The sequence below is a fragment of the Luteitalea sp. genome, from assembly GCF_044337415.1.
GTDB lineage: Bacteria > Acidobacteriota > Vicinamibacteria > Vicinamibacterales > Vicinamibacteraceae > Luteitalea.
This window is the reverse complement of sequence record NZ_JBIINP010000011.1, coordinates 1-57671: the sequence shown is the minus strand read 5'-3', so window position 1 is coordinate 57671 and position 57671 is coordinate 1. Positions and strand designations below refer to the sequence as shown.

The window sequence follows — 57671 nt, the reverse complement described above, 5'->3', positions numbered from 1 at the left end:
GACGTGGCACGCCGCCAGGCCAGGAACTCCGGATCGGTGAGCGGGACCAGGGTGGCCAGGCGCCGTTCGAGAGCGGCGATGCGCTGCACCACCCGCGCGTGGGCGGCCTCCTCGTGTGCGGGCCACAGCAGCACCGAAGGCGTCGGCGTCGCGTTGGTGAAGTGCGAGTAGAGTCCCGACTCGTCGATGCTGTTGAAGAACGCGAAGAGCGAGAAGTAGTCGCGCTGGGTGATCGGGTCGAACTTGTGATCGTGGCACCGGGCGCACTCGAGCGTCAGGCCGAGCATGGCCGTACCGAACGTGTTGACCCGATCGGCCACGTACTCGGTGCGGAACTCGGCCTCGATGCTGCCGCCTTCGTTGGTCTGGCGGTGCAGCCGGTTGAACGCCGTGGCGATGCGTTGCTCACGCGTGGCGCCGGGCAGCAGGTCGCCGGCCAGTTGCCAGGTCAGGAACTGGTCGTACGGCAGGTTCCGGTTGAAGGCGCCGATCACCCAGTCGCGATAGGGCGACATGTCACGCGTGACGTCGGCCTGGTAGCCGTGCGTGTCGGCGTAGCGGGCCAGGTCGAGCCAGTCGGCCGCCATCCGCTCGCCATACGCGGGCGAGGCCAGCAGTCGCTCGACCTCCCGCGCGTACCTGGCCGGAGACGGGTCGGCCGCGAAGGCCGCAAGCTCGGCAGGCGTCGGCGGCAAGCCGGTGAGCGAGAACGACACCCGCCGCAGCAGGGCCTCGGGGCGGGCAGGCGCGGCAGGTGCCATGCCGTCGTGCGCCAGCGCAGCACGGACGAACCCATCCACGGGATGGCTATGCGTGGAGGAGGCGGGCGGCGGCGGAGGCGCGAGGCGTTCCCACGACCAGTGCCCGCGGAACTCGGCACCCTCGGTCACCCACTGGCGCAGCAGGGCCTTCTCCGCGTCGGTCAGCGCCTGATGCGCATCAGCCGGCGGCATCACGTCGTCGTCGCCGGCCGGCAGGAACACGCGGCGGATCAGTTCACTGCGTTCCGGAGCGCCGGGCACCACGACCGCCGTACCGACCTCGAGTTCCTGGAAGAGGCCCTCGCGGGTGTCGAGGCGGAGCCTGGCCTTGCGCGTACGGGCATCGGGCCCGTGGCAGCGAAAGCACCGGTCCGACAGGAGGGGGCGGATGTCGCGCGTGAACTCGACGCGCGAGACCGCGGCGGACCCAGGGGCCGGCGGCTGGTGACCACCCGCGGCGGCCACGGCCACGAGCACGCCAGCCAACACGGCGGTGGCCGTGCCCCTCGACGCCGCCTGGCGCAGGAAGGTCATGGGCGCATTCTGGTGAGGCGGCGCGGGTAGTGTCAACGCGCGCGCGCCCTCAGGCGGGTGGCGCGTCCTCGCGGTGGGCGCGGAGTGCCGCCACCGCGGCATCGACCTCGGCCGAGATCGTGGCGACCAGCGCCGTGAAACGCGAGGCGGCGCCGTCCTGACACGCCTGCTCGAGGTCGGCGCACGCCCCCTCGAGGCGCGGCGTGCCCATCATGCCGCTGGCGCGCCGCATCGCATGCGCCTCGGCCCTGAGCGCTTCGGCGGTCCCCTCCTCGAGCGCACGGTCGAGGCGGTCCATGGCCTGCTCCATGTCGTCGATGAAGCGGCCGAGAAAGGACGCCCACCCGACCATCGTGGCCTCGGCCAGCAGGCGCACCGCCTCGACCTTGTCGGCGTCGACCAGCGGCGCCGGCGTGCGGGGCAGCCATTGGGCGAGCGCCCGGCGCAGGGCGCCGTCGAGCGTCGGCTTGGTGAGGTGGTCGTTCATGCCCGCGTCGAACGCGCGCGCGCGATCCTCCGGGAAGGCACTGGCCGTCATGGCGATGATCGGCAGGTGCACCTTGTCGTGCCCGAGCGCACGGATGGCCCGCGACGCCTCGTAGCCATCCATGTTCGGCATCAGGCAGTCCATGAAGACGATGTCGAACGGCTCACGGGCGATGGCCTCGAGGGCCTGGACGCCGTCGGCCGCCACCGTCACCTTGCAGCCGAGCGCACCCAGCATCGCCGAGGCGATCTCCTGGTTGACGACATGGTCCTCCACGAGCAGCACGCGCGCCGGCACCGCCGAGGGCGCCCCAGCCTCGCCGGCCGCCTGGTCGTCGGTCAACTCCGCCGGAGGCAGCGGCAGTTCCAGCCGGAAGCGCGATCCTCGCTCGGACGACGACGCCAGCGTGAGGCTGCCGGCCATGGCCTCGGCGAGGCGTGCGGAGATGGGCAGGCCCAGTCCCGTGCCGCCGAACCGGCGTGTCGTCGACGCGTCAGCCTGCGCGAACGCATCGAAGATCACCTCGCGCTTCCCCTCGGGGATGCCGACGCCCGTGTCCTCGACCTCGCACACCACGACAGGCGACGGCGCGCCCGCGTCCGTCTCCCGACGCACCGTGATGCCCACGTGCCCGCTGGGCGTGAACTTCACGGCATTGCCGACGAGGTTGGTCAGGATCTGTCCGACACGCACCGAATCCCCGAGGACGCCCGACAGCCGCCCTTCTGGCCAGGCGACGCGCACGGCGACGCCCGACGCATCGGCCTGCGGCCTGAAGGTGGCCGCGACCTCCTCGACCAGGCGCCCGAGGTCGAACGGATGCGGCTCGATGACCAGCCGTCCGGCGGCAATCTTCGAGAAGTCGAGGATGTCGTTCGTGATGGCCACCAGCGAGCGGGCGGACCGTCTCGCCACGTCGAGTTGCCGCCGTTGCTCCTCGGCCAGCGGCGTGTCGCGCAGCAGGTCGAGCATCCCGATCACGCCGTGCAGCGGCGTGCGGAGTTCGTGGCTCATCATCGCCAGGAACTCGGCCCGCGCCCGCGACGCCGCCTCGGCGTCGTCCTTGGCCTTGCGCAGGTCGGCCTCGGCCTGGCGTCGCAACGTGATGTCGCGCACGAAGGCGCTGAAGACGAGGCGCGACGGGTCGCCCCCCGCGGCCGCCGCCAGTCCGCCGTCGGCCACCTCGATGGCCAGTTCGATCGGGAACTCGTGGCCGTCCTTGTGCAGGGCCGGGACTTCGATGCGCTTGCCCAGCACGCGCCGTTCACCGGTGGCCAGGTACCGCGCCATGCCCGCGCGGTGCGCATCGCGCAACCGCTCCGGCACGATGAGGGCGTTCAGGAGCCGACCGACGGCCTCCTCGGCACTCCATCCGAAGATCGACGCGGCCTGCGGGCTCCACAACGTGACCACCCCCGCGCCGTCCATCGAGATCACGCCGTCGAGCGAGGTGTCGACGATGAGCCGCATGCGCGCCTCGGACTCACGCAGGCGGCGCTCGCCGTCGAGGCGCTCCATGAAGTCGCCAAGCTGTGTGCTCAGGGCGCTCAGCGACGTCAGCAGCGACGGGTCGGCCTCGCGGCGCTGGGCGCTGAAGAACTCGATCACGCCGATCACGGTGCCGCGTGTCAGCACGGGCAAGGCGAACGCGCTGTGCAGGCCAGCCACCGCCGCGGCGGGTCGTCGGGGGAAGTTCTCGTCCAGTTGCAGGTCGGCCAGCCAGGTCGGGTCGCCCGACGCCCAGACGCGCCCGGGCAGCCCCTCGCCTACCGCGAATCGCGTCTCGCGGGAGGTCTGGAGGAATCCCTCGAAGTCCGCCTCGGGGCGTGCCCACACGGTGTCGCAGGCGAGATGCTCCTCCCGCGGCACCCAGAACGCGCCCCAGTCCCACTGCAGCAATCGGCCCAGCGTCTCGAGCGTGCGCGTCATCGCCTCGCGGGAGTCGGTGGCGGCCGCCAGCACCCGGGCGACCTCGTACTGCGCGCCAACGATGCGGGCAGACTTCTCCCTCTCCGCGTCGCGCTCGAGTTCGGCGCGGCGGGTCGCGGTGATGTCGATGGTGATGCCGGAGATCCCCGTCGCGACGCCTGCCTCGTCACGCAGGACCACGCGCATGTCCCGCATGTGGCGGATGCTGCCGTCGGGCAGGAGGATCCGGTGCTCGCTCTCGAGGGGAACCTCCCCTTCGAGGGCCCGGCGCATCAACTCGCGGCTCGCCTCGACATCGTCGGGGTGGATGCAGGCGAAGAAGACCTCGGGCGACGGCGCCACGCTGCCAGGCTCGAGCCCGATCAGGCGATAGTTCTGCTCGGACCAGTACCCGGTGTCCGTGGTGAGATCCCAGTCCCACACGCCGGCGTGCACGGCCGTCAGCGTCTTCTGCAGGCGCATCTCGCTGGCCTGCAGGTCGGCTGCGGCCCGTCGTTCCGGGGTGAGGTCGCGGAGGATGCCGGTGAACAGTCGCTGCGGCCCCACGGCCACGTCGCTGACCGACAGGTGGAGCGGCACGCGGGTGCCATCCTTGCGCAGGCCCTCCACCTCGCGGCTCGTGCCGATGATGCGCGCCTCTCCGGTCGCCACGTAGCGCGCGATCGACCGATCGTGTTCGTCGCCGCCGTCACGCGGCATGAGGACCGCGACGTTGCGGCCGACCACCTCGTCCGGTTCGTAGCCGAAGATCCGGCTGGCGGCCGCATTGAACGATCGGATGAGCCCCGCCGCATCGATGGTGATGATGCCGTCAGCGGCCGTGTCGACGACGGCCCGGAGCGTCGATTCCTTCTCGTTGAGCGCCTCGACCGTCTCGCGCAGCACGCGCGTCTGCGCCTCGAGGCGCGCCGCCAGGTCGCGCGCGTCCTTCAAGGCCGTCTGCTGCGACTGCAGCAGGAACAGGTAGTCGGCGATGGGCTCGTGCGCGGGAAAGTCGGTCAGCGCGAGCCCGAACGTCGCCAGTTGCTCGAGGTCGGTCACCCACGGACTGCCGAGGAACGTGACGGTGTCGCCATCGGGCGCGACCAGCATCTGCCCACGCAGCGGCAACCGACGCGGGAGCACCTCGAGCACGAAGAGCGACCGGCGGCGCTCGACGAGGGTCTCGAAGGCGAGCGCCATCTCGGGCCGGACGATGCGCACATGCGCCGACAGGGGACTCCCCGGGACGACGTCGGGGCACACCCGCGACAGGGCCTGCCCCACCTGGACCACCGCCAGTTCGCGATCGACGGTGAGGTGGAACGGGAAGACCGCGCGCAGCGCGTCGGCTCCCAGGCCCTGCGGGGACGCGGTCATGCGGGCGGCGTGAAGCCGATCTGGAACTCGTCGTGGTCGGCGCCGCGGGCACGATCGGCGACGTGCTCGATGGTGATGGCCGTGTCGAACATCTTGCCGAGGCCGCGCAGCAGGCCCACGACCATCGGCGCGAGTCCCTCGCGCGTGGAGCGGTAGTGCAGGCGCAGCGAGCCGTCCGTCACGTCCGTGCACCAGAAGGACGGCGGGCGGAGTTCGGGAAAGCTCATGGCCACGTGGGCATGCAGGTGATCGAGGTGCTGCACGAAATCCACGAACGTGCTGCCGGCGAGCGCCAGGATGTTGCCGTAGCCCTTGCGCGCCGTGTAGAGCGTCCAGTACTCGCCGAAGGCCTCGAGCAGGTCCCCGGCGGGCACGCCGAGGTGCTCGCTCGCGGCGCCAACCAACCGGTAGGTGACCTCGTCGGGGTACGGGCTCATGCCGACGAATGCCGGCGTGTCGACGCCAGCCCGGGCCTTGATGAGGTCCCACGTGGCGTCGCCGTGCTGAGCGCGAACGAGTTCTTCGACAGCCTGATTGACGAGTCCGTACATGCGAGTATTGGGGACGCCGACACTATACGGCCTCCGCCTCTCATCGTGGCGCGCCGCGCGCGCGGCGACAACTGCGTCAAGGTCGAGGACTACCCATGGATACGTGCATCACGACAGGCCGGAGCCCGCGCGCGTGAGCGAGCCTGCCGACAGCCGGCGAGACGATGCGGTGCGGTTGGCGCTGCGCGGGTGGCAACAGCGCATGCAGGCAGTGATCGACATCGCGCGCGACAGCGACGACCTCGCCGCGCGCCTCCCGGTGCTGGAGACACTGGCCACCGACGTGGTTGCGGATCTGTCGCGCGCGATCGCCGGACTCGATGCGCTGACGCACCGCCCTGACGCCGCACTCCCGCCGGGCACCGACCTGCTGCGCGAGGCGCTCGGCAAGGCCCACGGCCTGCTGCACGACATCGCCCTGTGGCATCGCGGCCCGAGCGTGGCGGCCCTCCGCAAGGCCCGCGATCATTTCGCCGCGGCCGCCGATCGCTACGCGCGTCTGCACGGCACGGACCTGCGCCCCTGACGCCTCGCCCCCTCAGGCCGGGACGCGCGCGGCCTCGCCCATCGGCACGCCCCGGGGCTGCCCCAGTACCGCGAGCCGCTCGGCCACCTGCTCCTCCGGATAGCCCTCGTGCTCGGCCTCCAGCAATCGCTCCACGCACAGCGGCACGAGTTGCTGCCACTGCGGGCTGTCCGGGCCGAGGCGCGCGGCCATGCTGCGGATCCGCTCGGGCGACCAGGTGCACACCGTCGCAGGCACATCGTCCTGGGGCACGTCGGTGAAGTCGTCGGCATGCGAGGAGACCGCGAGGCGCCGGAATCGCGCGTCCTCGCCGTCCAGCCAGGCCTTCCAGGTCGCATCGAGCTCCAGCGAGGACGCCGGCAGGTGCCGCGCTTCCTCGATCAGCTCGAGGGCCGCGCCCTTGCACTGCTCACGCAACGCGTGCGTCTCTGCTGACCCATAGCGCCCGCACGCCTCCATCAGGGCCGCCAGGTCCTCCAGGCGCGTCCGGCAGTGCGTCGCGTCGAAGGTCCGCACCTCCTGCGCGGCCCCCGCGACCACGTCGGCGGCGCGCGTCCGCAGGATGTCGCACTCCAGCGCGTCGTCGGCTCGGGCCTGCGCCCGTTCGTCGGGGCTCACCACGCGCCGATCCGCCGGGAACAGGAGGTTGCCCTCGCGGCGATTCAGGTGCCGCTCCCGGGGGCCGGCCTCGGCCGACACGGCGGCCACCGCGTCCAGGGGCGGCGCGGCAGCGGCCGCCGGCGACACGCCGACGATGGCATCGACGGTCGGCGCCAGGTGGACCTCCAGCCTGTAGAGGCAGGCGGCCAGCTGCGTCTCGATGTCGGCCGGGACGCCGAGGCGCCCGTCGTAGGGGCTGCTGGCGTTGGTGTCCAGCAGGCTCCTCGCGATCAGCAGCGAGGGCGACGCCCCGTCGTCGCCGGGGTGCCGCAGGGCGGCGTCGGACCGGGAGAAGGCGGCATCGAGCGTGGCGAACCAGTGCGGGCCGTCGAAGTTGCCGCCCTTGAGTCGCAGCCGCGCCTGCATGGCCGCCCGGATCTCGGTCACCACGCCGTCGCCGTGGCGCCGCCGCGCCCCCTCACGCACCAGCCAGCCGCCATGGAGCAGGAACCAGAACGGCGCCGGACCGCGCACCGGTTCGGGGAGCACGGCGGCGAGCGCCTCGAGTTCGGCGTCGCTGAGGTCGAAGTGATCGAAGAGGACCTGCTTGACGATGACGTCAGCCACATGACCGGCGTCCGGGCTCCAGGTGACGGCCGCAGCCCGACCCGCGCGCGGGACGACGAGCGCGCCCACGCCCGCGAGCGTGAGGCACGCGGCGCCGACGACGAGGCCGCCGTCGGCCAGGGTCAGCAGACCGAAGAGGCCGAGCAACCCCAGCAACACATCGAGGAGGCGCGTCATGACAGACCGTGGCGGCGCACCCAGGGCGCACCGCGTCACGGGGGCAATCGGCACGTGGTCGTGCCCTGCCCAGTACCGGCGGTGGGGACACACGGCCGGTGCACGGCAACGCCTGGATGCGCGTGACGGGTGAAATCGATTGTGAGTGGAGGGGGAGATTGGTCGGGATGGCGAGATTCGAACTCGCGACCCCCTGAACCCCATTCAGGTGCGCTACCAGGCTGCGCTACATCCCGACCGGCGCCGTGCGGCGCGAACGCAGAGTGTACCCCATCGGCCGTGGCCGAGGCTAGACCCGCGGCGCGCCGGCCACCTGCGGGACCAGCCCTGCGGGGGCGACGGGTGCCGCGCCCCCTCAGCCCCGGCGCGAGCGTTGGGCGGGCGCGGCGGCGGTGCCGGGGGTGTCGAGCAGGTCGAGCAGCGACCGCATGTCCTGCTTGACCTTGAGGAGCCGCGCCCGGGCCTCGTCGCTCACCGGCGGCGCCACCGGGGCGCTCGGCGCGGCCGACTCACGGGCAGCCACCCGCACCGGCGCCGGACTTGCGTTGGCCGCTTCGGCGGCGTGCAGCTCCGCCGTCAGCGTGAACAGGTCGTCTGGGGCCGGCGGCTGCTCGGCCTCGAAGCGGCGGCGCACACCGGAGAGCGTGAGCCCCTCGGTGAACACCAGGTCGCGAATGCGTAGCACGCGCTCGACATCGGCGCGCCGGTAGATCCGCGGGCCGCCCGGGGTCTTGGACAGCCCGAGGTCAGGGAACTCCGACTCCCAGGACCGCAGCACATAGGGCTGGATCTGCGCGAGTTCGCACACCTCCCCAGCCTTGAACGCGGGCTTGTCCGGAATCACGGCGTCGGGCATCGGAAGCAGTATAGAACCGGCAGTCGGCAGTCGGCAGTCGGGAGTCGGGAGTCGGGAGTCGGGAGTGGCAGGCCCTACTTCTCCTTGCGCTCCCGCCCGCCACGCTTGCGCACGCTGATCCGGATCGGCGTGCCTTCGAAGCCGAACGTCTCGCGCAGGCTGTTGATGAGGAAGCGCTCGTACGAGAAGTGGAAGCCCGTCGCGACGTTGGTGAAGAACACGAACTGGGGCGGCGCCACGCCTGTTTGCGCGGCGTACAGGATCTTGACGTGCTTCTTGTCGGGGCTCGACGGCGGATGCTCGTGTGCGAGCCGTTCGACGAACCGGTTGAGTTCGCCGGTGGTGACGCGCTTCTTGCGCGCCATGGCGACGCGGTCCACCGTCTCGAGCAGCTTCTGGGCGCGTTCCCCCGTCAGCGCCGAGATGTGCAGCAGCGGCGCGTAGTCGAGGAACTTCATGCGGAAGCGCTGTTCCTCGTCGAAGTCCTTGTAGTAGCGGTCGCCCTCGCCCTTGGTGAGGTCCCACTTGTTGGCCGCGATGATCATCCCGCAGCCGAGCCGCTCGGCCTCGCCGGCGATGGCCGCATCCTGGTCGGTCGCCCCCTGCGACGCATCGATCACCAGCACGGCGACGTCTGCCCGCTCCATGGCCCTCTTGGCGGTGAGGACGCTCACCATCTCGATGGTGTGCGAACTGGCCACCCGCCCCGGCCGCCGGATCCCGGCCGTGTCGACGATGCGGAAGGTGCGCTTGTGCCACTGCAGGATCGTGTCGATGGCGTCGCGCGTCGTGCCGGGGATGTCGCTGACGATCAACCGCTCCTCCCGCAGCAGCCGGTTCACGAGCGACGATTTGCCGACGTTGGGGCGACCGACGATGGCCACCGCAATCTCGTCCGGGTTGTCGGGCACGCCGCCGCGCCCGAGCTTGCCCGCAGCATCGAGCTGCTCCAGCGCCGCGTCCATCAGCTCGGGGACCCCGGTGCCGTGCTCGGCGGCGATCTCGAAGACGTGATCGAAGCCGAAGGCGAAGAACTCGTACATGCGGTCGCGCGCCCGCTTGTCGTCGGCCTTGTTGACGGCCAGCAGCACGGGCGCCTGCGCCACACGTCGGATCTCGGCCGCGATGCCGTCGTCGCCCGACACGCGCCCCTCGCGCCCGTCCACGACGAAGACGATGAGGTCGGCCTGGGCGATGGCCCGCTTGCCGTGCTCCACGACCATGTCGTGCAGCGGATCCTCGGTATGGCCGAAGATACCTCCGGTGTCGACGAGCCGGAACGGTACGTCCTGCCACTCGGCGTCGTGCGACATCACGTCGCGCGTGGTGCCCGCCATGGCATTGACGATGGCGCGGCGAGTGCGCGTGATGCGGTTGAAGAGCGTCGACTTGCCCACGTTGGGGCGTCCGACGAGCACCACGGTGGGCATCGCGCGGGCAGAGGGTCCTGTCATGCGGGCATCTTGCGGATTGACACTGTAAGTCCCTGTATCTATGCTTCTTAGCGGCAGACGATGATCAAGGTCGACATCATCAACGAAGTGGCGACGATTGCCGACATCACCAAGGTGAAGGCCGAGATCGCTGTCGAGGCCGTGTTCGAGGCGATGCGCGAGGCCATGAAGCGCGGCGAGCGCATCGAACTGCGCGGCTTCGGCGTCTTCCAGGTCAAGCCCCGCAAGCGCGGCATCGGCCGCAACCCCCGGACGGGCAAGGAGGTGCGCATCCCGCCGGGCCGCACCATCCGGTTCAAGCCGGGCAAGGACCTCCAGAACATCGGCGGCTGAGTCCAGACCGCCCGTGTCCACCCCTCCCCCGCCCCCGTACGTTCCCGGCGACGACCCGTCGACGCCCGACCCGCTGCATGTCCGCTGGTCGGAGCAGGATCAGGCCTGGACCACCGGACCACTGACGCCCGCCGTGGACGCCCCGGTCCGCATCGGATCCCGGGGCTGGGTCCACCTGCTGCTGCTCGTGATCACCTTCCTCACGATGACGTGGGCGGGCTCGAGCTTCTTCCTCAACTACGTGTCGGCCGTGGGCACGCGGCGTGTGCTGGTCACGGCTCCCGCCGCGCTGGTCGGCGGCCTGTGGTTCAGCGTGCCCGCGCTGCTGATCCTGGGTGCCCACGAGCTGGGGCACTACTTCGCCTGTCGATATTACCGGATCCCGGCGTCGCTGCCGTACTTCGTGCCGGCCTTCATCCCCGGGATCCCCGGGCTGTGGTCGGCCGCGCCAACGCTGGTCGGGACGCTGGGCGCCGTGATCCGGATGGCGCTGCCGCGCACGCGCCGCGCCCTGTTCGACGTCGGGATCGCCGGGCCACTGGCCGGCTTCATCGTGCTGGTGCCGCTCGCCATGTACGGCGTGGCGCATTCCTACGCGGTGCGGCTGCCGCACCAGATCGCGTTGCAGGGCGGGCTGAACCTCGGCGACCCCCTGCTGCTGACACTCCTGCAGTCGCTGTACTTCGGGACGCTGCCGGACCGCTCGATCTTCGTGATGCACCCCACGGGCTTCGCGGCGTGGTTCGGGTTGCTCGCCACGGCGCTCAATCTGTTCCCGGCCGGGCAGCTCGACGGCGGCCACATCGTGCACGCCATCGTCGGGCGACGCTCACGCTACGTCACCATGGCCAGCCTGCTGACCATGCTCGGGCTGACGATCTTCGTCTCGACGAGCTGGATCGTGTGGACGGCCCTCGTCATCCTGATGGCCTATTCCTTCGGCATCGACCATCCCCCGGTTGGCGAGGAGCACGTGCCCATCGGCACCACCCGCCTCGTGCTGGCCGTGGTGGCCGTGGCGATGTTCGCGTTGAGCTTCACGCCGGTGCCCATCAGCCCGATGGACTTCGTCGGCGGACGATAGTGGCAGCGCGCCGAACACTCCGCGCTGCAATTCAGAATTCAGAAGTCAGGAATGAAGCGCGGCGCGGGCATGGTCAGCTCCGCCAACGCTCAGGTCGAGCCCTGCAGCCTGACTCCGAAGACCGAGGCGATGCCGACCCGATGGCGTGCCCCGACTCGCACTTCATTCTGACTTCTGAATTGAAGTGGCTCGGATGCCGCGAGCTGCTCTTCATTCTGAACTGTGAACTCTGAATTCAGGTGGGTGGCCCTTCCAGCCACCTGCTAGAGCATCGTCAGCGGATCGACGTCCACCGTCACCCGCTTCAACAACGACGGCATCCCGCTGATCGCCTGGCGCGTCGCCTGCCGCATGGCCGCGCGGTCGCGGCCCTTCAGGAACAGCTGCACGCGCGACTCGCCCCGCAGGCGGCCCAGCGGCGCGGGGGCGGGCCCGAGCACGCCGAAGCGGTCGTCGGCCAGCGCCCGCAACGCCTCGGCGAGCCCCGTGGCGTCCTTCAACGCCGTCGCCAGGGACTCGTGGCGCACCACGATGTTGATCAGGGAGAGCCACGGCGGGTAGCGCATGCGCTCCCGGTACTCCATCTCCCGGGCGACGAACTCGTCGTAGGCCTGCCTGGCCGCCATGCCGATCGCGTAATGATGGGGATGGAGCGTCTGCACGAGCGCTGCGCCAGGCACCTCGCCGCGACCGGCGCGCCCAGCCACCTGCGTCAGCAGCTGGAACGTGCGCTCCGCCGCCCGGAAATCCGCGACGCCGAGGCCGATGTCGGCCGACACCACCCCCACGAGCGTCACCTGCGGGAAATCGTGGCCCTTGGCGATCATCTGCGTGCCCACCAGCACGTCGAGCTCGCGCCTGGCAAAGCGCGCGAGCACCTGCCCGATCGCGCCCCGCCGCTGCATCGTGTCGCGATCCACGCGTGCCACCCGCGCCCCGGGGCAGGCCTCGATCACGGCCTGCTCCACGCGCTCGGTGCCGACGCCGGTGTACTCGAGGAACTCCCCCTTGCACGACGGACACGCCGTGGGTAGCGCCGCCGTGTAGCCGCAGTAGTGGCACCGCACCTGTCCGGCCCGGCGATGCACCGTCAGGGTGACCGCGCAATTGGGGCACTCGGCGCTGTTGCCGCAGCCGCGACACAGCAGCGACGGTGCGTAGCCGCGTCGGTTGAGCAGGACCATCGCCTGCTCGCCACGCTCGACGCAGGCCGCCAGTGCCTCGCGCAGCGGCCGGCTCAGCACGACCTCCGGGCCCTCGGCCGCCAGCACGTCGCGCATGTCGATCGTCTGCACCTCGGCGAGCGGACGGTCGTTGACCCGCTGGCGCATCTGCACGAGCCGGTAGCGCCCCTCCGACGCGTGTCGCCACGTCTCCAGCGAGGGCGTCGCCGAGCCGAGCACGGCCAGGGCGCGGGCGTCGCGCGCCCGTACCACCGCCGCATCGCGGCCGTGATAGCGCGGGCTCTCCTCCTGCTTGTACGCCGTGTCGTGCTCCTCGTCGACGATGATCAGGCCGACGTCGGGCAGGGGTGCGAACACCGCCGAGCGTGTGCCGATGACGACGTCGACCTCGCCCCGGCGGATCCGGTGCCACTGGTCGTAGCGCTCCCCGTCCGACAGGCCGGAGTGCTGGATCGCGACGCGTTCGCCGAACGCGCGTCGGAAGAGCGAGGCGACGGCCGAGGTGAGCGCGATCTCGGGCACCAGCAGCAGCACGCCGCGATTGCGCGCCAGCGCCGCACGCGCCAGCCGCAGGTAGACCTGCGTCTTGCCGCTGCCGGTCACGCCATGCAGCAACGCCGCCTGGAAGCCGCGATCCAGCAAGGGCTCGAGGACGTCGAGCGTGGCCGACTGCTCTGGCGTGAGCGACAGGAACGCGGGCGCGGCAAGCGCGTCGGATGTGCCGGCCGATCCGCTGGCGAACGGGTCGCGCTCGACGGCGCGCCACTCCACCGTGGCCAGCCCCAGCGCCACCAGGCGCCGCACCACCTCGCTCCCGATGCCCTGATCGCGCAGCACGTTGGCGTCGACGCCCTCAGGCGAGGCCACCAGCACGGCGCACGCGGCGGCCTGCCGCGCGCCGAGCCGCTGGGTGGCCGGCTCGCTCGCCGCCGCCGTGGGCCGGATCCACCGACGCTTGCGCGCCGCGTCTGCCTTGCCCGTGACCACGGGTTGCAGCCGGACCTTGCCGGTGCGCAGCAGGCGCCGCACGGCCCGCGACACGACGTCGGCCGTCACCTCGGATCCGCGCAGCCGGGCCGCCACCGCACGGGGCACCTGCCCGCGCAGCACGGGCCCCTTGTCCTGCAGCAGCGCGAGCACCGCGTCCTCGACCTGATCGTCGAGCGGGAGTTCGAACGGCCCGCGCATGTCCACCTCGCCCGCATCCTCGGCCAGCGCGAGGGTCATGTCGCCGCGGAGCCAACCCTTGGGCGGCATGGCGGAGGAGATCACCTCACCGGGGCCGGCGAGGTAGTAGTCGCCGATCCAGAGCGCGAGGTCGACCACCGCTTCCGGCAGGAACGTCACGTCGTCGAGCACTTCGAGCACGTCACGGAGGCGATCCGGGACGTCGTCGGGTGTCGCGTTGTCGTGGGTGACCAGGCCGGTGACCTTGCGCGGGCCGACCGGCACGATGACGCGCGTGCCGCGAGGCGCCTGCAGGCCGTCAGGCAGGCGGTAGGTGAGCAGGCCGAGCCCAGGGACGGGCACGGCCACGCGCACCAGGCGCATCAGCGGACCTCGGGCGCCCCGCCCGCGTCCTGGCGCAGGAGGGAGCGGACGAGCTTCATGTCCTCCCACGTCTCGCGCTTCTTGTCGGGGCTGCGGAGCAGGTAGGCCGGGTGGAACGTCGGCACGAGCGTCGCGCCGCGGAACTGGTGCACGCGGCCGCGCAGCTTCGTGATCGGCGTGTCGGTGCGCAGCAGGCACTGCGCCGCGAACTTCCCGAGCGCGACGATCACCTTGGGCTGCACGAGGTCGATCTGCCGGAACAGGAAAGGCTCACAGACCGCCACTTCGTCGGGTTCCGGATTGCGGTTGCCCGGCGGCCGGCACTTGATCACGTTCGCGATGTAGACGTCCTCGCGCCGCAGTTCGATGGCCTCGATGATCTTCGTGAGCAACTGACCAGCGCGGCCCACGAACGGGATGCCCTGCTCGTCTTCGTCTGCCCCGGGAGCCTCGCCGACGAACATCAGGTCGGCCGAGGGATTGCCCACGCCGAAGACCACCTGCCGCCGCCCGAGTTGGCACAGCTTGCAGCGCGTGCACTGCGGCCCGATGTGCGCGCGCAGATCCTCGAGCGTCGCAATCGCGGCGAGTTCGGATCCCTCGGACGGGGTTGGCACAACCGATCCTCCCGCGGCGAGTCCAAGCGACGAGGCCTCGGGCCGCGTTGCGACACCCGGCGCTGCAGCTGCCGCCAACGGCGATGCTGGTAGGGCCGGCTCTCCGAGCCCGGCCTGGCGCACACGCGACTCATTGGCCTGCCAGGCCGCATCGCGGGTGAACCCGGCGATACCGAGGTCCTTGTAGAACTCGAGGTGCGCCCGCAGTTGCGCGCGCGGGTCCTGATCGTCGCTCACGCCTGGTCCCCCTGCGCCGGAGTCCGGGGAGCCCCGGCACTCAGCCTGCCGGCGATGAAGTCGACGATGCGCGCAGCGAGGGCCGTCTTGGCCTCGAGCGGGAACGACTGCACGCCGGCCGCGGTCACGAAGCTCGCGATGTTGGTGTCGACCTCGAACCCGGCGCCGGGCTGGCTGACGTCGTTGGCGACGATGAGATCGACCTGCTTGGCCTCGCGCTTGCGGGCGGCGTAGGCCAGGACGTCGCTGGTCTCGGCGGCGAAACCGACGAGCACCGGGGCGGCGCGGCCAGCGCGCCAGCGGCCGAGGTCGGCGAGGATGTCGACGGTCCGTTCGAGGGTGACCGTGAGGGGGCCGTCCTGCTTCTTCACCTTGCCGCCTGCGGCGCCGCCAGCGGGCGTGTAGTCGGCGACCGCCGCCGCCATCACGATGGCATCGGCCCCGTCGCGCAACCCGACCACCGCCGTGTGCATCTCGCGGGCGGAGCGCACGCGCACCACCCGCAGGCCTGCCGCAGGCTCCAGCGAGGTCGGTCCGAGGACGACGGTCACGTCGGCGCCACGGGCCGCCGCATCGGCAGCCACCGAGAGGCCCATGCGACCGCTGGAGCGGTTCCCGAGGTACCGCACCGGGTCGAGGTCTTCGAAGGTGGGGCCGGCGGTGACCACAACACGGCGCCCGGCGAGATCGCGCACGGGCGACAGGAGCCGGAGGGCCGCAGCGGCGATGGCCTCGGGCTCGGCAAGCCGCCCCTTCCCCACCCAGCCGCACGCCAGGTACCCCTCGCCGGGCTCCACGAAGTGCACGCCGCGGCTTCGCAGGAGATCCAGATTGGCCTGCGTGGCCGGGTGGTCGTACATGTGCGTGTTCATCGCCGGCGCCACCAGCACGGGCGCGCGGGTCGCGAGGGCGAGCGAGGTCAGGAAGTCACCGGCCAGGCCATGGGCCAGCCGGGCGATGGTGTTGGCTGTCGCGGGCGCGACGAGGAAAAGCGCCGCGTCGGTGGCCAGGGCGATGTGCTCGATGTCGGCGTTGGCGCCGGGCGTCCACTGACTCGTGATGACGCGCCGCCTGGTGATCGCCTCGAACGTGAGGGGGCCGACGAAGCGGGTCGCGGCGCGCGTCATCACGACCGCGACCTCGTGGCCGGCCTTCTGGAGGAGGCGGACGACCTCGACCGCCTTGTACGCGCTGATGCCTCCGCTGACGCCGACGGCCACCAGGGCCATGCCGAGACCCTCCCAGCAGGTGGCCGACAACCCCGGCGACCTGAATTGAGGAGTGCAGAACTCAGGACGTCGAGGTCGGGGTCCGCTGGACCATCGACACCGTCGTCGAATTCCTCATGACGAACCGCAGAGCGGCGTGCCGAGCGCTAGACCGGGGCGGGCGCCTGCGGATCGATCGGCGCCTCGTCGGAGTACACCGGCAACACGTGGCCCTCGAGGACCTCGCGCTGCGCGGTGCGCGCCGGCTTGCCGCTCGGCTCGACCTTGGGCACACAGCCCTGCAGCAACTGCTTGGCGCGAGCCGAGGCCACGACGACGAACTCGAAGGCGTTGGGAAGGGTGCTGCGATCGACCATGGGTGCTGGCGTTGCTCCGGGCGCTCTGGGGGCCCTGCCCCGCGTTCAGGCGACCGGTTGGGCGCCGAACGTCTTCAGGATTGCCTCAGCCGTGGGGCGCATGCGCGCGCGACGCACCCGCTCGGCCAGGATGATGCTGCGCATCGCCGTCACGCAGGCATCGAGGTCGTCGTTGACGACCACGTAGTCGTAGTCCTCGTAGGCCGCCACCTCGCCCCGCGCCGTGTCGAGACGGCGGCGGATGGCGGCATCCGGGTCCTTGCCACGCCCCCGGAGGCGTTGCTCGAGCACCTCGAACGACGGCGGCAGCACGAAGACGGTGACCAGCGGAATGCCCGCCGACCGGACCTGCCCGGCGCCCTGCACGTCGATAACCAGGACCACGTCCTTGCCCGACGCCATCAGGCGCTCGGCGTCGGCCTTGCCGGTCCCGTAGAGGTTGCCGAAGACGTCGGCGTGCTCGAGGAACTCGCCACGCGCCACCATGGCCTCGAAGGTGGCGCGGGACACGAAATTATAGTCTACCCCGTCCCGCTCCCCGGCGCGCGCGTTGCGCGACGTGTAGCTGCGCGACATCGTCAGGCCTGGTACCACCTGGACGAGGCGCTCGACCACGGTCGTCTTCCCCGTGCCCGAGGGGGCGGAGACGACGAAGAGCTGCCCCCCGCCCGGGAGGTCGTCGCTGGACTGCTGCGCGGTCGTCGTCATTCCACGTTCTGGACCTGCTCCCGCAGTTTCTCGAGCTCGGCCTTGGCCGTGACCACCAGGGCCGAGGCGCGGGCACCCTCGGCCTTGGAGCCTATTGTATTCACCTCGCGGTTCATCTCCTGCAGGAGAAAGTCGAGCTTGCGCCCGACCGGCTCCTCGCCGCCCACCAGTTCGACCCAGTGCGCCAGGTGCGCGCGCAACCGGACCAGTTCCTCGCGGATCTCGGACCGGGCCACGAACTTGACCACTTCCTGCGCCACCAGGGTCTCGTCGACCTGCGGGTCGAGCCGCAACTCGGCCACCCGCTGCAGCAAGCGCTCCTGGATCCCGGCCGCGCCGTCCCGGCTGGCCTCCTCGACGGCCTCCACCAGGCCGATCAGGGCCTGCCGGCGCTCCTCGAGCTCGGCGGCCAGGAACTCCCCTTCCTTCCGCCGCATGTCGTGCAACGCTCGCAGCGCCTCGTCGAGCACCTCCCCGACCACGGCCTCGAGGCGCGCCGCATCGATGGCGGGCCGCTCCTCGCGCACCTTGAGCACCTGGGGGATGCGCAACATGTCGCCGGGCTGGAGTGCGCCCTCGACGATCCCCGCCGCGCGGGCTCGGCCGACCGCCTCCCCCACCGCGGTGAGCAGCGTCTCGTCGATCTCCACGACGGTCACGGGCTCGACCCGCTCCTGGACATTCATGGCGACGTCGACACGCCCGCGGGCCAGCCGCTGCTGCAGGGTGGCGCGGAAGACGTGTTCGAGGGCCTGCACCGATTGCGGCAGGCGGAACTGCACGTCGAGGTGACGGTGATTGACGCTGCGCAGCGTCACGCTCACCGCCAGGTCCTCGGTCTCGCGGCTGGCGGCCGCAAATCCGGTCATCGATACGATCATCGGTCTTCCATCGCGCGCATGGCGCTGGCCTGTCCCGCCGCGGGCCGCGGCACGGCGACCGTCGCGGGCGTCGCCTCCCCGGCCCCCGCCGGCTCGGTGGCGGCTTCGTTGCCGAACATCTGGAGCGCGTACAGCCGGCTGTAGACGCCACCGGGGCGCGCCAGCAGATCGTCGTGGCGGCCCGTCTCGACGATCCGGCCGTCCTCGAGGACGATGATGCGGTCGGCGCTGCGCACCGTCGACAGCCGATGCGCGATCACGAACGAGGTGCGGTTGCGCATCAGCGCCTGCAGGGCGTCCTGCACCAGGCGCTCCGACTCGGCGTCGAGTGAAGAGGTCGCCTCGTCGAGCACCAGGATCGGCGAATCCTTGAGGATGGCCCTGGCGATGGCGAGGCGCTGCCGCTGACCGCCACTCAGGCGACCGCCCCGCTCGCCGATCCGCGTCTCGTAGCGCTCCGGCAGCGTCGCGATGAACTCGTGCGCGTGCGCGGCACGGGCGGCAGCCTCGATCTCGGCCGGCGACGCCGTGGGCCGGCCATAGGCGATGTTGTTGGCGATCGTGTCGTCGAACAGCACGGTCTCCTGCGTGACCAGGCCGATGTGGGCACGCAGCGACGCGAGCGTCGCGTCGCGGATGTCGAGGCCGTCGATCAGGATGGCGCCGTCGGTGACGTCGTAGAACCGCGGCAGGAGGTTCACCAGCGTGGTCTTGCCGGCGCCGCTGAGGCCGACGATGGCCACGATCTCGCCGGCCTCGACGCGGAACGACACGCCGTCGAGCACGGTGCGCTTGTCGCGATCGGCGTAGGCGAAGCTGACGTCGCGAAACTCCACGGCCGTCCGCGGCCGCGGCATCGGCACGGCGCCGGGCCGGTCGGTGACCTCCGTGTGCGTGTCGAGCAGTTCGAAGATGCGCTGCGCCGCCGCCATGGCCTGCTGCAGCGTGGCGTTGACGCGACTGAGCCGCTTGATCGGCTCGTACATCAGGAACAGCGTCGTGACGAAGAGCATGAACTCGCCCATCGTCAGGCGGCCCTGCCCGATCTGCGAGGCGCCGTACCAGAGCATCGCGGCCACCGCGATGCCGCCCAGCCACTCCATCAGGGGCGGAAGGGCCGACACCGTGCTGGTCACCTGCATGTTCGTGCGGTAGACGCGGTGCGAGGCGTCTTCGAAGCGCGCCTGCTCGCGCGCCTCGGCGCCGAAGGCCTTCACGATGCGGTGCCCGCCGAAGGCCTCGGCGGTGATGTGCGTGAGGACCTCGAGCTGTTCCTGCGACCGCCGGCCGCGCCGCCGGACGCGCTGGCCCAGGCGCACCAGCGGATAGATGAGGACGGGCGCGCCGGTCAGCGACACGAGCGCCAGCCGGGCGTCGTGGTAGAAGAGCAGGCCGATGTAGCCGACCAGGGCAAAGCCCTCACGGATGATGTCGCCGATCGTCTGCGACACCACCTGCTGCACCTGGTTGACGTCGTTGTTGACGCGCGACAGGAGCTGCCCCGTGGACCGGCGCGAGAAGAACGCCGCCGACTGGCCGAGGACGTGCCCGAACATCTGGTTGCGGATGTCGCGCACGACCCGTTGCCCGACGTCGGTCATCATGTACGCCGACAGGTACGCACCCAGGCCCTTCACCAGGTACACGCCGACGATGGCGAGCGCGATGGTAGGCAACTCCGCCTGGTTGCCCAGCGCCTGGTCGAAGATCGGCTTGATCAGGTAGACGACGCCGGCCGACGCAGCCCCATAGGCCACCATCGCCACGAAGGCCGCGGCAATGTGGGCGCGGTACGGACGCGCATAGCGGAGCAGCCGGAGGAGGACAGTCACGCGCGGGGGTCGCGGTCCTCAGTCGCCGTAGCCATCAGGATGCGCGTCGAACCAGCGCCACGCGGTGCCGACGATGGTGTCGAGGTCGGCGTGGCGCGGCACCCAGCCCAGTGCGGCACGAATGGCGTCGTTGGCTGCGTAGAGCGTGGAGGGGTCACCGGCGCGGCGAGGTGCGACGGTGAAGGGCACGGGACGGCCGGCGACACGCGCCACCGCCTCGATGACCTCCCGCACCGAGTGCGGAGTGCCCGTGCCGACGTTGAACCGAGCGGATGGGCCACCCTGCTCCAACGACTCGAGCGCACGGACGTGGGCGTCGGCCAGGTCGGTGACGTGGATGTAGTCGCGCAGGCAGGTGCCGTCGGGCGTCGGGTAGTCGTCGCCGAACACCTTCAGGCTGTCGGTGCCGCGGGCCGCGAAGATGGCCCGCGGGATGATGTGGATCTCCGGAGAGTGATCTTCGCCGAGCAGACCGTCAGGGTCGGCGCCGGCCGCGTTGAAGTACCGGAGTGCGATGCTCTTGAGGCCGTAGGCGGTCTCGAAGTGCGGCAGCGCCCGCTCGACGGCGAGCTTGGTCTCGCCGTACGAGTTGATGGGTTGTTGCGGATGCGATTCGTCGATCGGCACCCGCTGGGGTTCGCCGTAGGTGGCGCAGGTGGACGAGAAGATCAGCCGCGTCACGCCAGCCCGCCGCAGCCCGTCGAGCAGGCCGAGCGACCCGACCACGTTGTTGCGGTAGTACCCGACCGGGTCGGTGACCGAATCGCCCACCGACAACCAGGCGGCAAAGTGCATCACGGCGTCGATGCCGTGCTCGCGGCAGGTCGCCTCCACGGTGGCCGTCTCGCCGATACCCGCCTCGACGACCGTCAACTGCCCCGGGGCCGCCACGGTCTGCAGCGCCGCGCAGGCGCCGCGATGTCCGGCGGAGAAGTCGTCGAGCACCACCACGCGGCGCCCCGCCGCCAGGAGGGCCTTCACGGAGTGACTGCCGATGTACCCGGCTCCGCCGGTGACGAGCACGGCCATCGAGCTAGCGTCCGATCGAGTAGTACGCGAAGCCCTGCGCCGCGATGGCCTCGGGCTTGTAGATGTTCCGCCCGTCGAAGATCACCGGCGTCTTCATGCGCTTGCGCATGCGTTCGAAATCGGGCTCGCGGAACTCGTTCCACTCGGTGATCAGGGCCAGGGCGTCGGCGTCCTTGAGGGCCTCGTAGGCGTTCCGGCAATAGGTGATCCGGTCGCCGAAGATCCGCTTGGCGGTCGCCTGCGCCTCGGGGTCGTAGGCCTGGACGATGGCCCCGGCCTTGAGCAGCCCCTCGATGATCGTGATGGCCGGCGCCTCGCGCATGTCATCGGTGCGCGGCTTGAACGCCAGGCCCCACACGCCGATCGTCTTGCCCTTCAGGGACCGCAGGCGCTGCTTCATCATCTGCAGCAGCTTCTTCTTCTGCGCCGCGTTGACGTCCTCGACGGCCTCGAGGATCTTGAAGTCGTAGCCCTTGTCGCGCGAGAACTTCAGGATCGCCTTGACGTCCTTCGGGAAGCAGCTGCCGCCGTAGCCGACGCCTGGAAACAGGAACGAGGGCCCGATCCGGGCGTCCGACGCCACCGCACGGCGCACCTGATCGACGTTGGCGCCGTACAGCTCACAGACGCGCGCCACCTCGTTCATGAACGAGATGCGCGTGGCCAGCATGGCATTGGCGGCGTACTTGCACAGCTCGGCGCTGGCGCAGTCCATCACCATGATCGGGGCGCCGGTGCGCGTGAACGGCGCGTAGAGCTCCGTCATGACCTTGCCGGCGCGCTCGTCGTCGGCACCGATGACCACCCGGTCGGGCTTCAGGAAGTCGTCGACCGCCGCGCCCTGCTTCAGGAACTCGGGGTTGCTGACGACGCTGAACGGATGGGTGGTCTCCTTGGCCATCACCTCGCGGACCTTCTCGGAGGTCCCCACGGGCACCGTGCTCTTGTCGACCACGACCTTGTAGCCGTTCATCGCCCGGGCGACGTCGCGGGCCACGCCCAGCACGTGCTTGAGGTCGGCCGAGCCGTCCTCGGCCTCGGGCGTCCCGACGGCGATGAAGATGATGTCGGAGGCCGTGACGGCCGAGGGCAGGTCGGTGGTGAACGTCAGGCGCTTCTCCGACGAGTTCCGCTTGACGATCTCCTCGAGGCCGGGCTCGTAGATCGGGATCTTGCCGCGCTTGAGCGCCTTGACCTTGTCGACATTGCTGTCGACGCAGATGACGTCGTTGCCGTTCTCGGCGAAACACGCCCCGACGACGAGCCCCACGTAGCCCGTACCCACCACTGCAATCTTCACGTCTGATCCTCCGGTCGGGGGACGGCATGCCCGCTCCATCCGTACGCCAGCCCTGACGCGCCGAGGCACAGACGCCCGAACGCCTTACGCTAGCATACGTCCCCGTGAAGGTGCTGCTCGACTATCGTCCCGCCCTGCGCACCCGCACGGGCGTTGGCGAGTACGTCCACCGCACGGCGCTCGCGCTGGGCGCCACGGCCCCGCCGGGGGCCGAGGTGGCCGTGTTTTCGAGCAGCTGGAAGGATCGCCTGGAGTCGCCAGGCCCGGGGATTCGCGCCACGGACATCCGCGTGCCCGTCCGCGCGCTCAACTGGGCGTGGCATCGGTGGCAGTTCCCGCCCGTCGAGTGGCTCGTCGGCGCCGCCGACATCGTCCACTCCCCCACGCCCCTGCTGATTCCGGCGCGACGGGCCGCGCAGGTGGTCACGATCCACGACCTGTTCTTCCTCGATCACCCGGAGGCGACCGCGGCCGAGGTGCGGCGCGACTACCCGGCGCTCGTGGCCGATCACGCGCGGCGCGCGGATCTGGTGGTCACCGTGTCGGCGACCGTCGCCGCGCAGGTGGTGGCGCGCCTCGGTGTCGCCCCTGCCTCGGTGGTGACCTGTCACAACGGCGCTCCCGGCTGGACCGCGCGCCCGTCCGTGCCCGCGGAGGGACCGGTGATCTGCCTCGGCACGCTCGAGCCCCGCAAGAACATCGCAGGCCTGCTCGATGCCTGGGAGCACCTGATGGCCGGTGGCCTGCGGATCCCGTTGCGCCTGGCGGGCGGCGCGCCCCCAGCGGCGGCGCCCGTGCTCGCGCGCCTGCAGCGACCGCCACTGCAGGGCGTCGTCGAGCATGTCGGGTATCTGGAGGAGTCCGCGCGCCGCGGGTTCTACGACACGGCGCGCCTGCTCGTGCTGCCCTCCTTCGACGAAGGGTTCGGGATTCCCGTCGTCGAGGCGATGGCCGCCGGGGTACCCGTGGTGGCGGCGCGTCGCGGCGCCCTGCCCGAGGTGTGCGGCGACGCCGCGGTCCTCGTGGAGCCAGACGACCCGAGAGGCATTGCCGAGGCCGTGGCGGCGCTCCTGGCCGACCCCGCCCGACTCGAGACGCTCCGACAGCGGGGCATCGCACGGGCAGCGACGTTCTCGTGGGAGCGGTCCGCCGAGCACCTCTGGCGTGCGTATGCCGACGCCATCACCCGCCGGAGGGCCCGCTGATGCGCATCGGCGTCGATGCGCGGGAACTCGCCGGACGCCCGACCGGCGTCGGGCGCTACCTGCGGGAGCTGCTCGTGCGCTGGCACCGCGACCCGGCCTATGCCGGCGCCGAGGTGGTGCTGTTCGCGCCCGAGCCCCCGGCCATCACCCCGATCTCCGGGGCGCCGGGCGCGCGCCTGATCACGCAGGTCGTGCCCGGCACGCCCGGCACCGTGTGGGAGCAGCGGGCGCTGGCCAGGGCAATTGGCGACGCGCATCTCGACGTGCGCTTCTCGCCGGCCTACACCGCGCCGCTGTGGGCCGCCTCGCCGCTCGTGCTGGCCATGCACGACGTGTCGTTCGCGGCCCACCCGGAGTGGTACGCCTGGCGCCACGGACTCCGGCTGCGCCTGCTGGCGCGTGCGAGCGCCGCGCGCGCCGCCCTCGTGCTCACGCTCACTCGCTTCTCTGCCGACGAGATCCAGCGCCACCTGGGCGTGCCGGCGGGGCGCCTCCGGGTGATCCCGTTGGCGGTGGACTATCACGACGCCCCTCCAGCCCCCCTGCCGGGGCGCGCGACGCCCGAGGTGCTGTTCGTCGGGTCCATCTTCGAGCGGCGTCACCTGCCGATGCTGATCGAGGCGGTGGCGCTGGCGCGCCGGCAGGTGTCCGACCTGCGCCTCGAGGTGATCGGCGAGAACCGGACGCACCCCCGCCAGGACCTGCAGGGACTGGCCGCACGACTCGGCCTCGGCGATGCGGTCCGCCTGCGTGACTACGTCTCGGAGGCCGATCTCGACGCGGCGTATGCCTCGGCCGGCGTGTTCGCGTTCCTGTCGGCGTACGAGGGGTTCGGCCTGACGCCCCTCGAGGCCATGCGGCATCGCGTGCCGACGGTGGTCCTCGACACCCCGGTGGCCCGTGAGGTCTACGGCGACGGCGCCCGCTACGTCGCGGCCGGCGATGCGCCGGGCCTGGCCGCGGAGCTGGTGCGGCTGGTGACCGACGCGGAGCACCGCCGCGCCTGCATCGCCGCCGGAGACACGGCCGTCGCCGGCTACCGGTGGGACGACACGGCGCGCCTCACGTGGCAGGCATTGGTCGACGCGGCGGGAGGACGACGGTGACCCACGGCGTCTCGATCGTCATCGTCACGTTCAACGCGCGCGAGGACGCGCTGGCCTGCCTCGCGTCAGTGCATGCACATCCGCCGGCGCGGCCGTGGGAAGCCATCGTGGTAGACAACCGCTCCGGAGACGGCACCGCCGATGCCCTGGCGGCCCGCTGGCCCGACCTGCCGCTGCGGCGCCTGCCTGAGAACGTGGGCTTTGCGGCCGCCAACAACATCGGCATCCGCGCGACCACCCAGCCCTACGTCCTGCTGCTCAACAGCGACACCCTCGTGGGCGCCGGGCAGGTGGAAGGCCTGTGCGCCGCGCTCGACGGCGAACCGGCAGCGGCTGCTGCGGGGCCCTGCCTTGTCGATGGGACCGGGCAGCAGGAGCTGTCGTACGGCCCGATGATCTCGCCCCTGAACGAAGCCCGGCAGAAGGTGCGCGGCCGGCTGCTGTCGGCGGGGCCGACGGCGGTCCGTGCCCGCATCGCCGCCGACATGCAGCGCCGGCAGTTCGTCGACTGGGTCAGCGGTGCGTGCCTGCTCGTCCGGCGCGAGGCCGCCGAGGCGGTCGGCCTGCTCGACGAGCGCTACTTCATGTACTGCGAGGACGTCGACTTCTGCGCGGCCCTGCGCGCGGCCGGCCATCGGATTCTCTATGCCCCCGAGGTCGTCGTGACGCACCTGCGCGGTCGATCGCGGGCGTCGGCGCCGGCCGCCACCACCCGGCGCTATCGCGACAGCCAACTCGCCTTCTACCGCAAGCACCACCCGCGCTGGGCCTGGCTGCTGCGCTGGTACCTCGCCGCGCGCGACGTGACGGGGCGGCGCGGCTGACACGGCCGCGCCATCGACCTTCGTCCTTCGGCCTTGGGCCTTCGTTCTCCAGCCTTCGGCCTTCCTGAATTGCGGCATCGCGGCAGTGCGGCATTCACCCGGGCCGCGCCTGCGCGGCCCGGGTGCTAGACTCGGCCCGAATGCGCGTGGCGATCGACATCCGGAAGTTGCGGGACTACGGCATCGGCACGTACGTCCGCAACATCGTCGCGCGCCTCGCGGTGCTGGACACGGCGTCGGAGTACATCCTCATCAGCCGACCGGACGACCTCGAGTTCGCCTGCACCGTCGGCCCGAACTTCCGGGGCGTGATCAGCACGGCCGGCAACTACTCGCTGCGGGAGCAGTTCAGCATTCCGTCAATCCTGAGGCGGGAGCGGGTGGATGTGTTCCATGCGCCCCACTACGTGCTGCCGCCGGTGCTGCCATGCCCATCGGTGGTGACGATCCACGACTGCATCCACCTGATGTTCCCGCAGTACCTGCCGAACCGGTTGGCCTACACCTACGCGCGCACCTTCATGTGGAGCGCAACGCACCGGTCGTCCCACGTGTTGACGGTCTCGGAGGCCTCCAAGCGCGACATCCTGCGCTTCTACCGGATTCCCGCCGAGAAGATCACGGTGGCGCCCAACGCCATCGACGACCGCTTCAACCGGACCCCGGCCGCCGAGGACATCGCGCGCGTGCAGGAGCGCTTCCAGCTGCACGATCCGTTCGTGCTGTACGTGGGCAACATCAAGCCGCACAAGAACATCGAGCGGCTCATCGAGGCGTTCGCGCTGGTCCGCACCGGACCGCTCGCCAACACCAAGCTGCTCATCATCGGCGACGAGATCAGCAAGTACCCGACGCTGCGGCGGGCGGTGCACCAGCACAAGCTGCACAAGCACGTCCGGTTCCTGGGCTTTGTCGGCGACCAGACGCTGGCGGCCCTGTATCGGCTCGCCACGGTGTTTGCCTTCCCCTCGCTCTACGAGGGCTTCGGCCTGCCGCCGCTGGAAGCGATGGCCAGCGGGACCCCCGTGGTGACCTCCAACGTGTCCTCGTTGCCCGAGGTGGTAGGCGATGCGGCCATCCTCGTCGACCCGCGGGAACCGACCGCCATCGCCCACGGGTTGCGCCGCGCCCTGCTCGACCCCGCGCTCCGCGCCCAGATGCGCGAGCGTGGACTGGCGCGCGCGACTCACTACTCGTGGATGCGGACGTCCGAGACGATCCTCCGCATCTACCGCGAAACGGCGGCCGGACGATGAGTGACGCGCTGGCCGGGGCCCGCATCGCCCTCGTGCACGACTGGCTGACGGGCATGCGCGGCGGCGAGCGCGTGCTCGAGGTGCTCTGCGAGCGCTTCCCCGACGCCTCGCTGCACACCCTGCTGCACGTCCCCGGGAGCGTGTCCCCCGCCATCGAACGCCACCGACCGCAGACCTCCTTCCTGCAACAGGTGCCGGGCGTGGCGCGCCTCTACCGCCACCTGCTCCCGCTGTATCCCCGGGCCATCGAGGGACTCGACGTGGGCGACGCCGACCTGGTGATTTCCACCAGTCACTGCGCCGCCAAGTCGGTGCCGACCCGCCCCCCGACCCGGCACCTCTGCTACTGCTTCACGCCGGTCAGGTATGCCTGGGACCAGTTCGATCAGTACTTCGGGGTCGAGCGGGTGGGACGGGTCAAGTCGGCGGTGATGCGGCGACTGCTGGACCGGTTCGCCCGCTGGGACCAGCGCACGAGCGGGCGCCCGGACCGCTATGTGGCGATTTCTCAGTATGTTGCGCGGAGGATCCGTCGATACTATAATCGACGGTCGGCCGTGGTGTACCCGCCGGTCGACACGCGCTACTTCACGCCCGGCGAACGGCCGCGCGAGGGCTATGCGCTGGTCGTCTCGGCACTGGTGCCCTACAAGCGGGTCGACGTCGCCGTCGCCGCCTGTCGGCAGATCGGCGTGCCGCTGCGGATCGTCGGGCAAGGCCCGGAGTTTGCCGCCCTGTCACGATCGGGCGGGTCGGGTGTCGCATTCCTGGGGGCCCTGCCGGACTCAGAGGTGCGCGAGTTGTATCGTCGGGCGGCGGTGGTCCTGCTGCCTGGCGAGGAAGATTTCGGCCTGGTGCCCGTGGAGGCACAGGCCTGCGGGACCCCGGTGGTGGCCCTCGGGCGCGGTGGCGCGACCGAGACGATCGTGGATGGCCGCACGGGAGCCCTGACCGGCGAGGGCGTGGATGCCCTGGCCGACGGGATTCGCCGGGTGCTCGAGCAGCCCCCGGAGCCGGCCGCCTGCAGGACACAGGCGGAGCGGTTTGCCACTGACCGATTCGTCAAGGAACTGACCGACGCCGTGACCGACTTGCGACAGGCCGCCCCGGAGGCGGTGCGATGGTAAGGCGCTACAACCGCCTCCTCGTGGCCCTGCACGTGGCCGCCGATGCCGCGTCGGGCGTGGTCGCCTTCCTGCTCGCCTACTGGGTCCGTTTCCACTCGGGCCTCATCGCCGTCACCAAGGGCTACCCGCCCTTCGAGCAGTACCTCTGGCTGGCGCCGATCATCGGCGGGCTGGTGCCCCTCGCCTTCCACCTCCACGGCGTCTATCGGCTGCGGCGTGGCCGTTCCCGCATCGACGACTTCTTCGGCGTCCTCGTCGGCAACGTGCTCGCCGTGGTGCTGGGCGTGGTCAGCACGCTGTACGTGCAGACGTACTACGTGCCCGACCCGCTGAAGGACCGCGGCGTGTTCGAGGTCAGCCAGTTGGTGTGGGGCCTCTTCCTGTTCCTGAACGTGGCCCTCACCTTCGTCAGCCGCGTCGCGGTCCGCGACTGGATGGAGCGGCGCTGGCGCGCCGGCATCGGGCTCAAGCGCGTCCTGGTCGCGGGGGCCGGCGATCTCGGCCGCCTCGTGGTCGATCGCATCCTCGAACACCGTGAGCTGGGCCTCAAGATCGTCGGCTTCGTCGACGACAAGGCCGAGGGCGGCGCCAGCCTGGGTTATCGCGGCCTGCCCCTGCTCGGCACCCTGGACGAGACCCCCGAGATTCTGCAACGGGAGCGCATCGACCACCTGTACATCGCGCTGCCCCTCGACGAGCACGTCAAGATGCTGGCGCTGGTGGAGAACGCCAACCGCGAGATCGTCGACATCCGCGTCGTCCCCGACCTGCTGCAGATCATCTCGTTGCGAGCCCGGCTCGAGGATCTCGACGGCCTCCCCATCATCAACATCCACGATGTGCCGCTGCGCGGACTGAACGCCGTCCTCAAGCGGACCATGGACGTCGTGCTGGCCGGCGCCAGCCTGTTGGCCCTCGCCATCCCGATGGGCCTGCTCACGCTCATCATCCGCCTGACGTCGCCGGGTCCGGCCCTGTTCCGCCAGGAGCGGATGGGGCTCGACGGCAAGGCCTTCTACGTCTGGAAGTTCCGCTCGATGTACGACGGGGCGGAGCGCAACTCCGGCCCGGTCTGGGCCGTCGAGGACGACCCGCGCTGCACGCCGATCGGCCAGTTCCTCCGCCGCAGCAACCTCGACGAACTGCCGCAGCTCTGGAACGTCCTGCGCGGCGACATGTCGCTCGTCGGGCCGCGCCCCGAGCGCCCCTTCTTCGTCGACCAGTTCAAGCAACGCATCCCGCAGTACATGCTGCGCCACAAGGTCCGCGCCGGCCTCACCGGCTGGGCGCAGGTCAACGGCTGGCGCGGCAACACGTCCATCGAGAAGCGCATCGAGTACGACCTGTACTACATCGAGAACTGGTCGCTCATGCTGGACCTCAAGATCATGTGGCTCACCGTGATCAAGGGGTTCTTCCACAAGCACGCCTACTGAGGTCCAGCGCATGCCACGCGTCGTCATCACGGGAGCCGCCGGCTTCATCGGCTCCCATCTCGCCGAGACCCTGCTCGACCGCGGCTACACGGTCGTGGGCATCGACAACCTGCTGACCGGCGACACGGCCAACATCGCGCACCTGGCCAACCGCGACTTCACGTTCATCAAGCACGACGTCACCAACTACATCTACATCGACGGTCCGGTCGACGCGGTGCTCCACTGGGCCAGCCCGGCCAGCCCGATCGACTACCTGGAACTGCCGATCCCGACGCTCAAGGTCGGGGCGCTCGGCACGCACAAGGCGCTCGGGCTCGCCAAGGAGAAGAAGGCGCGCTTCGTGCTCGCCTCCACCTCCGAGGTGTACGGGGATCCGCTCGAACACCCGCAGAAGGAGACCTACTGGGGCAACGTCAACCCGGTCGGTCCGCGCGGCGTGTACGACGAGGCCAAGCGCTTCGCCGAGGCCATGACGATGGCGTACCACCGCTACCACGGGGTCGACGCCAAGATCGTCCGCATCTTCAACACCTACGGCCCGCGCATGCGCGTCAACGACGGCCGGTCGGTGCCGGCCTTCATGAGCCAGGCCCTGCGCAACGAGGACGTCACCATCTTCGGCGACGGCTCGCAGACGCGCAGCTTCTGCTACGTGTCGGACCTGGTCGACGGCATCCTCCGCCTGATGGACTCGGCGACCAACGAGCCCGTCAACATCGGCAACCCGCACGAGCTCACCATCAAGCAGATCGCCGAGACGATCATCCGCATGACGGGGTCGAGCTCGACGCTCGTCTACCGGCCGCTGCCGGAGGACGACCCGAAGGTGCGCCGCCCCGACATCACCAAGGCCCGCACGCTGCTCGGCTGGGAGCCGAAGGTGTCGCTGGAAGATGGCCTGACGCGCACCATCGAGTATTTCCGCCGCAAGGTTCTGGGATAGCTTCGGAATTTCAGAATTTCAGAATTGCAGGATTGCACCACGGCCAGAGTGTTGGGCGCACGGGGTGAAATTCTGCAATCGTGAAAGTCTGCAGTCACGACGGCCTGATCGTGGGGCGTTGCGCCGTGAGCAGGTAGTGCAGCGCGCTGACGACGGTGATGATGCCCGAGGCGATCGCGAACAGCCCGGGGATGGCCGAGGGCCGCGCCAGCCAGTTGTACAGCAACGTCACCACCCCGGTGGCCGCGAAGGTGGCGGTCGCCAGTTTCCCCCAGATCGACGGGTAGAACGTCCTCGGCCCCAGTGCCAGGTTGACGATCGACACCGTCAACACGATGCCCACGTCGCGGCTCGCCACCACCACCGTCAGCCACAGCGGGATGCGGTGCGTGAGGTGCGGCAGCGGGAACGTCAGCACGACGAACATCGTGAGCAACAGCAGCTTGTCGGCGACGGGATCGAGCCACGCCCCCAGCGTGGTGGGCCCTGACCGCCGTGCCACGTAGCCGTCGAGCAGGTCGGTCACCGACGCGAGCACGAACACCGACAGGGCGCCGCCGAGCTGCCCGTACACGAGCAGGATGGCGAACACGGGAATCAACAGCATCCGCAGCAGCGTGAGCTGGTTGGCGAAGGTCAGCACGGCTCGTTCTCGTCAGGGCCGCGGCGCGGCGCCGGTCATCGGCCCGAGCTTCTCGACGATGCGCGCGAGACGATCCACTGCGGCCACGGCGTCGGCCCCACTCATGGGCCGGCTGATCCCGAAGGTCTGCCCCTCGAGCGGCGTCATCACACCGCTGGCCACGGCTCGCGAGATCGGCACATAAAGCGTGTGCCCGGGACGCACGTCCGCGAACGCCAGTCGTGCCTCGCGCCATCCCTGGCCGAGTTGCGGGGCACGGGCATCCACGAGGTTGAGCACGCGTGCGACCGTCGCGGCGAACTCGCCGCGGCTCATGCCGGCACTGGGCTGGAAGGTGTGGTTGGGATACACCTCCATTGCGCCTGCGCGGGCGGCCAGCAGGATCGACGCCTGCGCCCAGTGGCGCCGGCTGTCGGTGATGAGTACCGTCCCGCGGGCAGTCGCCTGCAGAATCGGCGCGACGTTGTGCGCAAGCAACGCCGCCGCCTCGCCGCGCGTCACGCGCGGCGACCCGCCGATGGCCTTGAACTCGGCGGGCAGTGACGCGTCCTTGAGGCCCGTCTCGATCTCCGTGATGCGGGCCGGCAGGTCCGTGAGGCCCGGGTCGAGTTCGAGCGCGCGCCGGAAGTCGGCGAGCGCCACCACCGGCTCCGCCGCGGCGACGTTCAATTCACCGCGGATCGCGTAGGCCCTGGCATCCGCCGCGTCGAGCGCCAGCGCACGGTCGACCATGGTCCGCGCGCGGTCCAGTTGACCGAGCTTCAGTTCCACGTCCGCGAGATCGCGGTGCAGGAACCCGCTGTCCGGCGACGCGCGCAGCGCGCGGCCATAGTGCTCGCGGGCCTCCTCGAGGCGTTGTCCGGCCAGGGCGGCCTGCGCGGCGGCCACGTCGCTCTGCACGGCGCGGAACCGCAGCACCTCGACCCGGCGCAACGCCACCGGCTGGTCCGGCGCGGCCGCCAGGGCCGACTGGTAGGCATCGAACGCCTCCCCTTCACGCCCGAGCTCGACCAGCGCCTCGCCGCGCCCGACCAGGGCTGGCACATACGCGGGTTGCGCCGCGAGCGCGCGATCGAACCACTGCAGCGCGTCGGCGTGGGCCGCCTGCGCGAGCCGCACGTACCCGAGCGCGGCTTGCGAGGGATAGAAGCGGGGCGATTTCTTGAGGGATTCGCGCAGCGTCCGCTCGGCGCTCCGGGGGTCGCCCGACTGCAATTGCGCCCACGCCCGTTCGTGCGCTTGCACGGGGGGCGCGGGCCTGGCCAGATCGGCCGGTACCAGAGGCTTGGGGTAATCAGGGAACCGCTCGGCCCCGGGCGCCACGACCGGCGGGGGCACGGGCCGCGAACACGCCGTCGACAGGGCCAGTCCGAGGGTCGCCGCCAGCAGCCAGCGGCGCGCGGTGGCCGTCATAGCGACAGGCCTTCCTGCAGGCGTTGCATGAGCCGGCGCGGCACTTCCGCCTCGATGCTCACGCGGTCGCCGTCGGCGTCATGGCTCAGGACGCGCGCGACGCGGTACAGCCGCTCGATCGCCTCACGGTCCTCTTGCCGCCCCTGGTCGAACGAGAGCGTCACCCGGCGCGTGTCGAGGCCGAGGGCACGCGCCACCTCCGTCAGCAGCTCGTCCACGCCGTCGCCGGTGGCCGCAGAGATCTGCAGGGACCCTTCGTACGCCTGGCGCAGGTGGTCACGGGCCCCGGCATCCAGGCGATCGACCTTGTTGAACACCAGCAGCATCGGCACCTCGGCGGCGTCGACCTCGCCGAGCACCCGGTCCACGGCCTGCATGTGGCGCTCGTAGTCGTCGATCGAGGCATCGACCACGTGGAGCAGCAGGTCGGCGTCGGCCACTTCCTCGAGCGTGGCGCGGAACGCTGCCACGAGCGTGTGGGGCAGGCGGTCGATGAACCCGACGGTGTCCGAGAGGGCGGCATGCTGGCGATGCGGCAGCTTGAGCTCGCGCGTAAGCGGATCGAGCGTCACGAACAGCGCATCGGAGGCCACCGCCGAGTCGTGCGTCAGCCGGTTGAAGAGCGTGGTCTTGCCCGCATTGGTGTAACCGACCAGGGCCACGGCGGGCAGTTCGGTGCGGCGGCGGCGATCGCGCAACTGCCCCCGCCGGCGCCGGACCTCGGCCAACTCGTCGGCGAGTACGCCGATGCGCACGCGGATGCGCCGACGATCGGTCTCGAGCTTGGTCTCACCCGGGCCGCGGGTGCCGATGCCCCCGCCCAGGCGCGACAAGGCTGCCGAGGCCCCCACCAGCCGTGGCAGCAGGTAGCGGAGTTGCGCGAGCTCGACCTGGAGCTTGCCCTCGCGCGTGCGCGCCCGGCGCGCGAAAATGTCGAGGATCAGCTGCGTCCTGTCGATGACGCGCCGTTCGAGGCCCTTCTCGATGTTGCGCAGTTGCGCCGGCGTGAGCTCGTTGTCGAAGATGACGAGCGAGAGGTCGGCCTCCTCGCACGCGGCCTTCAGGCGCTCCAGCTTGCCGGAGCCGATGAGCGTGGCGGGGTCGGGCCGCTCGCGCTCCTGCGTGAACCGCAGGACCGGCACAGCATCAGCAGCCTCGGCGAGCCCGGCGAGTTCCTCGAGCGCGTCCTCGACGTGGGTGCGACGCGCCTCGCCCGTGATCAGGCCCACCAGCGCCGCCCGCTCGCGGCCTGCCGGCCCGCTCCCCTGTTGGTGCCGATCCGTCACTGCAGGCATGGTAGCACCACGGTCAGGGCGTGATCCCCACCTCGACAGGCACCGCCTGCAGCACCCGGACGAGCACCTCCGGATCGACGCTCACCAGCAGCCCGCGACTGCCGCCGTTGATGTAGACCCGCGACAGGTCGAGGATCGTCCGCTCCACATAGGTCGGCAACGGCTGACGCGTGCCGAAGGGCGACGTGCCGCCGAACTGGTAGCCGGTGGCCCGCTGCGCGACACCCGCCTCGGCAGGGTCCATGCGCTTGACGCCGAGCAGGCGGGCCAGCGACTTCAGCGACACCTCGCGGTCGCCGTGCATCAGCACCAGGTGCAGCCGACGCTGATCGTCCTGGACCACCAGCGTCTTCACGACGTGGTGCTCGTCGACACCCAGTTCCCGCGCCGAGACCCGCGTGCCGCCGCGCTCCTCGTAGCGGTACGGATGCTCCGCGAAGGCCACGCCGGCGGCCCGCAGGGCCCGCAGGGCCGGGGTCGTGCTCACGTCTCCTCCACCGACGGATAGGCGGCCCGCTCGACGCGATCGCGCATCACGTAGCTCACCGTGGCGGCCAGCACGGCCAGCGTGATCACGCCTGCCGTGAAGACGCTGCGGATGCTGATGCGGGCGAGCACGCCACTCAGGATCGGGCTCAGCGACAGGCCGACGAGCGAGGCGCTCGTCAGCAGCCCGAAGCCGGTCGACCGCGAGGCCTCGGGGATGACGTGCCCCGCGGCGGTGAACGAGGCCGTCATCGCCACGCCGATCGCCAGGCCGAACACCAGGCTCGCCGCAATCAGCACGGGGACCGGGGCGCCGAACACGAACGGCAGCAGGCCGAGGCCGGCGACCAGCGCCGTGTACCGCAGGAGCAGTCGTGGCGCGTAACGGTGCAGCAACCGTTGCGTCGCCATGTTGCCGACCGCGCCGGCACACGCGACGGCCGAGAACAGGAAGCCCGCCACCGGCGCGATGCGCGCCGCCGGCACGCCGAGTTGCTGCAGGTACAGCGGCAGGATCGGCCCGAAGCACTTGTCGACGAGTTGCAGGGCCAGGATGACCCCCATCAGCAACACGAACTGGCGGACGGCCGCGCCGCTCGCGAAGCTCAGCCCGGGCGCCTCATCTCCGCGGCCGGCGCTGCGGGCCCCGGGCTCCTCGTCGAACCACCGCCACACCAGCACGAAGGCCGCCAGGTAGAACAGCGACGACACGAAGAACGACGCGCGGATGCCGATGGCCACCGCGAGCACGCCGCCGATGATCGGCCCGACCGCCGGGCCGAGGCGCTGCGCCGTCTGCACCGTCCCGATGGCGCTCGCCATCCGGTCGCGACTCGCCCCCTGGGCGGCCATCGCCACGGCCAGCGCGCCATAGCCCGCAAAGAAGCCTTGCAGCACGCGCAACCCGAACACGTGCCACGGGCGCGTCACCAGCCCGAACAGCACCATCGTGACGATGAAGCAGGCCAGCGATCGCAGGACGAGGAACTTGTTGCCGTAGCGGTCCGCGACGCGTCCCCACAGCGGCGCGAGGAGCGCGGTCATGCCCGGCGTGACCCCGAGGCTGAGGCCCGACCACAGCGCGATCTCGGCCGGGTCCCGCATGCCGAGTTGCCCGAAGTAGATCGGCAGGAACGGCATCACGAGGGTGAAGCCGGAGAAGCCGATGAAGCAGGCGCCGGCGATCGCGAGCAGGTTGCGGTTCACGAGGGGGGGCCAGTGCCGCGCGGCAGGCCGTGGCTGAGCCGATGCTACCTCAAACGGCCGACCTCGGCGTGCCGCCACAGGTCAGGCGCGCGGCGGCGCCGCGGCCTGCTTGCGCAGGAGGACCTGACGCGTCTTGTTCAGCAGGAGGAAGCTCTCGCTGACACCCAGGCCGGCGAACAGGCGCTCGATGTCGCGGCTCTGGTAGACCGTGCGCCTGCCGTGCGCCGCCGGACTCGTCCGGTGGACCAGGTGGTCGGCGTCGACGATCACGTACCGGGTGTACACCGGGGTCGGGACGGCCACGGTCGAGAAGAAGCAGAGCACCACGCCCCCGGGCTTGAGCCACTCCACCACCTGCCGCGCCAGCACCGTCGCGGCCGGCTTCTCGAGGTAGTCGAGGACATCCCAGCAGAGCACCGCGTCGAGGCTCTCGGGCTCGAAACGGAATCGCTGCGACAGGAACGCTGCGGTGGTGTCCACCACCTGTTCGCGCGTCAGGCGATCGATGTCGGCGTACAGGTCCTCGACGCGCAACCGGCACCCGAGTTGCTCGCCGAGGAAGGACACGTTGGTCCCGACGACCGGGCCGAGATCGGCCACCACGGGCGCCTCGCGGTGCGCGAGCGCGGCCAGGAGCCTGGCGAGCACCTTGGTGGCCACCGGGGGGCCGCCACGGCCGTCGTCGTGGCTGGATCCGGGACGCCGGGCCCAGCCGAACAGACGCGCCCCGAGCGAGCGATCAGGAGTGTCGGTCACGGCTGTGGCGGCACGCAAGGTGGCGACGGGCGACCGGAGGACGCCACGTCGCGTGAGGGATCAGGCCTTGGGGGACGTGGCCTCGGGCTTGGCGGCGGCCTTGGGCACGCCACCGCGATTCATGTCGATGGCCCCCCGGAAGTGCGCGCCTTCCGCGATGGCCACCTTCGGCGAGGTGATGTCGCCATCGACCGATCCGTTGTCGCGGATGTCGACCTTCTCCGACGCCGTGATGTTGCCCGTCACCTCGCCGAGCACGACGATGACCTTGGCAAACACCTGCGCCTTGATCTTGGCGTTGGTGCCGATCGTGAGGACGTTGTTGTTCAACTCGATCTTGCCCTCGACCTGCCCCTCGATCGTGAGGTCTTCGCTGCCGCTCAACTCGCCCTTGATGATGACCGACTTGCCGATGTTGCCCATGGTCATGGGTGCACGTTCTCCTGTCGCAGCGGCCGGGCGGGACACGGCCGGCACTGGATCGACCGCCGCAGGGGGCGGAGCGGTTGGGGCCGGCGGCGGCGTGGGCGGCGCGGCTGCCGGTTGCCGCGGTGCGTCATCGCGTTTCCACATGTGAGGTTCTCCCGTCGGGGTGGCGAACAGGCGCGACGCCCCCGCGTACGGCGGAGTATACGCAAGCCACTGGATCGTGTCTAGGTCTCGCAATTGCTGTGGTTTACGGGGACACGCGAGTGTTACGATCGACGCGTGCCCGCCGCCCACGCGCGCATCTACCTCGACCACAACGCCACCACGCCCGTCGATCCGCTCGTCGTGGCGGCCGTCGCCGAGGCGATGCGCAACGACTTCGGCAACGCCTCGAGCGTCCACCACTTCGGCCAGCAGGCCAAGTCGCGCCTGGACGAAGCGCGGCACGAGGTCGCCGCCCTGATCGGCGGCGCGGCCTCCGAGGTCGTCTTCACCAGCGGCGGCACCGAGGCCGACAACTTCGCGCTGCGCGGCGCGGCCGAGGCCCTCGAGCCCCTGGGCAAGCGTCACCTCGTCGTCTCGGCCATCGAGCACGAAGCCGTGCTCACCACTGCCCGGGCCCTGGAGCGCCGTGGCTGGCGCGTGACGCGCGTGCCGGCCACCGCCAGCGGCGTGGTCGACCCGGACGCCGTGGCCGCCGCGCTGACCGACGACACCGCCCTGCTGAGCCTGATGCACGCCAACAACGAGGTCGGCACGCTGCAGCCCGTCGCCGCGTGCGCCGCGGCCGCGCATGCGCGGGGCGTGCTCGTGCACACCGACGCCGTGCAGAGCGCCGGCAAGGTACCGGTGGACGTGTCGGCCCTCGACGTCGACCTGCTCAGCCTCTCGGGGCACAAGCTGTACGGCCCGAAAGGGGTCGGCGCGCTGTGGATCCGACGCGGCACGCGCCTGTTGTCGCCGATGACAGGCGGCAAGCAGGAGCGGAGCCGACGGGCCGGCACCGAGAACGTGCCCGGCATCGTCGGCTTCGGCGTGGCCGCGCGCCTCGCGCGCGAGCGGCTCGACGCCGATGCGCTGGCGCAGGCCTCCCTCCGCGACCGGCTCGAAACGGGCATCCTGTCGCGCGTCCCGGGCACGCACGTCAACGGCGGCGCGTCGCCGCGCGTGCCGAACACGACCAACATCGGGTTCGACGGCATCGAGGCCGAGTCGCTGCTGATCGCCCTGGACCTCGACGGGATCGCCGTGTCCACCGGGTCCGCGTGCTCGTCGGGCACGCTCGAGCCCTCGCACGTCCTGAAGGCCATGGGCCTGCCCCTGCACGACACGCAGAATGCGCTGCGACTGAGCCTGGGTCGGCACACCACGGCCGATGACGTCGGGCGGGTGCTCGACGTGGTGCCGGGCCTGGTCGAGCGGCTGCGCACGCTGACGGATCGGCGCACGCCGGCCTCGGCCACACACGGCGGGACTCGCTGAGCCATGCGCATCGCGGTCGCCATGTCCGGCGGCGTCGACTCGTCGGTCGCCGCGGCACTGCTCGTCGACGAGGGGCACGAGGTGATCGGCCTCTCGATGCAGTTGTACGACCAGCAGGAGGGCCAGGCGTCCTTCGGCACCTGCTGCACCATCGACGACCTGCACGACGCGCGGCGCGTCGCCAGCCGCCTCGGCATCCCGCACTACATCGTCAACTTCGAGTCGCACTTCCACGCGCAGGTGGTCACGCCGTTCGTCGACGCGTACGTGTCGGGACGCACGCCGATTCCCTGCACGCGCTGCAACAGCGAGGTGAAGTTCGCGACGCTGCTCGATCGCGTGGGCGCCCTCGACGCCGATCGACTCGCCACGGGCCACTATGTCCGGTCGGCACAGGCCGATGATGGCCGGTGGCGACTGCTGCGAGGCGCCGACATCGGCAAGGACCAGTCGTACTTCCTGTTCTCGCTGACGCAGGCCCAGTTGGCCCGGGCCGTCTTCCCCGTCGGCCACCTCGACAAGCCGTCAGTACGCGCCTACGCGTCTGGACGGCAACTGCCAGTGGCCCTGAAGCCGGATTCGCAGGAAATCTGCTTCGTGCCCGATCGCGATCAGGCCGCCTTCGTGGCGCGGGCCGCCGGCGAGCGCACGCCACCGCCGGGCCGCATCGTCGATGTCGAGGGCCGCGCACTCGGCAACCACGACGGCGTGCACCACTTCACCGTCGGGCAACGCAAGGGCCTGCGCCTGTCGGTGGGCGTGCCGCTCTACGTGGTCGCGATCGACGCCGACTCGCGCGACGTCGTGGTCGGCCCGCGGAGCGCCCTCGAGGGCACGACGTGCCCAGTGGAGGAGGTCAACTGGGTGTCGGGGCGTGTGCCCGATGCCCCGGTGCGAGGGCAGGTGCAGATCCGGCATCGCCACGCGGCCGCCGCCGCCACGATCCGGGCGATCGACGCGACGCATGCGCAGGTGGACTTCGACGCACCGCAGTACGCGATCACGCCTGGGCAGGCCGCCGTCTTCTACGACGGCGACGAGGTGCTCGGCGGCGGCTGGATCAGCCGCCGGTGATCACGGGCGGCGGCTCCAGCCGCCGCCGAATACCGTGACGGAGGATCGCCCGTCAGGCGTTCGCGGTCGCGGCTTCGCCGTGGTGGTAGGCCGGGTCGCCGAGTTCCAGCCAGCGCTCGGCATCCATCGCGGCCATGCAGCCGGCGCCGGCCGAGGTGATCGCCTGCCGGTAGACCGGATCCTGGACGTCGCCCGCGGCGAACACCCCGGTGACGTTGGTGCGGACGCCCTGCGTGACGAGATACCCACCCTCGTCCATGTCGAGTTGGCCGGCGAACAGGGCCGTGTTCGGCGTGTGGCCGATCGCGACGAACACGCCATCGACCGCCAGCGTGTCGATCGCGCCGGTCTTCGTGTCGCGCACGCGCGCCGCGTTCACGTCGCCGCGCTCGTCGGCGAGAATCTCCTCGACGGCCGTGTTCCACCGGAACGTGATCTTCGGGTTGGCCAGCGCCTTGTCCTGCATGATCTTCGAGGCCCGCAAGGTGTCACGCCTGTGGATCACGGTGACGTGCGACGCGAGCTTCGCGAGGTAGATGGCTTCCTCGAGCGCCGTGTCGCCGCCGCCCACGATGGCCACCGGCCGGTTGCGGAAGAAGAAGCCGTCGCAGGTGGCGCAGGTACTCACGCCGCGCCCCATCAGCTTCATCTCCGACGGCAGGCCGAGGAGCTTGGCCGAGGCGCCGGTCGCGATGATGAGCGCCCGGGCGCGGAGGACCTCGCCGCTGTCGAGCGTGAGCGTGAACGGACGCTGGGAGAGGTCCACGCGCGCGACGAGACCCGCGAGGAACGCCGTGCCGAAGTGCTCCGCCTGGGCGCGCATGTCGGCCATCAACTGCGGCCCCATCACGCCGTCGCGATGCCCCGGCCAGTTCTCCACCATCGTGGTGATGGTCAGCTGCCCACCGGGCTGCAGGCCCTCGATCACCAGGGGATGCAGGCTGGCTCGTGCCGTGTACAGCGCCGCCGTCAGCCCTGCCGGCCCCGAACCGATGATCACCACGTCGCGCACGTCGTCACTCATGCCGGAAGTCCCGTCATCTTCACTGCGGATTGGTCGGGACGCGCTGGCGCGCGCCCCGCATTGCGTCGATTCGGCCTTACATGTGGCGCTCGAGCAGGCGCTTGAGCGCGTCCTTCGACTGCACGCCGATCGTCTGGTCGACCAGCTGCCCGCCCTTGAAGACGAGCAGGGCCGGGATCGAGCGAATGCCGAAGTTGCCGGGCACGTTGGGGTTGCTGTCGACGTCGAGCTTGCCGATGACGGCCTTGCCGTTCAGCTCGTCGGCGAGCGCCTCGACGGCCGGCGCGATCATGCGGCACGGACCGCACCACTCCGCCCAGAAGTCCACCAGCACCGGTTGATCGGTGCTGCCGATCACCTGCATGAAGTTCGCGTCGGTCAGCACCTGCACGTTGTCGGAAGCCATGTTCGCGTCCTCTCGCTACCCCGCCGTCAGGCGGGCACTCCCGGTCGGCCGGCCATGTGCGCCCTCGCCCGCCCGTAGGCCTCGAGGTACGCGCGCGCCGACGCGGTCCAGGAAAAGTCCACTGCCATGCCCGCGCGCTGCAACTGCCGCCAGCGCTCGGGCTCATTGTGAAAGACGTGCAACGCCCAGCGGAGCGTCCCGAGCAGGGCCTCACCGCTCGCGTCGTGGAACTTGAAGCCGTTGCCCGCCCCCGTCGCCGGGTCGTAGTTCTCCACCGTGTCGTCGAGACCACCCGTGGAACGCACTACTGGTAGTGTGCCATACCTCAGGCTGTACATCTGGTTGAGCCCACAGGGCTCAAACCTCGACGGCATCATGAACAGATCGGCGCCCGCCTCGATCAGGTGCGAGAGCGGCTCGTCGAACCCGATCCGGACGCCAACCCGATCGGGGTACCGCCGGGCGAGCGACCGCCACATCTCCTCGTACCACGGCTCGCCGGTACCCAGGATCACGAACGAGGCGCCGAGATGGGGCAACTGCTCGGACACCGACGCAATCAGGTCGAGGCCCTTCTGGTCGACCATGCGGGAGATCATGGCGATGAGCGGCCGCTGCAACGCCTCGTCCCCGCCAGGCAACCCGTACGCCTCGAGCAGGCGCCGCTTGGCCTCGGCCTTCCCGCTCACGTCGTCGACGCCATACGGGCGCGGAATGTGATGATCGCTCGCCGGGTTCCAGACCTCGGCGTCGATGCCGTTGACGATGCCGACCAGGTCGGCGGCGCGGTGCCGGAGGATGCCCTCGAATCCGAAGGCGAACTCCTGGGTCATCAGCTCCTGCGCATATCGCGGGCTGACCGTGGTCACCAGGTCGGCGAACATGATGCCGCCCTTGAGCAGGCTGGCGTGCAGCCAGAACTCGAGGCCATCGGTGGTGAAGAGCTCCCATCCGAGCCCGAGTTGCGGCAGCCACTCCGACGAGCACGTGCCCTGGTACGCGATGTTGTGAATCGTGAAGATCGTCGCGGCGCCCCCGAGGATGGGGTCGGTCGCATATCGCGTCTTCACGTAGACGGGCGCCAGGCCTCCCTGCCAATCGTGTGCGTGCACGATGTCGATGGGCTGCCCTTCGAGGCGCGCGAACTCGAGCGCCGCGAGGCACAGGAAGGCGAACCGTCGGGGGTTGTCGCCGTAGTCGTGGCTCCCGAGGCCGTACAGGGCATCGCGGTCGAAGAACGCCGGATGATCGACCAGCGCCACGCGCACGCCCGGGCTTGTCTCCCTCACGAAGACGTCGGCATGGTAGTGATGCCCGCCCATCGCCACCGCAAAACTGGTGGTCGGCGGACCGTCGACGGCAATCCCTCGGTACCGGGGGATCACCACGGTGACCTCGTGGCCCAGGCTGCCCAGGGCCTTCGGCAGCGCCGCCACGACGTCGGCCAACCCGCCGGTCTTGGCAAAGGGCACGGCCTCGCTGGCCACCATCAGGATGCGCAGGGGCCGACCGTGGCCGCCAAGCGAGGGCACCGGGCCGGCGGGGGCCACCGCCGCGGCGGCGACCGGTACGGCGACCACCGCCGCCTCGACAGGAGCGGCAGGCGCCTCGATTGCGGGTGACGCGGGCGGCACATCGGGCGTCGCCTCGACCGGCGTCGCCGCCAGCACGGCCTCGGCCAGTGTCCGGGCCTTGCGCACCCGTGGGGCCGGCACGGGCGGCGCTGCGCCGGCCGCCTTGCGGGCGGCCGAGGGACGCGGGGCCGCCACCTTCGCGACCGGGGCCGCCTTCTTCGCGGCCGTCTTCGACGAGGTCCCGGCGGCCTGCCCGGTCGGGGCGGCCGCCTTCTTCGCCACTCGCTTGGCGGCTGGCGCCTTGGCCGGCGTCACGGTCTTCTCGACAACCCCACCAGCGTCGCTGCTCGACGCCTGCTTCCCCTTCCGGCCCTTGGGTGCCGCAGCGGGTGCAGCCTCCGGCGCAGGTGCGCCTTGCGTCATGCCCGCGGCCTCAGGGGCCTGCGGCGGCGGGGGTGGCGGGTCGACGGGTGACGGCTTTCGCGAACGTGGGGCTTTGGCCATTGCGTGTGGATTGGGCGCCGGGGAACCGACGTGACGCCACATCCAAGTGTAGCGCAGCGGATCGCGTTCCCCTTACGGATGCACGCACCGCATGCGACGTGACACCACCAACGCAAAAAGGCCACAGGCATCCCTGTGGCCTCATTCGCGGTGGGGCTGTTGGGCGGCCCCGGCGTCAGTCCTGCTGGTCCTGCGTCTGCGTCTGCGTCGCGAGCAGGGCTGGCGTCTTGCCGGCCAGCCAATTGAAGAGGTGGCGCGTCTCCCAGAAACGACCCGGATTGCTACGCGCACCGAGCACCACGACGGCCACCTGCTCGCCCTGAGGCAAGCGCAGCAGTGTGGCGAGGCAGTACCCCGACTTCGAGATGAACCCGGTCTTGCCGCCACGCACGTCCACGTCGGTCCCGACGAGATGGTTCGTGTTGTGGAGCGTCACCGTCCGCGTCGGCGCGGCGAACTGGTAGTCCTTCATCCGCATGATCGAGGCGATGCGCTCGTCGCCCGACGCGAAGGAGATCAGGCGCGCCATGTCGAACGCCGACGACACGTTCTCGGCGTACAACCCCGACGGATCGTAGTAGTGGGTGCTGGACAACCCGAGTTCGGCGGCCTTCTGGTTCATCCGCTCCACGAAACCGACCGGACCGTACAGCGACTGCCGCGCCAGCGTCCGCGCCGCCACGTTGTCGGAGCCGATCAGCAGCAGGTGCAGCAGCTGCTGGATGGTGACCTCGTCGTTGCGCCGCAGGTACGTCGTGGACGCCCCACGCAGGTCGTCGGGGTGCACGGACACGCGCCGCGTGAGGTCGACCTCGTTCTCCAGGAAGGCGACCGCCGTCATCACCTTCGTGATGCTGGCAATGGAGCGCGGGGCCTGCGCATTGCTCTCGTACAGCACCTGATGCGTGGCCGGGTTGTAGATGATGGCCGCGCCGGCACGCACGTCGGGGATGAGCTGGCCGTTCGCACCCGCCTTGAACTGCGGGGTCTGGATCTCGACCAACTGGCGCGCGTACGCCGCCTGGCGGGCCCGCGCCATCGCGAGGCGACGCTGGCGGGCCTTCGAGGCCGAGTAGCGCGTGCGGCTGGTGCGACTCCGGGAGGACTTGGCCGATCGGGTCCGGGTGCGGCTGGACTTCGCGCGGCTGGCCGTGGCTCGGGACGACGAGGATTGCGCGCGAGTGCGCGTGGCCGTAGAGCGCGACCGGGTCGCGCTCTCGGCTTCGCTCACGCCCGCCAGGCTGCACATGCCGAGCGAGAGAGCGAACACGAGCATCGTGCGCAGCGAACGACGTCCGACGAGCTGGAGCATGCGTAAGGTCCTTAGGAAGAGCGGGGGGCCTCTGTAAGGGTCATCGTCAGTCTAGCAGATTGTCTTTACAGATGCCTTTCCTTGCAAGCACTTGCAAACACGGCATCGCGAAAACCGTGCCGCCTTCCGGGGCGCCCAGCGGCACGACGGCCGCTGGCGTCGCGGTCTGGGGCCGGGCCTCAGGGCTGCGCCAGCGCCACGGCGAGCAGGATTGCCTGCCGCAGGCCGACCACACCAGCGCGGGTGTCAAAGGATTCCTCCAACGAATGCGTGGCGTTGCTGCTGCCGCCGCCGCCGATCGTGATGGCCGGGACACCGCGGGCCATCGCCACGTTGGCGTCCGTCGACGAGGTGTCGAGGACCGCACTCTGGCCCAGGGCCGAGAGCACCGCGCGCGCGGCCACCACGATGTCCGACGTGTCGGCCGTCCGACCAGCCGGTCGGTCCCCCACCACCGCCATCTCGACCGTCACCTTGCTGTCGTGACGCCATCGGGCGTTCTCGGCACCGACCGCCGCCTCGATCGCCGCACGCACCTTCCCATCGAGATCGGCCAGCGTCGTCGTCGACTCGGAGCGCAGGTCGACCTCCATCCAGGCCTCGAACGGGATCGAGTTCACGGAGGTGCCGCCGCCGATCCGCCCCACGTTGAAGGTGGTCTTCGGCGTGGACGGCACCTCGATGGCGCCGATCGCCGCCACGGCGCGCCCGAGCGCATGGATGGGATTGGGTAACCCGAACGCGCCGTAACTGTGGCCACCTGGTCCCTTGAAGGTGACCCGGTAGCGCTTGCTGCCCACTCCGCCGTTCGTGATCTCGAGGCCCGCGCCATCGATCGAGACGAACCGGTCGATACGGCCAAGTCCGTCGGGCCCGAACAGGTGCTTCACGCCCCGAAGGTCGCCCAGGCCCTCCTCCCCGACCGTGGCCACGAACGAGGTGCGCCCCGGCGCCGTGACGGACGCCTGGCCGAGTGCCCGGATCACCCCCAGGAGCACGGCCAGTCCCCGGCAGTCGTCCGTGATGCCCGGCCCGAGCAGGCGCGTGCCCTGCCGGCGGACCTTGACGGGGGTGCCTTCCGGAAAGACCGTGTCCAGATGCGCACTGAAGACGAGATGCGGACCGCCGGCGGCCGTCCCCTCACGCTCGCCAATCACGTTGCCGACGCTGTCGATCCGCACTCGGCGCAGGCCGAGCCCGGTGAACGCGCGGCGGATCACCTCGGCGCGCGCCTGCTCCTTGAACGGCGGGGCGGGCACTTCACACACGGCGATCTGCTGCTCGATCACCCAGGGTTCGAGGGTGTCAGCAGCGGCCACGGCGGCCGCCACGGCCGGCTGGCCGAGCAGGCGCGTCCCGATCGTCGACGCCCCTTGCTGCGCGGCCGCTCCAGCAGACACGCTGGCCACCATGCCGAGGGCGAGAAGCTGTCGATGCACCGTCATGCGCGTGCGCATGCGCACAGGATACACGGGCCGTCGAGTGGCCATGGTTCACGGCTCCAACTTTTCGCAGGCCGCATACGAATTCGTGAAGTTTATGGAGGGCGGTCGGCGCCGGAAGTGACACGATCGTCACCATTCCGACATCCTGCGCTGGCACAATCCCGAGAAGTGGCCGGAAATACAGTCTGTTGCTGGCCCTTAGCCTAATCAGCCGGTTTCGGCGCGAAACGTGCATACATGTCGGGCATCCGGTACGAGGTCGCGCCGGGGCAGGTTCAAGGTCGGGGGACGATCATGAGCATCGTGAAGCTGCTGGGATTCGAAACGCTGGGTTGCGGGTGCCTGGTCGGACATTATCGGGATGCCGGCACCGTGAGCGTCGTCACGTACGTCGAAGAGAAGGGCGGCGCCTGCAGCGACCACAGTCATCGCCGCAATCACGCGGTCATGGCTCGTCGGCGGCGCACCTCCGCCTCCGCGTCGGCCGCGCTGGCGGTGCCCGTGGCGGCCGTCCGCATCGCCGCGCGCTAGCCGTCCCCTCCCCGGCCACGCCCGGGGCCGTTCCCTCCCGGCCCCGGCCCGACCTCGGCGCCATTCCGAATCGCTTTTCCTTCTGGTACCCTCCGGAAGCACCGGCTTCCGCTCATGGACCTGCGCCAACTCGAGATCATCCGCGCCATCGCGGAAACCGGTTCGTTCACCGCTGCCGGGGTCAAGCTGAGCGTCTCTCAGTCGGCCATCAGTCGTCAGGTGCTACTCCTCGAGGAGGAGCTGAACGAGGCCGTCTTCCTGAGGATCGGTCGCCGTATCCGCATCACCCCGGCAGGCGAAGCCCTCCTCCAGTTGAGCCACCGCGTCTTTCTCGACCTGAAGGACACGGTCGCACGCATCACAGACACGCAGGCCTCGCTCATCGGCCCGGTGCGCCTGGCGGGTGGCATGACCGTGAGCCTGTACGTCTTCCCGGCGCTGCTGCGCGATTTCCGCAAGCACCACCCGGACGCCGACATCAAGATCACGGCCGGGGCCACCGACAAGTGCCTGGCCGGCCTGCGGTCCGGGCTCGCCGACGTCGCCCTGCTCACATTGCCAATCAACGACCCGGATCTGGTCACGGTGCCGGCCCTGCAGGAGGAACTGCTGGTCGTGTCGTCCCCGAACCATCCGCTGGCCGCCAAGGCGCGCGTGACGCCGGCCGACCTCCGAGACCAGCCCTTCGTGCTGTTCGAGACGGGGTCCAACACCCGCCGCGTGGTCGACGAGTTCTTCCTGCGCAACCAGATCACGCCGCAGATCGTGACCGAGACCGAGAACGTCGAGATCATCAAGGCCCTGGTGCGGGCTGGCCTCGGACTCTCGATCATCTCGTACCAGAGCGTGGCGCGCGAGGTGGCCTCGGGACAGTTCTTCTGCGCACGAATCACCGGACAGACCCTGATTCGTGAAACCGGGTGGGTGTACGTCCGCGCCAACCGCGTACCGCGCGCCGTCCAGGAGGTGCTCGCCTCCTTCGACCGCGTGAAACCCCGGCTTCGGGTCATCCCCCCGCCGGGACGCGATCGGATCGGCCCCGACGTCCACGCCTGAACGAGGACGGACTGGTTCAGCCGCGCATAATCGGCCCGTATTGAACCGATAACATCATTCTATTTCCCTTGCCGCCACGATAAGCAGTAGTGTGCGCCCAACACGCGGTCACGCGTGCCGCACCACACAAGCCAGTACGCACGTCCCTCCTTGGGCCGGACGACTCGCACCCGTCCGGCCCCTTTTTGTGACGCGCGGCGGCGGGACGGCCGGTCCGCCCTGTTTGGGGCCCTGCGCCATCGCCGCCCCCGCTGACCTGTAGCGTGCGTGGTCACGCCGTGCACGCCGTGGCGGGTTTGTCCGTCATAGCCTTTTGCATCCAGCCATGCGCATATCCACATCGCATGTAGAATTCGGCTGATGGCTTTGTCCGTGGGGTTGCTCGGATTCGGCACCGTGGGCCAGTCGGTGGCCCGGTTGCTCGTGGAACGGACCGACGGTCTGCTGACGCTGACCCACGTCTTCAACCGCGACGTCGCCCGCAAGCGCGTCGACTGGGTGCCGGCGTCGGTCACCTGGACCGACCGGATCGACGACGTGCTCGAGGGCGGTGTCGACGTCATCGTGGAGGTGACCGGCGGGCTCGACCCGGCGCGCGGCTGGCACGAGCGCGCCCTCGAAGCCGGCATCCCGGTGGTGACGGCCAACAAGCAGTTGATCGCGACGCACGGGCAGGCGCTGCTGGCCCGGGCCGCCGCGCGGGGCGTCGACCTGCTGTTCGAGGCTGCGGTAGGCGGTGGCATCCCCGTCGTCCGAGGCCTGCGCGAGGGCATCGCCGGCGATCGCCTGACGACCGTGTCGGGCATCCTGAACGGCACCTGCAACTACATCCTCACGCGGATGGAGTCGGCAGGCCTGCCCTTCGACGCGGCGTTGGCCGAAGCGCAGCAGCTCGGCTTCGCGGAAGCCGATCCCACCGACGACCTCGAGGGCTACGACGCGCGCGCCAAGTTGTGCATCCTCGCGCGTGTCGGCCTCGGCCTCGACCTCTCACCGGCCAGCGTGCAGGCCGAGTCGATTCGTACCATCAGCGACGACGACTTCGTCTACGCGCGTCGACTCCAGGCGACGATTCGCCAGGTGTCGCGCGTGTCAGTCGTGGAGGGCGCGGTGGAAGCCCGCGTGGGCCCGGCGCTGGTGCCCCTCACCTCCCCGCTCGCTCGGGTCATCGGCAGCCAGAACCTGATCGTCGCGGGCGGCGCCTACGGCAAGGAGACGACGTTTGCCGGGTATGGCGCTGGCGGCTTTCCCACGGCCGTGGCCGTCGTCTCGGACCTGCTGGCGATCGCGCGCCGGTCGGGCGGCGCGCCGGCGGCCTGGCCGGGCACGTCTGCGCCGGCCGCCGTGGGGCCCCTGACGGTGGCCCCGTACTATCTCCGGCTCGTCGTCCGCGATCAGCCGGGCATCATCGCCAGCCTCGCCTCCATCTTCTCCGCACACGGCATCAACATCGATGCCGTCCTGCAGGAACCTGGCAACACCAAGGAGCGCCTGCCGTTCGTGATCACCCTGGAGGCCTGCCCGACCAGCGCGATGGCGCAGGCCGTGGCCCAGATCGCGACGCTGCCGTTCCACGTCACGCCGCCACTGTGCCTTCCGGTTCTCGCATGAGTCCCGTCGTCCCGCCCGTCTCGGTGGTCGTGCCGGCGTCGACCTCGAACCTGGGCCCCGGGTTCGATGCGCTCGGCCTGGCCCTCGGGCTCTACCTGCGCGCCGACGTGACGGCCATCACCGACGACGGGCACGGCGACGTCCGATGCACCTTCGTCGGCCCCCTGCCCCCGGGCGACAACCTGATCGTCACGGGGTTCCAGGCGGTGCGGACCGCGCTCGGCGTCGGTCCCGTGCCGTCGGTCGAGGCGACGATCCACTGCGACATCCCGCCGTGTGCCGGACTCGGGAGCAGTGCGGCAGCGCTCGTTGCCGGTGGGCGCCTGGCGGCGCTGGTGATGGAGGGCGTGACCGACGCCCTGCTGATCGACGTGATCACGCAGGTCGAGGGACACCCGGACAACGTGGCGGCCGCGATTCTCGGCGGCCTCGTCGCCGGATGCGTCACGGCCAGCGGCCACGTCGTCGCGGTCGCCTCGCGCTGGCCCGAGTCGGTGCGCCTGGTCATCGCCACTCCATCGGCAGCCCTGCTGACCCGGACGGCGCGGGCGGTGCTGCCGCAGCAGGTGTCGCGGGCCGACGCGGTGTTCAACGTGCAGCGCGTCGCCCTGCTCATGCAGGCCGTGGCCACGGGCCGCACCGAGGTGCTGCGCGAGGCCTTCGGCGACCGCCTGCACCAGCACTATCGCGCATCGCTCGTGCCTGGGCTCGAGACCGTCCTCGCGCTCGACGCCCCGGGCATGCTCGGCGCCTTCCTGTCGGGCGCGGGCCCGTCGGTCGCCGTCTGCGTCGAGGGCGATCCGGCGCCGGTCATCGGCGCCCTGCGCGCCCTCTACGCCTCCATCGATCCCGCCGTCGCCATTCGCGTGGCCGACATCCACCAGCCGGCATCGTCGACGCCGCTGGCGCTGTCCCACCGGTAAGGAAGTGAGAACGTGTCAACGCTGATCGGCCTGCAATGCCACGTGTGCCATGCCGCGTTCCCGGCGGCGGCCACCTACGTCTGCGACCAGTGCTTCGGCCCGCTCGAGCCGGTGTACGACTACGAGAAGGCACGCACGACGTTCACGCGCGAGGCGATCGCCGCGCGCCCGCGCAACATCTGGCGCTATCGCGAACTGCTGCCCATCACCGGCGAGCCGCTCACCGGCTTCGGCTCGGGCTTCACGCCCCTCATTCCTGCGCCGCGCCTCGCCAGGCAGCTGGGCGTCCGTGAGCTCTACATCAAGGACGACGGCGTCAATCACCCGACCCTCTCCTACAAGGACCGCGTCGTGTCGGTGGCCGCCACGCGGGCGGTCGAGCTCGGCTTCGACACCTTTGCCTGCGCCTCCACCGGCAACCTCGGCAACAGCGTCGCGGCGCACGCGGCGCGCCTCGGGCTCAAGTGCTACGTCTTCATCCCCGACGACCTCGAGCCCTACAAGGTGCTCGGCTCGGCGGTGTACCACCCGACGCTGCTGGCCGTGCGCGGCAACTACGACGACGTGAACCGCCTGTGTTCGCAGGTCGCCGACAAGCATGGCTGGGGCTTTGCCAACATCAACCTCCGGAGCTACTACGCCGAGGGCGCCAAGACGATGGGTTTCGAGATCGTCGAGCAGCTCGGGTGGCGGTTCCCCCGGCACGTCGTGTCACCGGTGGCGGGCGGCACGCTGCTGCCCCGCATCTTCCGCGGCTTCCGCGAGCTGCAGCAGCTCGGCCTGGCCGACGGCGACCTGCCGAAGATGTACGGCGCGCAGGCGGCCGGCTCGGCGCCCGTGGTCCGCGCCCTGCACGAGGGGCTGGATTATCCTGATCCAGTGAAGCCCGCGACCATTGCCAAGTCGATCGCGATCGGCAACCCGGCGGACGGCTTCCAGGTGCTCGAGGTGTTGCGTGAGTCGGGCGGCTGGGGAGAGATGGTGACCGACGAGGAGATTCTCGACGGCATCAACCTGCTGGCCGACACCGAAGGCATCTTCACGGAACCGGCTGGCGGCACCACCCTGGCGGTGACGCGCAAGCTCGTGGCGCAGGGCCGCATCCCCGCCGACGAGTCCATCGTGGTCTGCATCACGGGCAACGGCTACAAGACGGCCGACATCATGACCGATCGTGTCGCCAAGGCGGTGCGCATCACCCGCTCGCTCGACGACGTCGATGCCTACCTCGCGGGGACACTCGCGGGCGTGGGCGAGGAACGCGCATGAGTCGCTTCGAACGCTCGAAGCTCCTGGTCCAGAAGTACGGCGGCAGCTCCGTGGCGACGCCCGAGCACATCCGCAACGTCGCCGACCGCATCATCGCCTGCCAGGCGGAGGCCAGGCACCTCGTGGTGGCCGTCTCCGCCATGGGCAAGACCACCGATCAGCTGATCGGCATGGCCAGCCAGGTGTCGAGCCGGCCTGCCGGGCGCGAGATGGACCAGTTGCTCGCCTGCGGGGAGACGATCGCGGTCTCCTTGCTGAGTCTCGCGCTGCAGGATCGCGGCGTGGCCGCCGTCTCGCTCACCGCGGCACAGTGCGGTATCCGGACCGACGGTTCGTTCAACAAGGCCCGCATCGCCAACGTCGAGACCGGTCGCCTGGTCCACGAGCTGGAGAGCGGCCGCGTGGTCATCGTGGCGGGCTTCCAGGGCGTGACCAGCGACCACGAGGTGACGACGCTGGGGCGTGGCGGTGGCGATATCACGGGCGCGGCGCTGGCCGCCGCGCTGCAGGCCCCCGTGTGCGAGATCTGCACGGACGTCGATGGTGTCTACACCGCCGACCCGAACGCCGTCGAAGGCGCGCGCATGGTCCCCGAGCTGAGCTATGAAGAGGCCATCGAACTCGCGGCCAGCGGCGCCAAGGTGCTGCACCCGCGCGCGGCCGAGATCTGCATGCAGTACGACGTGCCCATCCACGTGCGCTCGACGTTCCATCGACGCCAGGGCACATGGATTCGTGGAGGAGTGATGGAGAACGCCGCAGTCGTCGGGATCACGTCGGACAAGAAGATCGCCAAGGTCACCCTCCTCGATGTGCGGGACGAGCCGGGACTGGCGGCTGCCATCTTCCGCGACCTCGCCCGCGAGGACGTCAACGTGCGCCTGATCATCCAGGCCGCACCGAGTCACGACAGCAACCGAATCACCTTCGTGACCGACAACGACCAGGTCGACCGCATCAAGGAGCTCGAGGGCACCTGGCGCAAGAAGAAGATCGTCGGCGAGGTGCAGGTCGATCTGGACGTGGCCAAGATTGCCATCGTCGGCTCGCGCATCGCGTCGACCCCGGGCCTGGCCGCCCGCATGTTCACGGCCCTGGCCCGGGTGGGTGTGAACATCGACTGCATCAGCACGTCGGAGATGAAGGTGAGCTGCGTGATTCGCCGCAGCGACCTCGACAGCGCGGTGCGTGCCGTCCACGGTGAGTTCTTCGGCACGGGCAAGCCGGCCGCATCACGCCCGGCAGCCACACCGACGCGCCGCCCGTCGACGAGCCGCCCTGCCCGGAAGGCCGTGGCCACGAAGGCCTCCCCGGCCAAGGCCCCAGCCAAGGTCCCGGCCGCCACGACGAAGCGCCGCAGCGCACGCTGAACGCTGGTCGCCGCCACGACAAAAGGGCCGCCCCCGCAACGCGCGAGGCGGCCCTTTCCGTTTTCTGGCGGCAGGCTGCAGCCCGCAGGCTGCCTGCCATGGCTTTCTACCTTCTACCTTCTACCTTCTACCTTCTACCTTCTGCCTTGTCATGAGTCATGAGTCATGAGTCATGAGGCATGAGGCATGAGGCATGAGGCATGAGGCATGAGGCATCACTTGCTCTTCTCGTCATCCTTCGGCGTCTTGAGCGCGTAGCCCTTGCGCGCCCACACGCTCACGCCGGGCTTGTTCACCTTGACCTCGATCGCACGGCGCTTGCGCGTCGGGTCGGGATTGGACGAGTAGTAGCCGAGCACGTAGTAGTCGCTGGTCTCGGCGTCGATCTTCTTGAGCGCGCGCTCGAAGTCGTTCTGGTTGACCACGGCCGTGCCGCCCGTCTCCTCGGCGAGCACGCGCAGGCTGTCCTGCGTCTTGCGCACGTGATTGCCCCACTCCACCATGTCGACCTCATCGTCCATCTCGGCGCCGCCGACCAGGCCACGCGGGTCGATGGTGTAGATGGTGGCGTTGGCGCGATTGGCGGCGCGCGTGAGGTCGGCCAGTTCGCGGGCGAGGTCGGCGTCGGCGAACTGCTGGCCCTGGCGGTTGGTCACGGCCGCCGGGTCGCGCGGGTCCATGCCCGTCTGGTTGTAGCCGTACAGCGCATCGCGCTGCAGGCGCCCCTGCGGGAACGGATCGAAGTCGAACCCGTTGCTCACGAAGATCAGCGCCTTGCGCCGGTTCTGCACCTTCTCGAGCTCGCGCATCAGGTCGTAGGCCGTGCTGAAGGCCACGTGGGCGCGGTACCGGAGTTCCTGGTTCCCCTGCTGCCCGTTGGGCTGCTCCAGGATGTCCTTGGGCTTGAGGCCGCTGCCGCTGATCTTCTTGATCGACTCCTCGAGGCGCTTGCGGTCGTACGTCAGGTCGACCGAGATCGAGGAGGGGCCGGTCGACACGATGCCGAACATGTCGCCGTCGTGGATCAACTGCGTCGAGATCTTCTTGAAGAGATCACGGATGCGCGGCGTCTGACGGAAGTCCAGGTGCAGGTCGTCGACGAAGAGCAGGAAGATGCGCCCGGCCGCGTCGTTCACGGGCCGCGGCGGCGGCAGCACCATGCCTTCCTCGACCGGGGCCGGCGGCGGCGCCGCGAGGTTGAAGAAGCGGCCGCCGTGCACGAGCGTGAGCGACGCGACCGTCTGCGCCACGCCGTCCTCGATGACGACGAAGTCCTCGCGCTTCAGGTCGGCGAGGAACTGCCCGGCACCGTCGCGGGGAATCACGTCGGTGCTGACCAGGCTGGTGACGGTGCTGAAGTCGGCGCGCGGCTGCTCGCGCACGGGGGCGGCCGGCGGGGGCGCCGCGGCGGGCGCGGGGGCTTGTTGCTGCGCGGAGAGGGTCGCCACGCCGAGCAGGGCCGCCGCGACCAACGTTCCGAGTCGGCTCAGTCGTACAGGCATCATTCGATTATAGGTGCCGGCGCCGCAGACGCCGCCTCGCGGTCGTTGCCGGACGCACGCTCCTGCGCGCCAGTCGGTCCACCCCGGCGACGCTTGCGCTTGCCAGTGCCGGCAGGCTTCTCGGCCTGAACTTCAGACGCCGGCGGGCGGCGTTCAGCCTTGCCCGGGGGGCGCCCCCGGCGGGCCTGCGGTTCCATCGGCGGCGGCAGGCGCCGCTGCTCCACTTCCTTGAGGAGCGCCGTCCAGTCGAAGGGGATGTCCGGATAGCGCTGCTCGAGCGCCCGCTGGGTTGCCGGATCGAGGGGGCCGCGCCCGAACGACTGCCCCTGGGGCATGGCGCAGAAATACAGGACGCGCAGGCGCGGTTCCCCGCGCCCGTCGGGACGCTGGTGCAGGAGGTACAGGGTATCGATGCCGCGCTTGTCCCGGGCGAGTCGGATGAGCGGCACGCGAGATCTCCGCCCTTACTTCCGCTTCGGCTTGCCGGCGGCGCGCGCCGTCGGCTTGGCGGCAGGACGACGGACCGCCGGGCGCGCGGCCTTGGCGGCCTTGGCGGGCTTGGTCGTGGCGGCCGCCGGGCGCGCGGCAGGCCGCGTCGCCTTGGCGGGCCGGGCGGCCGGCCGGGCCTTGGTCGTCGGCCGGGCCGCGGCAGCGCCTCGACTCGGACTCGACTTGGCCGCCACCGGACGCGCAGGGCGTACCGCCGGCTTCTTGGCAGCCGACTTGGCCGCGCCCTTGCCCGTAGACCGGGCCTGTGGCTTGGCCGAGCCGCTCGGCTTGCCCTTGCCCTTCGGGGCCACGGCGCGCGCGAGCGGCGCCGGCTTGGCCGCCTTGGCGGGCTTGGCAGGCTTGGCTGGCTTGGAAGCAGCCGCAGTCTTGCGCGCGGCGGGCGCGGCGACCGGGCGCGGCGACGCCTTGCTGACCTTGGGCGGCGCGACCTTCGGCGCGCCCTTGGGGGCGACCTTTGGCGCAGCCTTGGGCTCGACCTTGGGCGCGACCTTGGCTGCCGGCGCCTTGACCACCGGGGCCGGCGTCGCCTTGGCGACGGCGGACTTCGGCGCCGCCTTGGGTGCCTCCGGAGCCTTGGACGCGGGGGCCTTGGTGACCGGGGACGCCTGGACGGTCGCCTTCGGCGTCGCTGCCGCGGCTGGCGCAGCCGGCACCACGGGCGCTGCCACGACCGGCGCCGCCGCCGGAGCGGGAGCGGGAGCAGGAGCGGGAGCAGGAACCGAAGCCGGCGCCGGGGCCGTCGAGGACTGCGGAGCGACGCGACGCTCGGCCGCTTCCTTGATGGCGGCCTTGGCGCGCGCGGTCGCGTCGGCAGCCGATTGCACGGCCGACAGCGCGCTCTTGGCGGCCGTCTGGCCCGATGCCGCAGCCCCGACCTTGGGCTTCTGGGCCTTGGGCTTCTGTGGCTTGGACTTCAGGGGCGGCAGTCGGAGAGGCTCGGCCGCAGCGGCCGCCGCCGCCTCGGCGATGGCGCGTCGGCTGTCGATCGGGGTGTCGTCCCGCCTGGGGTTCTGGATGGCCGACTCGACCGCGGCCTCGATGTCGCTGGCGCGCCGGGTCTTGATGGACACGATGTCGACCAGCGGCGTGTCGGCAGGGACGCCTGCCTCGGCCGGAAGCCCGGGATCACGGAACACGCGCTCGAGCCGGATCTGATCGCCACCGAGCGACCCGTAGGACCAGATTTCGCCGGCTCCGATGGAGTGTTGGGCACAAAGCCGGCGCGTCGCGTCGACGCAGGCCACCGGCACGTACAGCCGGAACTGGGCGCGGGCCTTGGCAAACAGGACCCACTGGTACATGGCCTCGAGGTTGTTGACCGACTCACCGGTCTCCACCTCGATCAGCGCGAACGGCTTGCCGGGCGCATCCTTGGGTGTGAGGATGAGATCGGGATAGGCCTGCCCAGTGCCCGTCTTGATGGGCACCCGACGCTCGTCACCGACGTTCACCTCGACGACGAATTTTTCGCCGAACGAGAGTTCCAACGCCCGGATGACCCGGTCGTGCTCGAACTGTTCGCGTACCGGACGGATCAGAATCGCCACACAGCCTCCGCGGCCCCACAATGGGTGCCGGCGTGCCCCGCGCCTGCCGCGCGGCGGCAAACGGGGAATGCTAGCATGGATATGTAACCAATCGCCAGCGAGTTGCGCTCGGCGGCCCCTATTCTGCCACAGGCCATCCGGAATCCCTAACGCCCTGTTTTCAGGCTACTTAGCGCCCCTGCCCCAACCGTGAACGACCGATTCCTCCGCGCCTGCCGGCGCCAGCCCGTCGACGCCACCCCCGTCTGGTTCATGCGCCAGGCCGGACGATACATGCCGGAATATCGGGCGTTACGCCAGCAGTACAGCCTGCTCGAGCTCTGTCGCACCCCGGATCTGGCGGCTCAGGTGACCCTCCAACCCGTCGACGCGATCGAGGTCGACGCCGCCATCCTGTTCTCGGACTTGCTGTTACCGCTCGAGCCCATGGGGCTGCGCTTCGACTTCGTGAAGGGCGAGGGCCCGGCGTTCGACGACCCCATCCGGTCGGCGGCCGACGTCGATCGGGTGCGCCCCATCGACCCGGAAGCGGCGCTCGGCTATGTCCTCGACACCATCCGGCAGCTCAAGCCGCGCCTCGAGGTGCCCCTCATCGGCTTCGTCGGCGCCCCCTTCACACTGGCGTCGTACGCCATCGAGGGCGGCCCGTCGAAGGACTTCGCGCGCACCAAGGCCATGATGTATGCCGAGCCGGAGGCGTGGCACACCCTGTGCGGCCGTCTCGCCGACATGGCGGGCACCTATCTCCGGGCCCAGATCGCGGCCGGTGTCGACGCCGTGCAGGTGTTCGACTCGTGGGTCGGCCAGCTCGGCCCGGCCGACTACCGGGAGTTCGCCCTGCCCCACACCCGCCGCGTGTTCGAGCACATCGCCGGACTGGGCGTGCCGTCGATTCACTTCGGGGTCGGCACGGCGATGCTGCTCGAGGACATGGCCACGGCCGGCAGTGACGTGGTCGGCGCCGACTGGCGCACGCCGCTCGACCGGGCCTGGCAGCTCATCGGCCCCGACAAGGGCATCCAGGGCAACCTCGACCCGACCCTGCTCCTGGGCCCGTGGTCACGCGTCCGGGCGTCGGTCGAGGACATCGTCAATCGGGCGGGCGGCCGGCCTGGACACATCTTCAACCTCGGCCACGGCGTGTTGCCGATGACCTCGCCCGAGGTGATCCAGCGCGTCGCGCGGCTGGTGCACAGCCTGACGTCCGCCAAGGGGCGATGACAGCCGGCGCCGCCCCGCGGGTCGTCATCCTCGGGGGCGGCCTGGCCGGACTGTGCGCCGCGTGGGAGTGCCATCGGCAGGGCCTCGGCGCCGTCGTGCTCGAGGCCCAGCCTCGCGCCGGCGGCGTGATCCGGACCGATGTCGTCGATGGCGTCGTGCTGGACACCGGACCGGACGCCTTCCTCGTCAGCAAGCCCGGGGCGATCACGCTCTGTCGCGAGCTCGGCCTCGAGGGCCAACTCATCTCGATGTCGCCGCCGCGCGGGGCCTATGTGCTCCGCGACGGGGTGCTGCACGCGCTGCCGGAAGGCGGCGCGTTCGGCATCGCGACCCGCGTCGGGCCGTTCCTGCGGAGCACCCTCCTCTCGCCCGCCGGCAAGCTGCGCGTCGCGCTCGAGCCCCTCGTCCCGGCTCGCCGCGGCGGCGAGGACGAGAGCGCCGGAGCGTTCTTCAGGCGACGATTCGGCCACGAGGCCGCCGAACGCATCGCCCAGCCCCTGCTCGGGGGGATCCACGCCGGCGACCTCGACCGCCTCTCCGTCGAGGCCGTGCTGCCGCAACTGGCCACCGTGGAGCGCGGCGGCGGCAGCGTGCTGCTGGCCTTGCGGCGGCAAGGACAGCGGGCCACGGAGGGCGGCGCCTTCAGGAGCTTCCCGGGCGGCATGGCCACGCTGGTCGACACCCTCGTGGCCGCGCTTCCTCCCGACACCCTGCGGCTCGGCACGGCGGCGACCGCGATCGAGCCCGTCGGTACGGGCTGGCGCGTGCGGACGGGCAAAGGCGACGCGGTCGAGGCCGACATTCTCGTCCTGGCCGCCCCGGCGCCGACCGTCGCCGAGTGGCTGGCGCCTGTCGCCCCCGAGGCCTCCGCGCAGGCCGCCGGCATCCGGTACGTGTCCAGCGCCGGCGTGCTGGCCGTGTACCCGCGCGCGTCGGTCGCGACGCCGCTCCGCGGCAGCGGGTACGTCTCGACGCCCGGG

Annotated in this window: 50 protein-coding genes and 1 tRNA gene (1 of these 51 running past the window's edge); 20 read left to right on the top strand and 31 right to left on the bottom strand. The window is 70.6% G+C overall.

All coding sequences use genetic code 11. The annotated features are described in order from the left end of the window. The 3 genes in view from ACIRDX_RS03910 to ACIRDX_RS03900 are tightly spaced (at most 49 nt apart) and all read right to left on the bottom strand, a layout consistent with a single transcriptional unit that may run on beyond the window. Window positions 1-1295, bottom strand: the 5' end (the start) of a protein-coding gene (locus ACIRDX_RS03910; protein ID WP_396624091.1) for a DUF1553 domain-containing protein. It extends 1885 nt beyond the left edge of the window; 1295 of the gene's 3180 nt are visible here — the first part of the coding sequence; the start codon lies at window positions 1293-1295; the stop codon falls past the left edge of the window. Window positions 1296-1344: 49 nt separating this feature from the next. Further along, window positions 1345-5070, bottom strand: a complete 3726-nt coding sequence (locus tag ACIRDX_RS03905; protein ID WP_396624090.1) for a PAS domain S-box protein — start codon at window positions 5068-5070, stop codon at window positions 1345-1347. Beyond that, complete coding sequence (locus tag ACIRDX_RS03900; RefSeq protein ID WP_396624089.1) at window positions 5067-5621, bottom strand: heme NO-binding domain-containing protein; 555 nt, start codon at window positions 5619-5621, stop codon at window positions 5067-5069. The genes ACIRDX_RS03905 and ACIRDX_RS03900 overlap by 4 nt, the downstream gene beginning before the upstream one ends. Window positions 5622-5754: 133 nt before the next feature. On the opposite strand from ACIRDX_RS03900, the gene ACIRDX_RS03895 reads away from it, so the two are divergent. Beyond that, the gene (locus tag ACIRDX_RS03895) at window positions 5755-6147 is read left to right on the top strand and encodes a hypothetical protein (RefSeq protein WP_396624088.1); all 393 of its coding nucleotides are present in this window, start codon (window positions 5755-5757) and stop codon (window positions 6145-6147) included. Between the two features lie 12 nt (window positions 6148-6159). On the opposite strand, the gene ACIRDX_RS03890 is transcribed toward ACIRDX_RS03895, so the two are convergent. The 4 genes from ACIRDX_RS03890 to der form a co-directional block, all read right to left on the bottom strand. Next, the gene (locus ACIRDX_RS03890; protein ID WP_396624087.1) at window positions 6160-7551 is read right to left on the bottom strand and encodes a hypothetical protein; all 1392 of its coding nucleotides are present in this window, start codon (window positions 7549-7551) and stop codon (window positions 6160-6162) included. A 159-nt stretch (window positions 7552-7710) separates the two neighbouring features. Beyond that, window positions 7711-7787, bottom strand: a tRNA-Pro gene (locus ACIRDX_RS03885). A 119-nt stretch (window positions 7788-7906) separates the two neighbouring features. Then, the gene (locus ACIRDX_RS03880) at window positions 7907-8407 is read right to left on the bottom strand and encodes a MerR family transcriptional regulator (protein WP_396624086.1); all 501 of its coding nucleotides are present in this window, start codon (window positions 8405-8407) and stop codon (window positions 7907-7909) included. Window positions 8408-8481: 74 nt separating this feature from the next. Beyond that, entirely contained in the window at window positions 8482-9861 is a 1380-nt protein-coding gene (der, locus tag ACIRDX_RS03875) for a ribosome biogenesis GTPase Der (RefSeq protein ID WP_396624085.1), read from the bottom strand. Between the two features lie 60 nt (window positions 9862-9921). Here der and ACIRDX_RS03870 point away from each other — a divergent pair, with 60 nt between their 5' ends. Continuing rightward, on the top strand, window positions 9922-10194 hold the full coding sequence (locus ACIRDX_RS03870) for an HU family DNA-binding protein (protein ID WP_239488544.1): 273 nt from the start codon (window positions 9922-9924) through the stop codon (window positions 10192-10194). A gap of 13 nt (window positions 10195-10207) precedes the next feature. Then, window positions 10208-11278, top strand: coding sequence for a site-2 protease family protein (locus tag ACIRDX_RS03865; RefSeq protein ID WP_396624084.1), 1071 nt, complete (start codon window positions 10208-10210; stop codon window positions 11276-11278). 263 nt (window positions 11279-11541) lie between these two features. Here the strand turns inward: ACIRDX_RS03865 and priA are convergent, their stop codons facing one another. The 9 genes from priA to ACIRDX_RS03820 form a co-directional block, all read right to left on the bottom strand. Continuing rightward, complete coding sequence (priA, locus tag ACIRDX_RS03860) at window positions 11542-14013, bottom strand: primosomal protein N' (protein ID WP_396624083.1); 2472 nt, start codon at window positions 14011-14013, stop codon at window positions 11542-11544. Next, the gene (locus tag ACIRDX_RS03855; protein WP_396624082.1) at window positions 14013-14867 is read right to left on the bottom strand and encodes a uracil-DNA glycosylase; all 855 of its coding nucleotides are present in this window, start codon (window positions 14865-14867) and stop codon (window positions 14013-14015) included. The genes priA and ACIRDX_RS03855 overlap by 1 nt, the downstream gene beginning before the upstream one ends. Next, window positions 14864-16096 carry a bifunctional phosphopantothenoylcysteine decarboxylase/phosphopantothenate--cysteine ligase CoaBC gene (gene coaBC, locus ACIRDX_RS03850; RefSeq protein ID WP_396624081.1) on the bottom strand — a complete coding sequence of 411 codons (1233 nt, stop codon included), beginning with the start codon at window positions 16094-16096 and terminating at the stop codon, window positions 14864-14866. The genes ACIRDX_RS03855 and coaBC overlap by 4 nt, the downstream gene beginning before the upstream one ends. A 146-nt stretch (window positions 16097-16242) precedes the next feature. Continuing rightward, window positions 16243-16452, bottom strand: coding sequence for a DNA-directed RNA polymerase subunit omega (locus ACIRDX_RS03845; RefSeq protein ID WP_396624080.1), 210 nt, complete (start codon window positions 16450-16452; stop codon window positions 16243-16245). A gap of 45 nt (window positions 16453-16497) precedes the next feature. Then, a complete protein-coding gene (gene gmk, locus ACIRDX_RS03840; protein ID WP_396624079.1) occupies window positions 16498-17160 on the bottom strand; it encodes a guanylate kinase in 663 nt (220 codons plus the stop codon). Then, window positions 17157-18029, bottom strand: a complete 873-nt coding sequence (locus ACIRDX_RS03835) for a YicC/YloC family endoribonuclease (RefSeq protein ID WP_396624078.1) — start codon at window positions 18027-18029, stop codon at window positions 17157-17159. The genes gmk and ACIRDX_RS03835 overlap by 4 nt, the downstream gene beginning before the upstream one ends. 8 nt (window positions 18030-18037) lie before the next feature. After that, window positions 18038-19873, bottom strand: coding sequence for a lipid A export permease/ATP-binding protein MsbA (msbA, locus tag ACIRDX_RS03830; protein WP_396624077.1), 1836 nt, complete (start codon window positions 19871-19873; stop codon window positions 18038-18040). Window positions 19874-19891: 18 nt separating this feature from the next. Further along, window positions 19892-20902 (bottom strand): UDP-glucose 4-epimerase GalE, encoded by a 1011-nt coding sequence (gene galE, locus ACIRDX_RS03825; protein WP_396624076.1) that lies wholly within the window; start codon window positions 20900-20902, stop codon window positions 19892-19894. Between the two features lie 4 nt (window positions 20903-20906). Next, window positions 20907-22202: a UDP-glucose dehydrogenase family protein gene (locus ACIRDX_RS03820; RefSeq protein ID WP_396624075.1), complete on the bottom strand. Its 1296-nt coding sequence runs from the start codon at window positions 22200-22202 to the stop codon at window positions 20907-20909. Between the two features lie 104 nt (window positions 22203-22306). Here ACIRDX_RS03820 and ACIRDX_RS03815 point away from each other — a divergent pair, with 104 nt between their 5' ends. The 7 genes from ACIRDX_RS03815 (at window position 22307) to ACIRDX_RS03785 (ending at window position 30102) form a co-directional block, all read left to right on the top strand. Next, the gene (locus ACIRDX_RS03815; protein ID WP_396624074.1) at window positions 22307-23407 is read left to right on the top strand and encodes a glycosyltransferase family 4 protein; all 1101 of its coding nucleotides are present in this window, start codon (window positions 22307-22309) and stop codon (window positions 23405-23407) included. Further along, on the top strand, window positions 23407-24513 hold the full coding sequence (locus tag ACIRDX_RS03810) for a glycosyltransferase family 4 protein (protein WP_396624073.1): 1107 nt from the start codon (window positions 23407-23409) through the stop codon (window positions 24511-24513). Before ACIRDX_RS03815 ends, ACIRDX_RS03810 begins: the two co-directional genes overlap by 1 nt. After that, window positions 24510-25337, top strand: a complete 828-nt coding sequence (locus ACIRDX_RS03805) for a glycosyltransferase family 2 protein (RefSeq protein WP_396624072.1) — start codon at window positions 24510-24512, stop codon at window positions 25335-25337. The genes ACIRDX_RS03810 and ACIRDX_RS03805 overlap by 4 nt, the downstream gene beginning before the upstream one ends. A gap of 140 nt (window positions 25338-25477) precedes the next feature. Then, the gene (locus ACIRDX_RS03800; RefSeq protein ID WP_396624071.1) at window positions 25478-26593 is read left to right on the top strand and encodes a glycosyltransferase family 4 protein; all 1116 of its coding nucleotides are present in this window, start codon (window positions 25478-25480) and stop codon (window positions 26591-26593) included. After that, entirely contained in the window at window positions 26590-27720 is a 1131-nt protein-coding gene (locus ACIRDX_RS03795; RefSeq protein ID WP_396624070.1) for a glycosyltransferase, read from the top strand. Before ACIRDX_RS03800 ends, ACIRDX_RS03795 begins: the two co-directional genes overlap by 4 nt. Next, the gene (locus tag ACIRDX_RS03790) at window positions 27714-29156 is read left to right on the top strand and encodes an undecaprenyl-phosphate glucose phosphotransferase (RefSeq protein ID WP_396624069.1); all 1443 of its coding nucleotides are present in this window, start codon (window positions 27714-27716) and stop codon (window positions 29154-29156) included. The genes ACIRDX_RS03795 and ACIRDX_RS03790 overlap by 7 nt, the downstream gene beginning before the upstream one ends. Window positions 29157-29166: 10 nt before the next feature. Further along, window positions 29167-30102 (top strand): UDP-glucuronic acid decarboxylase family protein, encoded by a 936-nt coding sequence (locus tag ACIRDX_RS03785; protein ID WP_396624068.1) that lies wholly within the window; start codon window positions 29167-29169, stop codon window positions 30100-30102. A 94-nt stretch (window positions 30103-30196) separates the two neighbouring features. Here the strand turns inward: ACIRDX_RS03785 and ACIRDX_RS03780 are convergent, their stop codons facing one another. From ACIRDX_RS03780 to ACIRDX_RS03750, 7 genes are all read right to left on the bottom strand, one after another. Continuing rightward, window positions 30197-30745 (bottom strand): CDP-alcohol phosphatidyltransferase family protein, encoded by a 549-nt coding sequence (locus ACIRDX_RS03780; protein WP_396624067.1) that lies wholly within the window; start codon window positions 30743-30745, stop codon window positions 30197-30199. Between the two features lie 12 nt (window positions 30746-30757). Beyond that, on the bottom strand, window positions 30758-32158 hold the full coding sequence (locus tag ACIRDX_RS03775; RefSeq protein ID WP_396624066.1) for a tetratricopeptide repeat protein: 1401 nt from the start codon (window positions 32156-32158) through the stop codon (window positions 30758-30760). Continuing rightward, window positions 32155-33453 (bottom strand): GTPase HflX, encoded by a 1299-nt coding sequence (hflX, locus tag ACIRDX_RS03770; RefSeq protein ID WP_396624065.1) that lies wholly within the window; start codon window positions 33451-33453, stop codon window positions 32155-32157. The genes ACIRDX_RS03775 and hflX overlap by 4 nt, the downstream gene beginning before the upstream one ends. 13 nt (window positions 33454-33466) lie before the next feature. Beyond that, window positions 33467-33940 (bottom strand): aminoacyl-tRNA deacylase, encoded by a 474-nt coding sequence (locus tag ACIRDX_RS03765; RefSeq protein WP_396624064.1) that lies wholly within the window; start codon window positions 33938-33940, stop codon window positions 33467-33469. Next, window positions 33937-35145, bottom strand: coding sequence for an MFS transporter (locus tag ACIRDX_RS03760; protein WP_396624063.1), 1209 nt, complete (start codon window positions 35143-35145; stop codon window positions 33937-33939). Before ACIRDX_RS03760 ends, ACIRDX_RS03765 begins: the two co-directional genes overlap by 4 nt. An 81-nt stretch (window positions 35146-35226) precedes the next feature. Then, window positions 35227-35901: a methyltransferase domain-containing protein gene (locus ACIRDX_RS03755; protein ID WP_396624062.1), complete on the bottom strand. Its 675-nt coding sequence runs from the start codon at window positions 35899-35901 to the stop codon at window positions 35227-35229. A gap of 60 nt (window positions 35902-35961) precedes the next feature. Further along, complete coding sequence (locus tag ACIRDX_RS03750) at window positions 35962-36330, bottom strand: polymer-forming cytoskeletal protein (RefSeq protein WP_396624061.1); 369 nt, start codon at window positions 36328-36330, stop codon at window positions 35962-35964. 279 nt (window positions 36331-36609) lie between these two features. Between ACIRDX_RS03750 and ACIRDX_RS03745 the strand changes: the two genes are divergently transcribed. Then, window positions 36610-37812, top strand: a complete 1203-nt coding sequence (locus ACIRDX_RS03745; protein ID WP_396624060.1) for a cysteine desulfurase family protein — start codon at window positions 36610-36612, stop codon at window positions 37810-37812. 3 nt (window positions 37813-37815) lie between these two features. After that, window positions 37816-38886: a tRNA 2-thiouridine(34) synthase MnmA gene (gene mnmA, locus ACIRDX_RS03740; protein WP_396624059.1), complete on the top strand. Its 1071-nt coding sequence runs from the start codon at window positions 37816-37818 to the stop codon at window positions 38884-38886. Between the two features lie 52 nt (window positions 38887-38938). Here mnmA and trxB read toward each other — a convergent pair whose 3' ends face one another. The 5 genes from trxB to ACIRDX_RS03715 form a co-directional block, all read right to left on the bottom strand. Further along, a complete protein-coding gene (trxB, locus tag ACIRDX_RS03735) occupies window positions 38939-39910 on the bottom strand; it encodes a thioredoxin-disulfide reductase (protein ID WP_396624058.1) in 972 nt (323 codons plus the stop codon). A 76-nt stretch (window positions 39911-39986) separates the two neighbouring features. Continuing rightward, window positions 39987-40316 (bottom strand): thioredoxin, encoded by a 330-nt coding sequence (trxA, locus tag ACIRDX_RS03730; protein WP_396624057.1) that lies wholly within the window; start codon window positions 40314-40316, stop codon window positions 39987-39989. A gap of 26 nt (window positions 40317-40342) precedes the next feature. Further along, entirely contained in the window at window positions 40343-42313 is a 1971-nt protein-coding gene (glgA, locus tag ACIRDX_RS03725; protein ID WP_396624056.1) for a glycogen synthase GlgA, read from the bottom strand. A gap of 256 nt (window positions 42314-42569) precedes the next feature. Beyond that, the gene (locus ACIRDX_RS03720) at window positions 42570-43706 is read right to left on the bottom strand and encodes a D-alanyl-D-alanine carboxypeptidase family protein (protein WP_396624055.1); all 1137 of its coding nucleotides are present in this window, start codon (window positions 43704-43706) and stop codon (window positions 42570-42572) included. 179 nt (window positions 43707-43885) lie between these two features. Continuing rightward, window positions 43886-45163 (bottom strand): M20/M25/M40 family metallo-hydrolase, encoded by a 1278-nt coding sequence (locus tag ACIRDX_RS03715; protein ID WP_396624054.1) that lies wholly within the window; start codon window positions 45161-45163, stop codon window positions 43886-43888. A gap of 282 nt (window positions 45164-45445) precedes the next feature. Between ACIRDX_RS03715 and ACIRDX_RS03710 the strand changes: the two genes are divergently transcribed. The 6 genes from ACIRDX_RS03710 to ACIRDX_RS03685 all read left to right on the top strand — a co-directional run bounded on the left by ACIRDX_RS03710 (window position 45446) and on the right by ACIRDX_RS03685 (window position 51911). After that, window positions 45446-45682 carry a hypothetical protein gene (locus tag ACIRDX_RS03710; protein ID WP_396624053.1) on the top strand — a complete coding sequence of 79 codons (237 nt, stop codon included), beginning with the start codon at window positions 45446-45448 and terminating at the stop codon, window positions 45680-45682. A 114-nt stretch (window positions 45683-45796) separates the two neighbouring features. Next, complete coding sequence (locus tag ACIRDX_RS03705; RefSeq protein WP_396624052.1) at window positions 45797-46738, top strand: LysR family transcriptional regulator; 942 nt, start codon at window positions 45797-45799, stop codon at window positions 46736-46738. 360 nt (window positions 46739-47098) lie between these two features. Further along, the gene (locus tag ACIRDX_RS03700) at window positions 47099-48349 is read left to right on the top strand and encodes a homoserine dehydrogenase (RefSeq protein WP_396624051.1); all 1251 of its coding nucleotides are present in this window, start codon (window positions 47099-47101) and stop codon (window positions 48347-48349) included. Next, window positions 48346-49272, top strand: a complete 927-nt coding sequence (gene thrB, locus ACIRDX_RS03695; protein ID WP_396624050.1) for a homoserine kinase — start codon at window positions 48346-48348, stop codon at window positions 49270-49272. The genes ACIRDX_RS03700 and thrB overlap by 4 nt, the downstream gene beginning before the upstream one ends. 12 nt (window positions 49273-49284) lie before the next feature. Further along, complete coding sequence (locus ACIRDX_RS03690) at window positions 49285-50541, top strand: threonine synthase (protein WP_396624049.1); 1257 nt, start codon at window positions 49285-49287, stop codon at window positions 50539-50541. Next, window positions 50538-51911: an aspartate kinase gene (locus ACIRDX_RS03685; RefSeq protein ID WP_396624048.1), complete on the top strand. Its 1374-nt coding sequence runs from the start codon at window positions 50538-50540 to the stop codon at window positions 51909-51911. The genes ACIRDX_RS03690 and ACIRDX_RS03685 overlap by 4 nt, the downstream gene beginning before the upstream one ends. Before the next feature lie 215 nt (window positions 51912-52126). Here ACIRDX_RS03685 and ACIRDX_RS03680 read toward each other — a convergent pair whose 3' ends face one another. Genes ACIRDX_RS03680 through ACIRDX_RS03670 form a run of 3 tightly spaced genes read right to left on the bottom strand, consistent with a single transcriptional unit; the run spans window position 52127 to window position 55470 of the window. Then, window positions 52127-53413 carry a VWA domain-containing protein gene (locus ACIRDX_RS03680; protein ID WP_396624047.1) on the bottom strand — a complete coding sequence of 429 codons (1287 nt, stop codon included), beginning with the start codon at window positions 53411-53413 and terminating at the stop codon, window positions 52127-52129. Then, a complete protein-coding gene (locus ACIRDX_RS03675; RefSeq protein WP_396624046.1) occupies window positions 53413-53862 on the bottom strand; it encodes a hypothetical protein in 450 nt (149 codons plus the stop codon). The genes ACIRDX_RS03680 and ACIRDX_RS03675 overlap by 1 nt, the downstream gene beginning before the upstream one ends. Window positions 53863-53877: 15 nt before the next feature. Further along, window positions 53878-55470 carry a hypothetical protein gene (locus ACIRDX_RS03670; RefSeq protein WP_396624045.1) on the bottom strand — a complete coding sequence of 531 codons (1593 nt, stop codon included), beginning with the start codon at window positions 55468-55470 and terminating at the stop codon, window positions 53878-53880. 189 nt (window positions 55471-55659) lie between these two features. Here ACIRDX_RS03670 and hemE point away from each other — a divergent pair, with 189 nt between their 5' ends. Both hemE and hemG read left to right on the top strand, forming a co-directional pair. Next, window positions 55660-56691, top strand: coding sequence for a uroporphyrinogen decarboxylase (gene hemE, locus ACIRDX_RS03665; RefSeq protein WP_396624044.1), 1032 nt, complete (start codon window positions 55660-55662; stop codon window positions 56689-56691). Next, window positions 56688-57671 (top strand): protoporphyrinogen oxidase (gene hemG, locus ACIRDX_RS03660; protein ID WP_396624043.1); only part of this gene is annotated, 984 nt, incomplete at its 3' end. The genes hemE and hemG, both read left to right, overlap by 4 nt.

What these genes read in the sequence shown, in the direction of transcription:
- trxB (WP_396624058.1), bottom strand. Translation starts at nt 39,910, where the DNA reads ATGAGTGACGACGTGCGCGACGTGGTGATCATCGGTTCGGGGCCGGCA.
- ACIRDX_RS03870 (WP_239488544.1), top strand. Translation starts at nt 9,922, where the DNA reads ATGATCAAGGTCGACATCATCAACGAAGTGGCGACGATTGCCGACATC.
- ACIRDX_RS03845 (WP_396624080.1), bottom strand. Translation starts at nt 16,452, where the DNA reads ATGGTCGATCGCAGCACCCTTCCCAACGCCTTCGAGTTCGTCGTCGTG.
- mnmA (WP_396624059.1), top strand. Translation starts at nt 37,816, where the DNA reads ATGCGCATCGCGGTCGCCATGTCCGGCGGCGTCGACTCGTCGGTCGCC.
- gmk (WP_396624079.1), bottom strand. Translation starts at nt 17,160, where the DNA reads ATGACGACGACCGCGCAGCAGTCCAGCGACGACCTCCCGGGCGGGGGG.
- der (WP_396624085.1), bottom strand. Translation starts at nt 9,861, where the DNA reads ATGACAGGACCCTCTGCCCGCGCGATGCCCACCGTGGTGCTCGTCGGA.
- ACIRDX_RS03795 (WP_396624070.1), top strand. Translation starts at nt 26,590, where the DNA reads ATGAGTGACGCGCTGGCCGGGGCCCGCATCGCCCTCGTGCACGACTGG.
- glgA (WP_396624056.1), bottom strand. Translation starts at nt 42,313, where the DNA reads ATGACGCAAGGCGCACCTGCGCCGGAGGCTGCACCCGCTGCGGCACCC.
- ACIRDX_RS03710 (WP_396624053.1), top strand. Translation starts at nt 45,446, where the DNA reads ATGAGCATCGTGAAGCTGCTGGGATTCGAAACGCTGGGTTGCGGGTGC.
- ACIRDX_RS03890 (WP_396624087.1), bottom strand. Translation starts at nt 7,551, where the DNA reads ATGACGCGCCTCCTCGATGTGTTGCTGGGGTTGCTCGGCCTCTTCGGT.
- ACIRDX_RS03790 (WP_396624069.1), top strand. Translation starts at nt 27,714, where the DNA reads ATGGTAAGGCGCTACAACCGCCTCCTCGTGGCCCTGCACGTGGCCGCC.
- ACIRDX_RS03880 (WP_396624086.1), bottom strand. Translation starts at nt 8,407, where the DNA reads ATGCCCGACGCCGTGATTCCGGACAAGCCCGCGTTCAAGGCTGGGGAG.
- thrB (WP_396624050.1), top strand. Translation starts at nt 48,346, where the DNA reads ATGAGTCCCGTCGTCCCGCCCGTCTCGGTGGTCGTGCCGGCGTCGACC.
- ACIRDX_RS03905 (WP_396624090.1), bottom strand. Translation starts at nt 5,070, where the DNA reads ATGACCGCGTCCCCGCAGGGCCTGGGAGCCGACGCGCTGCGCGCGGTC.
- ACIRDX_RS03835 (WP_396624078.1), bottom strand. Translation starts at nt 18,029, where the DNA reads ATGACCGGATTTGCGGCCGCCAGCCGCGAGACCGAGGACCTGGCGGTG.
- ACIRDX_RS03900 (WP_396624089.1), bottom strand. Translation starts at nt 5,621, where the DNA reads ATGTACGGACTCGTCAATCAGGCTGTCGAAGAACTCGTTCGCGCTCAG.
- ACIRDX_RS03685 (WP_396624048.1), top strand. Translation starts at nt 50,538, where the DNA reads ATGAGTCGCTTCGAACGCTCGAAGCTCCTGGTCCAGAAGTACGGCGGC.
- ACIRDX_RS03700 (WP_396624051.1), top strand. Translation starts at nt 47,099, where the DNA reads ATGGCTTTGTCCGTGGGGTTGCTCGGATTCGGCACCGTGGGCCAGTCG.
- ACIRDX_RS03785 (WP_396624068.1), top strand. Translation starts at nt 29,167, where the DNA reads ATGCCACGCGTCGTCATCACGGGAGCCGCCGGCTTCATCGGCTCCCAT.
- ACIRDX_RS03680 (WP_396624047.1), bottom strand. Translation starts at nt 53,413, where the DNA reads ATGCCTGTACGACTGAGCCGACTCGGAACGTTGGTCGCGGCGGCCCTG.
- hflX (WP_396624065.1), bottom strand. Translation starts at nt 33,453, where the DNA reads ATGCCTGCAGTGACGGATCGGCACCAACAGGGGAGCGGGCCGGCAGGC.
- ACIRDX_RS03705 (WP_396624052.1), top strand. Translation starts at nt 45,797, where the DNA reads ATGGACCTGCGCCAACTCGAGATCATCCGCGCCATCGCGGAAACCGGT.
- coaBC (WP_396624081.1), bottom strand. Translation starts at nt 16,096, where the DNA reads ATGGCCCTGGTGGCCGTCGGCGTCAGCGGAGGCATCAGCGCGTACAAG.
- ACIRDX_RS03750 (WP_396624061.1), bottom strand. Translation starts at nt 36,330, where the DNA reads ATGACCATGGGCAACATCGGCAAGTCGGTCATCATCAAGGGCGAGTTG.
- trxA (WP_396624057.1), bottom strand. Translation starts at nt 40,316, where the DNA reads ATGGCTTCCGACAACGTGCAGGTGCTGACCGACGCGAACTTCATGCAG.
- galE (WP_396624076.1), bottom strand. Translation starts at nt 20,902, where the DNA reads ATGGCCGTGCTCGTCACCGGCGGAGCCGGGTACATCGGCAGTCACTCC.
- ACIRDX_RS03800 (WP_396624071.1), top strand. Translation starts at nt 25,478, where the DNA reads ATGCGCGTGGCGATCGACATCCGGAAGTTGCGGGACTACGGCATCGGC.
- ACIRDX_RS03720 (WP_396624055.1), bottom strand. Translation starts at nt 43,706, where the DNA reads ATGCTCCAGCTCGTCGGACGTCGTTCGCTGCGCACGATGCTCGTGTTC.
- priA (WP_396624083.1), bottom strand. Translation starts at nt 14,013, where the DNA reads ATGCGCCTGGTGCGCGTGGCCGTGCCCGTCCCTGGGCTCGGCCTGCTC.
- ACIRDX_RS03715 (WP_396624054.1), bottom strand. Translation starts at nt 45,163, where the DNA reads ATGCGCACGCGCATGACGGTGCATCGACAGCTTCTCGCCCTCGGCATG.
- ACIRDX_RS03775 (WP_396624066.1), bottom strand. Translation starts at nt 32,158, where the DNA reads ATGACGGCCACCGCGCGCCGCTGGCTGCTGGCGGCGACCCTCGGACTG.
- ACIRDX_RS03810 (WP_396624073.1), top strand. Translation starts at nt 23,407, where the DNA reads ATGCGCATCGGCGTCGATGCGCGGGAACTCGCCGGACGCCCGACCGGC.